This is a genomic window from Nocardiopsis mwathae (assembly GCF_014201195.1).
Taxonomy (GTDB): domain Bacteria; phylum Actinomycetota; class Actinomycetes; order Streptosporangiales; family Streptosporangiaceae; genus Nocardiopsis_C; species Nocardiopsis_C mwathae.
The window spans coordinates 5847374-5904107 of sequence record NZ_JACHDS010000001.1; the positions used below are offsets into that span (position 1 = coordinate 5847374).

Annotated in this window: 53 protein-coding genes and 1 tRNA gene (1 of these 54 only partly in view); 46 read left to right on the forward strand and 8 right to left on the reverse strand. The window is 69.4% G+C overall.

Annotated features, from left to right (window positions below; all coding sequences use genetic code 11):
* Positions 1 to 339, reverse strand: the beginning of a protein-coding gene (locus tag HNR23_RS25790) for an adenosine deaminase (RefSeq protein ID WP_184079568.1). The gene continues 693 nt to the left of window position 1, outside the view; only the first 339 of its 1032 coding nucleotides appear in the window; its start codon is at positions 337 to 339; the stop codon falls past the left edge of the window.
* 188 nt (positions 340 to 527) lie between these two features.
* A complete protein-coding gene (locus tag HNR23_RS25795) occupies positions 528 to 1736 on the reverse strand; it encodes a pyridoxal phosphate-dependent aminotransferase (protein ID WP_184079570.1) in 1209 nt (402 codons plus the stop codon).
* A 240-nt stretch (positions 1737 to 1976) separates the two neighbouring features.
* On the opposite strand from HNR23_RS25795, the gene HNR23_RS25800 reads away from it, so the two are divergent.
* From HNR23_RS25800 to HNR23_RS25850, 11 genes are all read left to right on the forward strand, one after another.
* Positions 1977 to 2049: transfer RNA gene (locus HNR23_RS25800), tRNA-Trp, on the forward strand.
* A 112-nt stretch (positions 2050 to 2161) separates the two neighbouring features.
* Positions 2162 to 2413, forward strand: coding sequence for a preprotein translocase subunit SecE (gene secE / locus HNR23_RS25805; RefSeq protein ID WP_184079572.1), 252 nt, complete (start codon positions 2162 to 2164; stop codon positions 2411 to 2413).
* Between the two features lie 182 nt (positions 2414 to 2595).
* A complete protein-coding gene (nusG, locus tag HNR23_RS25810) occupies positions 2596 to 3420 on the forward strand; it encodes a transcription termination/antitermination protein NusG (protein WP_184079573.1) in 825 nt (274 codons plus the stop codon).
* Between the two features lie 353 nt (positions 3421 to 3773).
* Entirely contained in the window at positions 3774 to 4202 is a 429-nt protein-coding gene (gene rplK, locus HNR23_RS25815) for a 50S ribosomal protein L11 (protein ID WP_184079574.1), read from the forward strand.
* Between the two features lie 77 nt (positions 4203 to 4279).
* The gene (rplA, locus tag HNR23_RS25820) at positions 4280 to 4957 is read left to right on the forward strand and encodes a 50S ribosomal protein L1 (RefSeq protein WP_184079575.1); all 678 of its coding nucleotides are present in this window, start codon (positions 4280 to 4282) and stop codon (positions 4955 to 4957) included.
* Between the two features lie 1279 nt (positions 4958 to 6236).
* Entirely contained in the window at positions 6237 to 7064 is an 828-nt protein-coding gene (locus HNR23_RS25825) for a LolA-like protein (protein ID WP_246421861.1), read from the forward strand.
* Positions 7065 to 7538: 474 nt separating this feature from the next.
* Positions 7539 to 8063, forward strand: coding sequence for a 50S ribosomal protein L10 (gene rplJ / locus HNR23_RS25830; protein WP_184079576.1), 525 nt, complete (start codon positions 7539 to 7541; stop codon positions 8061 to 8063).
* Positions 8064 to 8162: 99 nt separating this feature from the next.
* Positions 8163 to 8552 (forward strand): 50S ribosomal protein L7/L12, encoded by a 390-nt coding sequence (gene rplL / locus HNR23_RS25835; protein ID WP_184079577.1) that lies wholly within the window; start codon positions 8163 to 8165, stop codon positions 8550 to 8552.
* 773 nt (positions 8553 to 9325) lie between these two features.
* Positions 9326 to 12793: a DNA-directed RNA polymerase subunit beta gene (gene rpoB / locus HNR23_RS25840; RefSeq protein ID WP_184079578.1), complete on the forward strand. Its 3468-nt coding sequence runs from the start codon at positions 9326 to 9328 to the stop codon at positions 12791 to 12793.
* Positions 12794 to 12827: 34 nt separating this feature from the next.
* Complete coding sequence (locus tag HNR23_RS25845) at positions 12828 to 16703, forward strand: DNA-directed RNA polymerase subunit beta' (protein ID WP_184079580.1); 3876 nt, start codon at positions 12828 to 12830, stop codon at positions 16701 to 16703.
* A gap of 157 nt (positions 16704 to 16860) precedes the next feature.
* On the forward strand, positions 16861 to 20277 hold the full coding sequence (locus HNR23_RS25850; protein ID WP_184079582.1) for a hypothetical protein: 3417 nt from the start codon (positions 16861 to 16863) through the stop codon (positions 20275 to 20277).
* A 113-nt stretch (positions 20278 to 20390) separates the two neighbouring features.
* Here the strand turns inward: HNR23_RS25850 and HNR23_RS25855 are convergent, their stop codons facing one another.
* From HNR23_RS25855 to HNR23_RS25875, 5 genes are all read right to left on the reverse strand, one after another.
* Positions 20391 to 21872, reverse strand: a complete 1482-nt coding sequence (locus HNR23_RS25855; protein ID WP_246421862.1) for a KamA family radical SAM protein — start codon at positions 21870 to 21872, stop codon at positions 20391 to 20393.
* 49 nt (positions 21873 to 21921) lie between these two features.
* Entirely contained in the window at positions 21922 to 22230 is a 309-nt protein-coding gene (locus tag HNR23_RS25860) for an acyl carrier protein (RefSeq protein ID WP_184079584.1), read from the reverse strand.
* Between the two features lie 76 nt (positions 22231 to 22306).
* Positions 22307 to 24088 (reverse strand): ABC transporter transmembrane domain-containing protein, encoded by a 1782-nt coding sequence (locus HNR23_RS25865; RefSeq protein ID WP_184079586.1) that lies wholly within the window; start codon positions 24086 to 24088, stop codon positions 22307 to 22309.
* Positions 24085 to 25935: an ABC transporter transmembrane domain-containing protein gene (locus HNR23_RS25870; RefSeq protein WP_184079588.1), complete on the reverse strand. Its 1851-nt coding sequence runs from the start codon at positions 25933 to 25935 to the stop codon at positions 24085 to 24087. Before HNR23_RS25870 ends, HNR23_RS25865 begins: the two co-directional genes overlap by 4 nt.
* On the reverse strand, positions 25932 to 27500 hold the full coding sequence (locus tag HNR23_RS25875) for an amino acid adenylation domain-containing protein (RefSeq protein ID WP_184079590.1): 1569 nt from the start codon (positions 27498 to 27500) through the stop codon (positions 25932 to 25934). The genes HNR23_RS25870 and HNR23_RS25875 overlap by 4 nt, the downstream gene beginning before the upstream one ends.
* A 518-nt stretch (positions 27501 to 28018) precedes the next feature.
* Here HNR23_RS25875 and HNR23_RS25880 point away from each other — a divergent pair.
* Positions 28019 to 28285, forward strand: a complete 267-nt coding sequence (locus HNR23_RS25880) for a hypothetical protein (RefSeq protein WP_184079592.1) — start codon at positions 28019 to 28021, stop codon at positions 28283 to 28285.
* 18 nt (positions 28286 to 28303) lie between these two features.
* On the opposite strand, the gene HNR23_RS25885 is transcribed toward HNR23_RS25880, so the two are convergent.
* Positions 28304 to 29191, reverse strand: a complete 888-nt coding sequence (locus tag HNR23_RS25885) for an aminoglycoside phosphotransferase family protein (protein ID WP_221308253.1) — start codon at positions 29189 to 29191, stop codon at positions 28304 to 28306.
* 322 nt (positions 29192 to 29513) lie between these two features.
* On the opposite strand from HNR23_RS25885, the gene HNR23_RS25890 reads away from it, so the two are divergent.
* From HNR23_RS25890 to secY, 34 genes are all read left to right on the forward strand, one after another.
* Positions 29514 to 31526 (forward strand): carbamoyltransferase family protein, encoded by a 2013-nt coding sequence (locus HNR23_RS25890; protein ID WP_184079594.1) that lies wholly within the window; start codon positions 29514 to 29516, stop codon positions 31524 to 31526.
* Positions 31527 to 31616: 90 nt separating this feature from the next.
* A complete protein-coding gene (locus tag HNR23_RS25895) occupies positions 31617 to 32456 on the forward strand; it encodes a phytanoyl-CoA dioxygenase family protein (RefSeq protein WP_184079596.1) in 840 nt (279 codons plus the stop codon).
* A gap of 168 nt (positions 32457 to 32624) precedes the next feature.
* Positions 32625 to 33827, forward strand: a complete 1203-nt coding sequence (locus HNR23_RS25900; RefSeq protein ID WP_184079598.1) for a glycosyltransferase — start codon at positions 32625 to 32627, stop codon at positions 33825 to 33827.
* 69 nt (positions 33828 to 33896) lie between these two features.
* Positions 33897 to 35030, forward strand: coding sequence for an amidinotransferase (locus HNR23_RS25905; RefSeq protein WP_184079600.1), 1134 nt, complete (start codon positions 33897 to 33899; stop codon positions 35028 to 35030).
* 1 nt (position 35031) lies between these two features.
* A complete protein-coding gene (locus HNR23_RS25910) occupies positions 35032 to 36249 on the forward strand; it encodes an aminotransferase class III-fold pyridoxal phosphate-dependent enzyme (RefSeq protein ID WP_184079602.1) in 1218 nt (405 codons plus the stop codon).
* A 62-nt stretch (positions 36250 to 36311) separates the two neighbouring features.
* Positions 36312 to 37130 (forward strand): 5'/3'-nucleotidase SurE, encoded by an 819-nt coding sequence (locus HNR23_RS25915; protein ID WP_184079604.1) that lies wholly within the window; start codon positions 36312 to 36314, stop codon positions 37128 to 37130.
* A 12-nt stretch (positions 37131 to 37142) separates the two neighbouring features.
* Positions 37143 to 38813 carry a carbamoyltransferase C-terminal domain-containing protein gene (locus HNR23_RS25920; RefSeq protein WP_184079606.1) on the forward strand — a complete coding sequence of 557 codons (1671 nt, stop codon included), beginning with the start codon at positions 37143 to 37145 and terminating at the stop codon, positions 38811 to 38813.
* A 141-nt stretch (positions 38814 to 38954) separates the two neighbouring features.
* Positions 38955 to 40262 (forward strand): condensation domain-containing protein, encoded by a 1308-nt coding sequence (locus HNR23_RS25925; protein ID WP_184079608.1) that lies wholly within the window; start codon positions 38955 to 38957, stop codon positions 40260 to 40262.
* A 489-nt stretch (positions 40263 to 40751) separates the two neighbouring features.
* Positions 40752 to 41123, forward strand: a complete 372-nt coding sequence (gene rpsL, locus HNR23_RS25930; RefSeq protein WP_017621532.1) for a 30S ribosomal protein S12 — start codon at positions 40752 to 40754, stop codon at positions 41121 to 41123.
* 2 nt (positions 41124 to 41125) lie between these two features.
* Entirely contained in the window at positions 41126 to 41596 is a 471-nt protein-coding gene (rpsG, locus tag HNR23_RS25935) for a 30S ribosomal protein S7 (protein WP_184079610.1), read from the forward strand.
* A 46-nt stretch (positions 41597 to 41642) separates the two neighbouring features.
* On the forward strand, positions 41643 to 43757 hold the full coding sequence (fusA, locus tag HNR23_RS25940; protein WP_184079612.1) for an elongation factor G: 2115 nt from the start codon (positions 41643 to 41645) through the stop codon (positions 43755 to 43757).
* A gap of 53 nt (positions 43758 to 43810) precedes the next feature.
* Positions 43811 to 45004 carry an elongation factor Tu gene (gene tuf, locus HNR23_RS25945; protein ID WP_184079614.1) on the forward strand — a complete coding sequence of 398 codons (1194 nt, stop codon included), beginning with the start codon at positions 43811 to 43813 and terminating at the stop codon, positions 45002 to 45004.
* A gap of 259 nt (positions 45005 to 45263) precedes the next feature.
* Entirely contained in the window at positions 45264 to 45572 is a 309-nt protein-coding gene (gene rpsJ / locus HNR23_RS25950) for a 30S ribosomal protein S10 (protein ID WP_017621536.1), read from the forward strand.
* Between the two features lie 13 nt (positions 45573 to 45585).
* A complete protein-coding gene (gene rplC / locus HNR23_RS25955; protein WP_184079616.1) occupies positions 45586 to 46236 on the forward strand; it encodes a 50S ribosomal protein L3 in 651 nt (216 codons plus the stop codon).
* Positions 46237 to 46238: 2 nt separating this feature from the next.
* Positions 46239 to 46910, forward strand: a complete 672-nt coding sequence (gene rplD, locus HNR23_RS25960) for a 50S ribosomal protein L4 (RefSeq protein WP_184079618.1) — start codon at positions 46239 to 46241, stop codon at positions 46908 to 46910.
* On the forward strand, positions 46907 to 47197 hold the full coding sequence (gene rplW, locus HNR23_RS25965; protein WP_184079620.1) for a 50S ribosomal protein L23: 291 nt from the start codon (positions 46907 to 46909) through the stop codon (positions 47195 to 47197). Before rplD ends, rplW begins: the two co-directional genes overlap by 4 nt.
* 56 nt (positions 47198 to 47253) lie before the next feature.
* Positions 47254 to 48087, forward strand: coding sequence for a 50S ribosomal protein L2 (gene rplB, locus HNR23_RS25970; protein ID WP_184079622.1), 834 nt, complete (start codon positions 47254 to 47256; stop codon positions 48085 to 48087).
* Between the two features lie 12 nt (positions 48088 to 48099).
* Entirely contained in the window at positions 48100 to 48378 is a 279-nt protein-coding gene (gene rpsS / locus HNR23_RS25975) for a 30S ribosomal protein S19 (RefSeq protein ID WP_184079624.1), read from the forward strand.
* Positions 48379 to 48473: 95 nt separating this feature from the next.
* Positions 48474 to 48851, forward strand: coding sequence for a 50S ribosomal protein L22 (rplV, locus tag HNR23_RS25980; RefSeq protein WP_184080906.1), 378 nt, complete (start codon positions 48474 to 48476; stop codon positions 48849 to 48851).
* Complete coding sequence (rpsC, locus tag HNR23_RS25985; protein WP_184079626.1) at positions 48851 to 49678, forward strand: 30S ribosomal protein S3; 828 nt, start codon at positions 48851 to 48853, stop codon at positions 49676 to 49678. The genes rplV and rpsC overlap by 1 nt, the downstream gene beginning before the upstream one ends.
* A gap of 3 nt (positions 49679 to 49681) precedes the next feature.
* Complete coding sequence (gene rplP, locus HNR23_RS25990) at positions 49682 to 50098, forward strand: 50S ribosomal protein L16 (RefSeq protein WP_184079628.1); 417 nt, start codon at positions 49682 to 49684, stop codon at positions 50096 to 50098.
* A complete protein-coding gene (gene rpmC, locus HNR23_RS25995; protein ID WP_184079630.1) occupies positions 50098 to 50352 on the forward strand; it encodes a 50S ribosomal protein L29 in 255 nt (84 codons plus the stop codon). The genes rplP and rpmC overlap by 1 nt, the downstream gene beginning before the upstream one ends.
* Complete coding sequence (gene rpsQ / locus HNR23_RS26000) at positions 50349 to 50639, forward strand: 30S ribosomal protein S17 (protein WP_184079632.1); 291 nt, start codon at positions 50349 to 50351, stop codon at positions 50637 to 50639. The genes rpmC and rpsQ overlap by 4 nt, the downstream gene beginning before the upstream one ends.
* 101 nt (positions 50640 to 50740) lie before the next feature.
* Complete coding sequence (rplN, locus tag HNR23_RS26005; RefSeq protein WP_067964586.1) at positions 50741 to 51109, forward strand: 50S ribosomal protein L14; 369 nt, start codon at positions 50741 to 50743, stop codon at positions 51107 to 51109.
* A 3-nt stretch (positions 51110 to 51112) separates the two neighbouring features.
* On the forward strand, positions 51113 to 51418 hold the full coding sequence (gene rplX, locus HNR23_RS26010) for a 50S ribosomal protein L24 (protein WP_184079634.1): 306 nt from the start codon (positions 51113 to 51115) through the stop codon (positions 51416 to 51418).
* Entirely contained in the window at positions 51418 to 51999 is a 582-nt protein-coding gene (gene rplE, locus HNR23_RS26015; RefSeq protein WP_184079636.1) for a 50S ribosomal protein L5, read from the forward strand. Before rplX ends, rplE begins: the two co-directional genes overlap by 1 nt.
* 11 nt (positions 52000 to 52010) lie before the next feature.
* Positions 52011 to 52196: a type Z 30S ribosomal protein S14 gene (locus HNR23_RS26020; protein WP_184079638.1), complete on the forward strand. Its 186-nt coding sequence runs from the start codon at positions 52011 to 52013 to the stop codon at positions 52194 to 52196.
* Positions 52197 to 52568: 372 nt separating this feature from the next.
* Positions 52569 to 52967 carry a 30S ribosomal protein S8 gene (gene rpsH / locus HNR23_RS26025; RefSeq protein WP_184079640.1) on the forward strand — a complete coding sequence of 133 codons (399 nt, stop codon included), beginning with the start codon at positions 52569 to 52571 and terminating at the stop codon, positions 52965 to 52967.
* A gap of 16 nt (positions 52968 to 52983) precedes the next feature.
* Positions 52984 to 53520, forward strand: coding sequence for a 50S ribosomal protein L6 (rplF, locus tag HNR23_RS26030; RefSeq protein ID WP_184079643.1), 537 nt, complete (start codon positions 52984 to 52986; stop codon positions 53518 to 53520).
* Between the two features lie 2 nt (positions 53521 to 53522).
* Complete coding sequence (gene rplR / locus HNR23_RS26035) at positions 53523 to 53909, forward strand: 50S ribosomal protein L18 (RefSeq protein ID WP_184079645.1); 387 nt, start codon at positions 53523 to 53525, stop codon at positions 53907 to 53909.
* Positions 53910 to 53957: 48 nt separating this feature from the next.
* Positions 53958 to 54560: a 30S ribosomal protein S5 gene (gene rpsE, locus HNR23_RS26040; RefSeq protein WP_184079646.1), complete on the forward strand. Its 603-nt coding sequence runs from the start codon at positions 53958 to 53960 to the stop codon at positions 54558 to 54560.
* A gap of 2 nt (positions 54561 to 54562) precedes the next feature.
* Positions 54563 to 54748: a 50S ribosomal protein L30 gene (gene rpmD, locus HNR23_RS26045; protein ID WP_184079649.1), complete on the forward strand. Its 186-nt coding sequence runs from the start codon at positions 54563 to 54565 to the stop codon at positions 54746 to 54748.
* A complete protein-coding gene (rplO, locus tag HNR23_RS26050; RefSeq protein WP_184079651.1) occupies positions 54745 to 55203 on the forward strand; it encodes a 50S ribosomal protein L15 in 459 nt (152 codons plus the stop codon). The genes rpmD and rplO overlap by 4 nt, the downstream gene beginning before the upstream one ends.
* 392 nt (positions 55204 to 55595) lie before the next feature.
* On the forward strand, positions 55596 to 56734 hold a 1139-nt coding region (gene secY, locus HNR23_RS26055; RefSeq protein ID WP_184079653.1), incomplete at its 3' end, for a preprotein translocase subunit SecY.

Consider the following 56734-nt stretch of genomic DNA (forward strand, 5'->3'; position numbering starts at 1 on the left):
GGTGAGGCCGTCGAAGCGCGACGCGTAGCCGCTGGGGTCGACCTGGATCTCCAACCACCCCGAACCGGCCGCGCGCTCGTCCTCCGCGGCCTCGCGCAGCAGCCGGTGGATGTCCTCGGGGCGCTGCAGCACGGAGCGGGCGATGTCGTAGAGCCGCTGGAAGCGGAACCAGCCCCGCTCGTCGGTGGCCCGCAGCTTGGGCGGCCAGTCCTCGACCAGGGCCTGGGGCAGGTGGACCCCCCGTGCCCCGGCCAGGTCCACCAGCGTCGAATGGCGCATGGAACCGGTGAAGTGCAGATGCAGGTGGGCCTTGGGCAACTGGGTGATCGGGCGTTCCATGGAACAAGGGTGCCGTATGACGGCGGGTGCCGTCACAAGGTCCCCCGGGAAAGCGGCTTTCCGCGCGTTGCCCGGAGAGAGGCGGCCGAAAACGTACCCGGGCCCCGGAACCACCGTGGTTCCGGGGCCCGGGTGCGGTGCCGGTGCGCCGTGATCGGACCGCGGCGGTCGATCACACGGCTGCTCGACTACTCGGCCTCACTCAGCAGCTTCTGTACGCGGCCGACGCCCTCGGCCAGGTCGGCGTCGCCCAGAGCGTAGGAGAGCCGCAGGTAGCCGGGGGTGCCGAAGGCCTCGCCCGGAACGACGGCCACCTCGGCCTGCTCCAGGATCAGCTCGGCGAGTTCCGAGGAGCTCTGCGGGCGCTTACCGCGGATCTCCTTGCCCAGAACTTCCTTGACCGACGGGTAGGCGTAGAACGCGCCCTGCGGCTCGGGGCACACCACGCCCGGGATCTCGTTGAGCATCCGGACGATGGTGCGGCGGCGCCGGTCGAAGGCGGTGCGCATCTCGGCGACCGCGTCCAGTCCGCCGGAGACGGCGGCCAGCGCGGCGGCCTGCGAGACGTTGGCGACGTTCGAGGTGGCGTGCGACTGCAGGTTGCTCGCCGCCTTCACCACGTCCTTGGGGCCGACGACCCACCCCACGCGCCAGCCCGTCATCGCATACGTCTTGGCGACCCCGTTGACGATGACGGTGCGGTCCACCAGTTCGGGCACCTCGACCGGCATCGAGCTGAAGCGCGCCTCGCCGTAGACGAGGTGCTCGTAGATCTCGTCGGTGAGGACCCACAGCCCGTTGCGGGCCGCCCACCGGCCGATCTCGCGGACCTGCTCCGGCGCGTAGATCGCGCCGGTCGGGTTGGACGGCGATACGAACAGCAGCACCTTGGTGCGCTCGGTGCGCGCCGCCTCCAGCTGCTCCACCGAGGCCAGGTAGCCGGTGGTCTCATCGGTGACCACGTAGCGGGGCACACCGCCGGCCAGCTTGATGGACTCCGGATAGGTGGTCCAGTACGGGGCGATGACGATGACCTCGTCGCCCGGGTCGAGCAGCGTGGCGAACGCCTCGTAGATCGCCTGCTTGCCGCCGTTGGTCACCAGGACCTGCGCCGGGTCGACCTTGAGACCGGAATCACGCAGGGTCTTGGCGGCCACCGCCTCCTTGAGTTCGGGCAGCCCCCCCGCCGGGGTGTAGCGGTGGAAGCGCGGTTCGCGGCACGCCTTGACGGCCGCTTCGACGATGTAGTCGGGGGTGGGGAAGTCGGGCTCCCCGGCGCCGAAACCGATGACGGGGCGCCCGGCCGCCTTCATGGCCTTGGCCTTGGCGTCCACCGCCAGAGTCGCCGACTCGGAGATGCCGCCGATACGTTCGGAGATGCGAGCTCGGTCAGTCATGTGTCCCATGCTTTCACGAGGGGCGGAGTGGTTCCCCGGAAGGTGCTGGTCCGCCCCTGTCCGCCCGCCGCCCGGCGGACGCGCGGGCTCCCGGGTTGGCCCCGGGCCGCCGATGGGCATAGACTCTGGCAACCGAAGGCCACAGCAGGCGGGACGGGTCGACCGGAACCGGTGTGCCCCGCCCTGTTGTTGCGGCTATCGTGGGAACGCGGCTATCTTGGCTCAGCACGCGGTACCCGAAGGGCAGTGGCTCAATTGGTAGAGCACCGGTCTCCAAAACCGGCGGTTGGGGGTTCGAGTCCCTCCTGCCCTGCAAACGCCTCCCTCAACGCGGCGCATCGCCAGCGGGCGCGGCGGGACCCCCGCCACGGCAGGGGCCATGCCGAGAAGGTGCCGGACGGACCGTCGACTCCTAAGGACTTCAGGTGACACAGACCGACGCCGACGCGAAGCCCGAGAAGGAGCGCAAGCCTCGCACGGGTCCGGTGACCTTCACCAAGCAGGTCGTCGGTGAGCTCCGCAAAGTTCGCTGGCCTACCCGACGCGAACTGATCACGTACACGATCGTCGTCATCGTGTTCGTCCTCATCATGGTCGGCTACATCTCCCTGATCGACTTCGGCTTCGGTGAAGCCGTCACATGGCTCTACAGCACCCTCGGCAGCCCGCAGGCCTGACCGCACTCCGCTCCGGGCCCTACCGGCTCCGTCGTCCGGCTTCTTCTCGGCGCGCCGTGCTCGGTTGAGTCCGGCCTGGTCCCATCGCGGCCGATGAGACCGTAAGCTGGCAGAAACCGGCACCGGCGCCATCGACGATGCGCCGATCCGCGAGCGCGTAACCGACGAGAGAAAGAGCAGCCGTGTCCGAGTCCCCACTGACCTCTGGCGACCTCCCCGCTGAGGAAACTGATCAGTCGTCGGAGGAAGCGACCGGTCAGCCCGCCGAGCAGGTGGAGCCCGAGGCGTCCGACGCCGAGGCGCACGAGGCCGCCGACGCCGGTACGACCGGCGAAGCCGCCGACTCCAACGAGGACGGTGCCGCCGCCGAGGGTGAGGAGCCCGGGGAGGCGGCAGCGCCCGAGCTGCCCAAGCTCGACCCGGTCGAGGAGTTCAAGATGGAACTCCGGCTGCTTCCCGGCGACTGGTACGTCGTGCACACGTACGCCGGCTACGAGAACCGGGTGAAGGCCAACGTCGAGAGTCGCACCCAGTCGCTCAACATGGAGGACTACATCTTCCAGGTCGAGGTGCCCACGCAGGAGGTCACCGAGGTCAAGAGCGGCAAGCGGCAGCAGGTCACCGAGAAGGTGCTGCCCGGCTACGTCCTGGTCCGCATGGAGCTGACCGACGAGTCCTGGTCGGCCATCCGCAACACCCCGGGCGTCACCGGCTTCGTGGGCCTGTCCAACAAGCCCGCCCCGCTCAGCCTCCAGGAGGTCGCCGACCTGCTGGCGCCCGAGGCGGAGGAGGAGCCGGAGGAGACCAAGAAGGAGAAGGCCGAGGTCCGCTCGGACGTCGCCTACGAGATCGGCGAGTCGGTCACCGTCATGGAGGGCCCGTTCGCCACGCTTCCGGCGACCGTGAGCGAGATCAACCCCGACACCCAGAAGCTCAAGGTGCTGGTGTCGATCTTCGGCCGCGAGACCCCGGTCGAGCTCGCGTTCAACCAGGTCTCCAAGATCTGACGGCTCTTCGAGTACCGCCGACCGCTGTCCACACGCCGTCGGCCGGGCCGTCCGGAGCCCGCTCCGGACGCCTCCGGCGCGTTCAGCCGTGGACGGCGCGTAGACTTGATGGGTCCGCCCTGTCGGGGCGGGCCCATCGCGCCCCGCTCATGCGGGGCTTTTCAGCGCCCCGCCCCGGGCAGGGCGGGCGCGTGCAATCCCACGCGGACGGGAAGCGTCGTCCGTCCGGTTTCGCGTCCACGGACCGCGGAACCGCCGGACCGACGCGTTCAGCCGCGTTCGGTCCCCGCCGCTCCGTGCGAGCGGTGAGGATCGGCCCAGGCAAACTCAGCAGATCAGGCAAAGGACCCGAAATGCCTCCGAAGAAAAAGGTCGCGGCGCTCGTCAAGGTTCAGCTTCCCGCTGGCCAGGCCACGCCGGCCCCGCCCGTCGGTACCGCTCTCGGTCCGCACGGCGTCAACATCATGGACTTCTGCAAGCAGTACAACGCTGCGACGGAAGCCCAGCGCGGCAGCGTCATCCCCGTCGAGATCACCATCTACGAGGACCGCTCCTTCAGCTTCATCACCAAGACGCCCCCGGCGCCGAAGCTGATCCTCAAGGCCGCCGGCCTGGACAAGGGCTCCACGGACCCCAGCCGCACCACGGCGGGCTCCATCACCGGCGACCAGGTGCGTGAGATCGCGCAGACCAAGCTGCCCGACCTCAACACCGATGACCTGGACCAGGCGTCGAAGATCGTCGCCGGCACCGCCCGTTCCATGGGCATCGAGGTCAAGTAGCCCTCCCGCCGTCCGGACCGAACCGTGGCAGGGCCAGGCGCTGGCCCGTGACCACACGTCTCAATCAGGAGATTTCCGTGAAGCGCAGCAAGAGCCACCGCAAGAGCAGCGAGCTGGTCGACCGCAGCAAGACCTACGCTCCGGCCGACGCGGTGAAGCTGGCCAAGGAGACCAGCACCGTCAAGTTCGACGCGACCGTCGAGGTCGCCCTGCGCCTGGGCGTCGACCCGCGCAAGGCCGACCAGATGGTCCGCGGCACCGTCAACCTGCCGCACGGCACCGGCAAGACCGCTCGGGTCCTGGTCTTCGCCACCGGTGAGCGTGCGGAGGCGGCGCGGGCCGCCGGCGCCGACTTCGTCGGCGACGACGACCTCGTCCAGGAGGTCCAGAACGGTTTCCTCGACTTCGACGCGGTCGTCGCCACCCCGGACCTCATGGGCAAGGTCGGCCGCCTGGGCCGCGTGCTCGGTCCGCGTGGCCTGATGCCGAACCCGAAGACCGGCACCGTCACGCCGGACGTCGCCAAGGCCGTCACCGACATCAAGGGCGGCAAGATCGAGTTCCGCGTGGACCGCCACGGGAACCTGCACTTCATCGTCGGCAAGATCTCGTTCGACGACGAGAAGCTGGTGGAGAACTTCACCGCGGCGCTCGACGAGGTCAACCGCCTCAAGCCGTCCGCCGCGAAGGGTCGCTACATCAAGAAGGCCACCCTGACCACGACCATGGGCCCGGGCATCCCGCTCGAAGTCTGAGGTCACCAACGCCCGAGCACGGATCGGGCACAGACGTAGCGAACGGCGGCGGCCGGGGGTCCACCCCCGGCCGCCGCCGTTCTTCGTCGTGTCGGGAGTTGGAGCGGGGTGGGGGTGGCGCTGGGGTGGGGCCAGGTCCGCTGTGCGGCCTTGTCGGCGTCTGCGTGCGGGGTTTCCGGTGGAGACGAGCAGCAGCGACGAGGGCGGTGGGGGTCTGGGGTGGCCGGTCGTCGCCCGGGTGGGCACGGGCGCGGGCCAGCGGCGGGAGTCACCGCCCACACCACCCCCGGGTCCCGTACCGGGAGGCAGCGACGACGAGGAAGGGGAGGGGCGCCCCACTCCGCCCCCGACCCGGACCGGCCCCGGCCCTGCTCGGGCTCGACCCTTCCGATGATCTCGGGAGGGCGGTTGGAACTCGCGCCGGAATTCGAACCGTTTTCCCGAGATCATCGGAGACAGGGGCGGGGGAGCGCTGTCGGGTGGTGTTTCGGGCCCGGTGGGCGGTTGCGGGTGCGTGTCTGGCCGTGTGGGGGCTGGCCGGAAGTGCGGGTTTCCGCTTCGCGTGCAGCTGTTTCCGCGATCCGCGAGCCGTTCCGTCTCCCTGGCGATGATCACGGGCTGGCATCCGATGGTGTCCATTTCGCCCGATCATTTCCCATGCTCATCGCGGGAGGGGGTTCCGGCCGTACCGCGGCCCCCGATCCGGGCGCCCGAACCCGCATGCGCCTGGCTCCTCCCCTTGGGAGAGCGCTTTCCCGCCCTTTCTTCCGTTGATCTCGGAGATATTGGGGGTTTCGCGGGCGTTTTTCACCCCAATATCTCCGAGAGAGACGAAAGAGGCGGCCACCGATCGGGTCGGGGGCGGAGTGGGGCGCCCCTCCCCTTCCTCGTCGTCGCTGCCTCCCGGTACGGGACCCGGGGGTGGTGTGGGCGGTGACTCCCGCCGCTGGCCCGCGCCCGTGCCCACCCGGGCGACGACCGGCCACCCCAGACCCCCACCGCCCTCGTCGCTGCTGCTCGTCTCCACCGGAAACCCCGCACGCAGACGCCGACAAGGCCGCACAGCGGACCTGGCCCCACCCTCCCGTCCCGGGCCCGCCCGTGCGGCGATGTTGGGGTTTCTAGCGGTGGCTCGCTGGCCTGTGACCCAGCCGCGCCCGACCCGTCGCCGAGTCTCCCTGCGCAGCCCCGGAACCCGGGCGGCTGGTGGGGCGTCTGATGCGGCGTACGGTTCGAACCGGTTGATTCCAGCTGATGTCAGATGTGGGGGCTTTTCTCGATGCTGAAGAAGATCGCCGCGGCCGCGGCGGGTGCGGGGCTGATGGTGGCCGTCGCGGGCTGTTCGGCGCTGCCGCTGCCGGGACTGGGTGGTCCGAGCCCGCTCGAAATCGTCCGGAACATGGCGAGCAATGCCGAGCAGGCCGACACCTACTCGGCCACGATCTCCATGACCGGCGCCCTGGGCGGCGAGAGCATGGAGATGTCCGGGGACGTCGACTACGTGCGTGAGCCGGAGCCGACGATGCGGATGGAGATGGGCGTCGACGGCCAGCAGGTGACGGTCCTCATGCGCGGCAGCGAGATGCTGACCAAGACCGACATCCCGGGCGTGGGCGACATGGGCGGCGACATGCCCGAGTGGATCCGCATGGAGATGGGCCAGGCGGGGGTCGAAGTCGCCAACCAGGACCCGCTCTCCGAGGTGCAGCGGCTGATCGCCGCCAAGGAGGCCGAGGAGGCCGGGAGCGAGGACGTCAACGGCGTCGCCACCACCAAGTACGTCGGCTCCTACAGCACCGAGGAGGCGCTGCGGGAGGTCGACGACCCCGAGGCGCGGCAGGCGGCGCGTGAGACGTTCGAGAAGGCCGGTGTCGACACCGTGGACTTCGAGGTCTATGTCGACGGCGACGAACAGCCGCGCCGCGTGATCAGCAAGCTGGGCGACGCCTTCACGTCGACGGTGGACTTCCGCTCCTTCAATGAGCCGATGGAGATCGACTACCCGGCGGAGGACCGGATCGGTGACTTCCCCATGCCCGGTGGCGACCTGGGTGACCTGGGTGACCTCGGCGAGATGGGGGACATGGGTGACCTCGGGGTGTACTAGGGGCAGCGGTTTCGATGTGGCCCTGACCGCCTGAGTCCCCGGACGCCCCGCAGGGGGCGGGGGGAGAGGTGGCAGAGGCGGCCGTGTGCGCCGGGTCCGGTTGCGGGCCCGGCGCACCGCCGTCCGTGCCGGGTCGACGGCGTCCCCGTTCACCGTCCCGTTCCCAGGAACATCCGCGGGAGGGTTCGCGGCACTCCTGGTCATCGGCTAGCATGGGGGACTGCCGAAGACCGCCGGTCGTCACCCAACGGGTGACCTAAGGTCCCAAGTGAACTGGGGCGGCCTGCGCAGGTGTGATGTGAGCTGTGTCGATCCCCGTCGCAGCGGGATGTGTGCGCTCTTGCGCCCATGTGTCCGCGAGCCGTGTGGATCCACTGGCCCCGTGCGCCTGCGCCGGGGCTTTTTTCATTGCCCTCGCTGCCCTGTCACCTGGCCCCTTGGGAAACACCGGCGTTCACTGTTGGAAGGAGTCCCATGGCGAGGCCGGATAAGGCAGCCGCGGTCGCCGAGCTCACGGAGGAGTTCCGTGACTCGCAGGGCGCTGTGCTGACCGAGTACCGGGGGCTCACTGTGGCGCAGCTCGGTGAGCTGCGTCGTAGCCTCGGCCAGAACGCGCGCTTCCGCATCGCGAAGAACACGCTGAGCAAGATCGCGGCCAACGAGGCCGGTCTTGGCGAGCAGGTCAACGACCTGTTCGAGGGTCCCTCCGCCATCGCTTTCGTCCACGGTGACGTGGTCGAGGCCGCCAAGGGGCTGCGTGACTTCTCGAAGGCGAACAAGGCGCTCGTGATCAAGGGCGGCGTCATCGACGGCAAGGCGATGACGTCCGACGAGATCACCAAGCTGGCCGATCTTGAGTCCCGCGAGGTTCTCCTCGCGAAGCTGGCCGGCGCGCTCAAGGCCAAGCAGGGCCATGCCGCCGCGCTGTTCCAGGCGCTGCCGTCGAAGACCGTGCGGCTCGCTCAGGCGCTGCACGACAAGCGTGCGGACGAAGCCTAAGAAACCCACGAACCTTGCCGGTGCGAACGCGCCGGTATGGCAAGGCTCGGCACGGCGTCGCCGGACGCGCGTGTTGCTAGAGAAAGAGAGATCGCAATCATGGCGAAGCTCAGCACCGAAGAGCTGCTGGAGCAGTTCGAGGGGATGACCCTTCTCGAGCTGGCCGACTTCGTGAAGCAGTTCGAGGAGAAGTTCGACGTCACCGCCGCCGCCCCGGCCGCGGTCGCCGTCGCCGCCCCGGGTGCTGCCGGTGGTGGCGAGGCCGCCGAGGAGGAGAAGGACGAGTTCGACGTCGTCCTGGAGTCCGCCGGCGACAAGAAGATCCAGGTCATCAAGGAGGTCCGTGGCCTCACGAGCCTGGGCCTCAAGGAGGCCAAGGACCTGGTCGACAACGCCCCGAAGCCGCTGCTGGAGGGTGTCAACAAGGAGGCCGCCGAGAAGGCCAAGGCTGCCCTGGAGGGCGCCGGCGCCACGGTCACCCTCAAGTAGTCCATCGGACTGCACCGCTGTTCCGAACAGCAGGTAGGGGCGGCCACCCCGCGGGGTGGCCGCCCTTCGCCGTTCATGCGTGGCGACGCGGGCACGGGGGGTGCTGTGCGCCCGGCCGTTGCGGCCAGGGGCGCCGACTCGGCCGGACCTGGCAGCCCGGTGGCCGGATCCGGCCGATCGGTCCCGCCGGGGCGCCGGATGGGCGCGGCGGCCGCGAAGCGCCGCACGGCGCGTGTGCCGCGATGGGGCGCGGGTCGTCCCGAGCGCGCTGCCGTCATCGCCTGTGACGCCGATCCCGCCGTCGGCGCGGCCGACCCGTCCGACCCCGCTCCGGGGATTCCGGTGAGGGAGGGGACATCGGGCGGGAGAACCGGACACCGCCACCGAGGCCTGGACCTAAGGGTCCTTCCCGGTTGTCGGGCCCTTCACACTCCCGGCGCGCTGTGGGACCTCTCACGGCCGTCCGAGGCCCCTCGGGACGGGCTTCGGGCTTGACGGATTCGCCGGTTGCGGCGATGCTGCGTGGTGTCGTGAATGACTCCGGGGGCCACGGTTGGACAGCGGTGTAGTATTCGGCTACACTGCCCTTTTGCGCTGCCCTTTGACGATCCGTGTGCCGGTGTCCGTGCGTTGTGTCCGATTCTTCGTGATCTCGGCGCCCATCGTACGTGCTCCAGACGGGAGCCTCCGACCTCGGCGGTTCTCCTCCGACACCTATGGGTCGTCCGGCGTGCGCGCGCATCAACCGCCACAAGCCTTCGGAAGGACCCCTGTTGGCAGCCTCGCGCAACGCCTCCGCTAACGCCCTTGGTCCGAACCGCGTTTCTTTCGCTCGCATTCAGGAACCACTCGAGGTCCCGAACCTTCTCGCTCTGCAGACCGACTCGTTCGACTGGCTGCTGGGCAATGAGAAGTGGCGTGCCCGAGTCGAGGCGGCCCGTAACGCCGGCCGCAAGGACGTTCCGGAGCAGTCCGGTCTCGAAGAGATCTTCGAGGAGATCAGTCCCATCGAGGACTTCTCGGGCACGATGTCGCTGTCGTTCCGCGACCATCGGTTCGAGCCGCCCAAGTACTCCGAAGAGGAGTGCAAGGACAAGGACATGACCTACTCCGCCCCGATGTTCGTCACGGCGGAGTTCATCAACAACGACACCGGTGAGATCAAGAGCCAGACGGTGTTCATGGGTGATTTCCCGCTCATGACGGTCAAGGGCACGTTCATCATCAACGGCACCGAGCGTGTCGTGGTGTCGCAGCTGGTCCGCTCCCCGGGCGTGTACTTCGATCGCCAGGTCGACAAGTCCTCCGACAAGGACCTGTACGGCTGCAAGGTCATCCCGTCGCGGGGTGCGTGGCTGGAGTTCGAGGTCGACAAGCGCGACTTCGTCGGTGTGCGCATCGACCGCAAGCGCAAGCAGGGTGTGACGGTCCTGCTCAAGGCGCTGGGGTGGACGACCGACCAGATCCTGGAGCGGTTCGGCGCCTATGAGTCGATCCGCAACACGCTGGAGAAGGACCCGACGGCGGGGACCGACGACGCGCTGCTGGACATCTACCGCAAGCTGCGTCCGGGGGAGCCGCCGACCAAGGAGTCGGCCCAGGCGCTGCTGGAGAACCTGTACTTCAACCCGAAGCGCTATGACCTGGCCAAGGTGGGCCGGTACAAGATCAACAAGAAGCTCGGGGTGGAGGCGGAGTTCACGCAGGGGACGCTGACCGAGGACGATATCGTCGCGACGATCGACTACCTGGTGCGGCTGCACGCCGGCGAGGAGGAGCTGGAGACCTCCGAGGGCTCCATCCCGATCGAGACCGACGACATCGACCACTTCGGCAACCGCCGGCTGCGTACCGTCGGTGAGCTCATCCAGAACCAGGTCCGGCTGGGCCTGGCGCGGATGGAGCGGGTCGTGCGCGAGCGCATGACCACCCAGGACGTCGAGGCGATCACGCCGCAGACCCTGATCAACATCCGGCCGGTCGTCGCCTCCATCAAGGAGTTCTTCGGCACCAGCCAGCTGTCGCAGTTCATGGACCAGACCAACCCGCTGGCCGGTCTGACCCACAAGCGGCGGCTGTCCGCCCTGGGTCCGGGCGGTCTGTCCCGTGAACGCGCCGGCTTCGAGGTGCGCGACGTCCACCCGTCGCACTACGGCCGCATGTGCCCGATCGAGACGCCGGAAGGCCCGAACATCGGTCTGATCGGCTCGCTGGCCGGGTATGGCCGGGTCAACTCCTTCGGCTTCGTCGAGACGCCCTACCGCAGGGTCGTCGACGGCCGCCTGAGCGACGAGGTCGTCTACCTCACCGCCGACGAGGAGGACCGCTACGTCATCGCGCAGGCCAACACCCCGGTCAGCGCCGACGGAACGTTCGAGACCAACCGCATCCTGGTCCGCCGCAAGGGCGGGGAGTTCGAGCTCGCCTCCGTGGACGAGGTCGACTACATGGACGTCTCGCCGCGCCAGATGGTGTCGGTCGCGACCTCCATGATCCCGTTCCTGGAGCACGACGACGCCAACCGCGCGCTGATGGGCTCCAACATGCAGCGCCAGGCCGTGCCGCTGCTGCGCGCCGAGGCCCCGGTCGTGGGTACCGGCATGGAGTACCGCGCGGCCACCGACGCCGGTGAGGTCGTCCTCGCCGACCAGGCGGGCGTCGTGGAGGACGTGACGGCCGACTATGTGACGGTGCTGGCCGACGACGGTACGCGCAAGACCTACCGGCTGGGCAAGTTCAAGCGGTCCAACCAGGGCACGTGCTTCAACCAGCGCCCGATCGTGGCCGAGGGCCAGCGGGTGGAGGAGCGCCAGGTGCTGGCCGACGGCCCCTCGACCGACCAGGGCGAGATGTCGCTGGGCAAGAACCTGCTGGTGGCCTACATGTCCTGGGAGGGCCACAACTACGAGGACGCGATCATCCTCTCCCAGCGGCTCGTGCAGGACGACGTGCTGTCCTCGATCCACATCGAGGAGCACGAGGTCGACGCGCGGGACACCAAGCTGGGTCCCGAGGAGATCACCCGGGAGATCCCCAACGTCTCCGACGAGGTGCTGGCGGATCTGGACGACCGGGGGATCATCCGGATCGGCGCGGAGGTCGTGGACGGCGACATCCTGGTGGGGAAGGTGACGCCGAAGGGCGAGACCGAGCTGACGCCGGAGGAGCGGCTGCTGCGGGCGATCTTCGGGGAGAAGGCGCGGGAGGTGCGCGACACCTCGCTGAAGGTGCCGCACGGTGAGTCGGGCAAGGTCATCGGTGTTCGGGTGTTCAGCCGGGACGAGGGCGACGAGCTGCCGCCGGGTGTCAACGAGCTGGTGCGTGTGTATGTGGCGCAGAAGCGCAAGATCACCGATGGTGACAAGCTGGCCGGCCGGCACGGCAACAAGGGTGTGATCGCCAAGATCCTTCCGCAGGAGGACATGCCGTTCATGGCCGACGGTACGCCGGTCGACATCATCCTGAACCCGCTGGGTGTGCCGGGCCGGATGAACGTCGGCCAGGTGCTGGAGGTCCACCTGGGCTGGCTGGCCAAGAACGGCTGGGAGATCGGCGAGGGTGACGAGCCCTGGAAGGAGTCGCTCCGCGAGATCGGCGCGGCCACCGTGGAGCCCGGCACCAACGTCGCCACCCCGGTGTTCGACGGCCTGCGCGAGGACGAGATCGGCGGCCTGCTGGCCTCCACCCGTCCGAACGACGACGGTGAGCGCCTGATCGGTACCGACGGCAAGACGCAGCTGTTCGACGGCCGCACCGGAGAGCCGTTCGCGCACCCGATCTCCGTCGGCTACAAGTACATCCTCAAGCTGCACCACCTGGTGGACGACAAGATCCACGCGCGCTCCACCGGTCCGTACTCGATGATCACCCAGCAGCCGCTGGGTGGTAAGGCGCAGTTCGGCGGCCAGCGGTTCGGCGAGATGGAGGTCTGGGCGCTGGAGGCCTACGGCGCCGCCTACGCCCTGCAGGAGCTGCTCACGATCAAGTCGGACGACGTCCTGGGCCGTGTGAAGGTCTACGAGGCGATCGTCAAGGGCGAGAACATCCCCGAGCCGGGCATCCCCGAGTCCTTCAAGGTGCTCATCAAGGAGATGCAGTCGCTCTGTCTGAACGTGGAGGTGCTGTCCAGTGACGGTATGTCCATCGAGATGCGGGACACCGACGAAGACGTCTTCCGTGCAGCGGAAGAACTGGGGATCGACCTTGGTCGGCGTGAGCCGAGCAGTGTCGAAGAGGTCTAACTTCCGCGATCTTCAAGAGCAGGGGACGAATTAAGTGCTCGACGTCAATTTCTTCGACGAGCTGCGTATTGGCCTCGCGACCGCCGACGACATCCGCCAGTGGTCGCACGGCGAGGTCAAGAAGCCGGAAACCATCAACTACCGAACCCTGAAGCCGGAGAAGGACGGGCTCTTCTGCGAGAAGATCTTCGGTCCCACGCGCGACTGGGAGTGCTACTGCGGTAAGTACAAGCGCGTCCGCTTCAAGGGCATCATCTGTGAGCGCTGCGGTGTCGAGGTCACCCGGGCGAAGGTCCGGCGTGAGCGCATGGGCCACATCGAGCTCGCCGCGCCGGTGACCCACATCTGGTACTTCAAGGGCGTCCCCAGCCGCCTGGGGTACCTGCTCGACCTCGCCCCGAAGGATCTCGAAAAGATCATCTACTTCGCGGCGTACATGGTCACGTGGGTCGACACCGAGGCCCGTGAGCGCGACCTGCAGTCGCTGGAAGCGCACATCTCGGTCGAGCGCCAGCACCTTGAGCAGCGGCGCGACTCCTCGGTCGAGGAGCGTCACCGCAAGCTGGAGGCCGACCTCGCCGAGCTGGAGGAGCAGGGCGCCAAGGGCGACGCGCGCCGCAAGGTGCGCGAGTCCGCCGAGCGCGAGATGCGCCAGATCCGCGACCGCGTGCAGCGCGAGATCGACCGCCTCGAAGAGGTCTGGAACCGCTTCAAGAACCTCAAGGTCCAGGACCTTGAGGGCGACGAGATGCTGTACCGCGAGATGCGGGACCGCTTCGGCAAGTACTTCCGCGGCGGCATGGGCGCCCAGGCCATCCAGGAGCGTCTGGCCAACTTCGACCTCGACGCCGAGGCCGAGAAGCTGCGCGAGACCATCCGCAGCGGCAAGGGCCAGAAGAAGGCCCGCGCGCTGAAGCGGCTCAAGGTCGTCGCGGCGTTCCTCAACACGCGCAACAGCCCGATGGGCATGGTCCTGGACTGCGTCCCGGTCATCCCGCCGGACCTGCGTCCGATGGTGCAGCTCGACGGTGGCCGCTTCGCGACCTCCGACCTCAACGACCTGTACCGCCGGGTGATCAACCGGAACAACCGCCTCAAGCGGCTGCTGGACCTCGGCGCGCCCGAGATCATCGTCAACAACGAGAAGCGGATGCTCCAGGAGGCCGTCGACGCGCTGTTCGACAACGGCCGCCGCGGCCGCCCGGTCACCGGGCCGGGCAACCGCCCGCTGAAGTCGCTGTCCGACATGCTCAAGGGCAAGCAGGGCCGCTTCCGGCAGAACCTGCTCGGTAAGCGCGTCGACTACTCCGGCCGTTCGGTCATCGTCGTCGGCCCGACGCTCAAGCTGCACCAGTGCGGTCTGCCCAAGCAGATGGCGCTGGAGCTGTTCAAGCCGTTCGTGATGAAGCGCCTGGTCGACCTGAACCACGCGCAGAACATCAAGAGCGCCAAGCGGATGGTCGAGCGGTCCCGCCCCGTGGTGTGGGACGTCCTCGAAGAGGTCATCACCGAGCACCCGGTGCTGCTGAACCGTGCGCCGACCCTGCACCGCCTGGGCATCCAGGCCTTCGAACCGCAGCTGGTCGAGGGCAAGGCCATCCAGATCCACCCGCTCGTCTGCACCGCGTTCAACGCGGACTTCGACGGTGACCAGATGGCCGTGCACCTGCCGCTGTCGGCGGAGGCCCAGGCCGAGGCGCGCCTGCTCATGCTGGCGACCAACAACATCCTCAAGCCGTCCGACGGCAAGCCGGTCACCATGCCGACGCAGGACATGATCATCGGCCTGTACTACCTGACCACCCTCAAGGAGGGTGCGAAGGGCGAGGGCCGCTCGTTCCGCACGCCGGGCGAGGCGATCATGGCCTACGACAACGGCGAGCTGGACCTGCAGGCCAAGATCCGGATCCGGCTTGAGGGCGACGTCCCGACGCCGCGCGACTGGGAGTTCCCCGAGGGCCGCGAGCCGGGTGAGCCCTACCTGCTGGAGACGACGCTCGGGCGGTACCTCTTCAACGAGACCACGCCGCTCGACTACCCGTACGTCAACCACCAGATGGGCAAGAAGCAGATCTCCGTCCTGGTGAACGACCTGGCCGAGGGCTACGACAAGGTCCAGGTCGCCACCACGCTGGACGCCCTGAAGGACGCCGGCTACCACTGGGCGACCCGCTCGGGTCTGACCATCGGTATCGGCGACGTCCTCGCGCCTCCCGGCAAGAAGGAGATCCTGGACGGCTACGAGAACCAGGCCGACAAGATCCAGCGGGAGTACGACCGCGGTCTGATCACCGACGACGAGCGCCGCCAGGAGCTCACCGAGATCTGGACCAAGGCCACCAACGAGGTCGCCCAGGCGATGGAGGACAACTTCCCCGTCGACAACCCGGTGTGGATGATGGTCCAGTCCGGCGCGCGCGGTAACCCGATGCAGGTCCGCCAGATCGCCGGTATCCGTGGCCTGGTCTCCAACACCAAGGGTGAGACCATCCCGCGTCCGATCAAGTCGTCCTACCGCGAGGGCCTGTCCGTCCTGGAGTACTTCATCTCCACGCACGGTCAGCGCAAGGGTCTGGCCGACACCGCCCTGCGGACCGCCGACTCCGGGTACCTCACCCGGCGTCTGGTGGACGTCGCCCAGGACGTCATCGTCCGCGAGGTCGACTGCGGCACCGACCGCTCCCTGTGGCAGGAGATCGGCGAGAAGAACGCCGCCGGCGTCGTCGTGCGCAAGCACAACGTCGAGAACACCGGCTTCGGCCGCACGCTCGCCGAGGACGTCGTGGTCAACGGTGAGATCATCGTGCCGGCGGGCGGCGACACGTCGGAGTCCAACATCGACAAGCTGGTCGCGGCCGGGGCCGAGCGGGTGCGCGTGCGCAGCTCGCTGACCTGCGAGGCCAAGATCGGCGTCTGCTCGACCTGCTACGGCCGCTCCATGGCGACCGGCAAGGCGGTCGATGTCGGTGAGGCCATCGGCATCATCGCCGCGCAGTCCATCGGTGAGCCGGGTACCCAGCTGACCATGCGGACCTTCCACATGGGTGGTTCGGCCGGTCAGGACATCACCCACGGTCTGCCCCGTGTCCAGGAGCTCTTCGAGGCCCGCATCCCCAAGGGTGTGGCACCGATCTCCGAGCTCCCCGGCCGGATCCGGATCGACGACACCGAGAAGAGCCGCAAGATCGTCCTCATCCCGGACGACGGCTCCGACGAGATCGCCTACCCGGTGCCCATGCGGGCGCAGCTCCTGGTCAGCGACGGCGATCACGTCGACGTCGGCCAGCAGCTGATCCAGGGTGCGATCAACCCGCACGAGGTCCTGCGCATCCAGGGCCCGCGCGCGGTGCAGCAGCACCTCGTGTCGGAGGTCCAGGAGGTCTACAAGTCGCAGGGTGTCTCGATCCACGACAAGCACATCGAGATCATCGTGCGGCAGATGCTCAAGCGGGTGAACATCCTGGAGTCGGGCGACACCTCGCTGCTGCCCGGCGAGATGGTCGAGCGCCCGAAGTTCGAGGCGATCAACCGCGAGGTCGTGGCCGAAGGTGGCCAGCCGGCGGCCGGTCGTCCGGTCCTCCTGGGCATCACCAAGGCCTCGCTGGCCACGGAGTCGTGGCTGTCGGCGGCCTCCTTCCAGGAGACGACCCGGGTGCTCACCGAGAACGCGATTCACGGCAAGAGCGACCCCCTGGTCGGTCTCAAGGAGAACGTCATCATCGGTAAGCTCATCCCGGCCGGTACCGGCCTTCCGAAGTACCGGAACATCCGGGTGGAGCCCACCGAGGAGGCGAAGGCGTCGATGTACTCTGTGTCGGGCTATGACGAGCCCAGTGAGTACACCTTCGGGCAGGGATCGGGTGAAGCCGTTCCGCTGGAGGAGTACGACTTCGGCCCCTACAACAGGTGACGTCGAGAGACGACCGGTGAGATCGATTGATTGATCTGGTGGCGGCGGTAGTCCACCCCGGAAGGGGTGGAACTACCGCCGTTCGTCGTTCCCGGTCGGCATACTCGGATTCGGATGGGGACTCAAGCGCGCAGGCGCGGTCTGGAGATCGAAGACAGTGACGGACAACGGGGGAGGGCGGTACGGGTCATCCGGTGAGGAGCAGGAGCCGCGGCAGCAGCCGGGCTCCTGGTTCACGCCGACCGGAGACCGGTACCGCACACAGTCGCATTACCAGGACCCTTACGAGGGGGAGAGCACCGGTGAGGGGACGGCGGGGGATGCCGCGCCCGCACCGGACCACGAACACGGGACCGGCTCCTTCGTCGGCTTCCCGAACACCGGTGGCTACCCGGGGATGAGCGCAGCGCGCCCCGGCATGGCCGAGCCCTACCCGTCGGCACTCGGCGGGCTCGGCACGGAGCCGGGTGAGCCGGCGGCCCCGCACCCGGCCCCCGGCGGCCCGCAGGCCGCACCCCGGCCCGGGAACGACCTCACCGGGTCGCTGCCGCGGCTCCCCGGGACGCCGAGCTATCCCGGCGTCCCCGGCCACTCCGGGGCGACAGGCGGACCGTCACCGGTCGGCGGCACCGAACCCGCGGATGGGCCGACGTCGACCGTCGGCACTCCGGCCACCGGCGCCCAGCCCTCCCTTCGCGGGGCGGCCCCGACCGGCGGACAGCAGCCGCCCGCCCAGTACGACCTGGGCACCGGATCCAGCCCGGCCTACGACCACCGGGCCGGTCTGCCGCCCTACGCCTCCGGTGCCGCCGCGCCGGGTGCGCCCGGTGTGCCCGGTGTGCCCAACCCCTTCGCGGCGCCCCGGACCGCCGACCCGATGCCGTCGGACGCCCCCTCCGGCGCCGACCGCACCGGAGAGGCGCCCGAGCGCCCGGCACCGCCGTCCACCGGACCTCCTGCGCGACCGGCGCAGTCGGAGGCGGGTGGCGCCGAGGAGAATCGGGCCGGCGGTGTGTACCGGGTGCCCACCGGCGCTCAGCCGTCCTGGACTCCCCAGGGCGAGCTGAGCGGCCTGCCGCTCAACGTGTCCGGTGGCTACCCCGGCTTCGGCTCCAGCGTGCGCCGCGACGCCGCGCAGCCCGCGGACCCGGTGGCACCGGCCGACGACGGGGTCTCCGCCCTCGGCTCTCCCGCGACCCGGGACGAGAGTGGGCCGGAGCAGGCGGCAGCGGGCACGGAACCCGGTCACACCTGGGGGGGCGCCCCCGACGGCTACCCCGCCGGCGGGTCCCCGAACCTCCCGCAGCCGGAGCCCGACCGCCCGCACCACACCGCAGCCCCCGCGTTCGGAGCCCCCACCCCCACCTCCGAGACCGGGTGGGGTGCCGACCCGCACCACCCCATCGGCACACCCCCAGCAGCCCCTTCGGCCCCTGCGGACTTCTCGACCCCCTCGGAGCGCACGACCCACTCCGGCCGCCCCGAGTACCGAGACCACGCCGACGCCGCCCCCTACGGCCCACCACAGGGCACCGGCTACGGCGACGCCGCGCCTCAGGGGGTGCCGAGCCTGCCCGGAACCGGCCCCCAGAGCAGCCCTCCACCGACCCACGACGAGCCCGTCCGGCCGACCTACGGCGAACCCTTCGGAACCCCGCAGGCGGCCCCGACCGGCGGTTATCCGTCCCTCGCTCCGGATGCCGCGACGCATACCGGAGGCTATCCGTCCCTCACGTCCGATCTTGCGGCCCCGACCGGCGGCTACCCGTCCCTGGCACCTGACCCCGCGGTGCCGGGCGCCCCGGGCCATCCGGGCGCCCATCCGGACGACCAGCGCGGCGACGGCCACCGCGACACCCGGTGGGAGGACCCGCTGGCGACAGGGGGCTCCTGGGAGCGGCCGGGCCACTACGACGCGCGGCCGGGCGGCGGCGACCGGCCCGCCGAACCGGCGGACGCGCGGCCGTCGGACGACGCCTACGCCGATGAGCTCTCGCGGCCCTACCTCGGCCGCCCCGCCGCCGAGGAGCCCGCACCCGGGAGCACCACCGGGCAGTGGGAGAGCCCGTGGGCCGCGTCCGACGTGCCGCCGCCGACCACCGGGCCGTTCGCCGGGATCGACCCGGCGGCACCGGCACCGGGCGCGGCGGACCCGCTGAGCAGCGGGGAGGAGACCACCACCGGTGGCCTGCCCGCTGAGCCGGCCCGCCCCGCCGCCGAGCCGGGCGGCGACCTGGGGACCGGCAGCGGCAACACGTGGGCGTTCAGTCGGGACGACCCCCGGCTGCCCGACTCCGTCCGGGAGACCGCCCTGCAGGCGGAGCAGAAGCGGCGCGACGGCTCGCCCGACCACACCACGCAGTTCTTCGGGGCCGCGCCCGGCACCGGGCCCGCGTCGGAGGAGCCCCCGGCGCCGGAGGGCATCCCCGCGGCCGACGACCCGCTGGCGGCCATCGCCGCACAGCAGGCCCAGGCGCGCGCCCAGGAGGCGGCGGCGCCGGAGGCCACCGGCGGTCTGCCGCTGGAGGACTGGGGAGCGCGGCTGAGCCCGATGACGTCGCCGCAGCGGGCGGTCGAGGACGAGCTCGGCCCGGACGGGCGCGGGGAGGCCGAGCACGACCACTGGGCCGACCCCGCCGCTCGCGGCCCTGAGGCCGAGGTGCCGCAGGGATACGCAGCCGAGCCGTGGGTGCCGCAGCACGACCCGCACCATGCGGGCCCCGACTCCTGGTCGCCGCAGCAGCCCGGCCCCGAGGGCCTTGCCCCGCAGCCGGGTGCCGACACGGGCGGTCCGGCCCCGTCGCACAATTGGGCGCAGAAGACCAGCTACGCCGACGCCATGGAGGGAACGCAGGCGATGCCCGCGCTCCCGGACGGCTTCGTCCCGGACGGCCGCGGCGAGGGCTACCCCGACCACGGGGCCACCGGTTTCCCGGTGGAGCACGGCTACGACGGTGGCCCGGACGACCGGTACGGCTACGGCGAAGGTCACGCGGCCGACGGCCGCGGCGAGCGGTACGGCGACCGCTACGACGGCTCCTACGACGAGGGGTATGACGAGCGGTACGACCATGGTCCGGACGGCGGCCCCTACCAGGGGTACGGCGCCGAGGCGGACCGGTACGGGGACCAGGGCTATGACGCCTACGAGGGGTCGGACGCCTATGACGACACCTACGAGGACCGCCCCGGAGCCGATGGGGAGGACCGGCGCGGGGGCCGTGGCCGCGGCGGCCGCGACCCGATCACCGACGACTTCCCCGGCTTCGACGAGCACCCGCCCGGCGCTGTCGCCGATCCCTACCCGGGGTACGACAACATCGACTACTGGCCGGAGACCGCACCGGGTGCCACGACCACCCTGTGGCTCGGCATCGTCGGCCTGGTTCCGGTGATCGGTCTGTTCACCGCGATCGCGGCGTTCGTCACCGGGTCGAAGGCCAAGCGCGACATCCAGGCGTCCGAGGGCGAACTGGAGGGTCTCAACCTGGTCAAGACCGGGACCATCCTCGCGGCGGCCGGCATCGCGCTGTTCGTCGTCGAGGCCGTCGTGGTCGTCCTGACGCTGCTGTAGCTCCACCGGTTCCACCGCGGCCGACACCGGTCGCAGAACGGCGGCGCCCCGCCCGACTCCCGATCACCACGGGAGGCGGATGGGGCGCCGCCGTTTCGCATGCACCTGGCCGGTCATGCCGGGTAGGTCTCGCGCCACCATCGGCGTCCGCTTTCCGGCAGGGTGTCGATGGGGTCGTAGTAGACGTGGTGGCGGTCGAGGGCGTCGGTGGCATCGCCTTCGATCGCCGTCCGGTAGTTCTTGGTCCAGTACGAGATACCGCGTTCCCGGTCGTAGGCGGATACCTGGTGCACCCACCGCTTCCCGACGAACGGGACATCGCACACGATGCGCGGGGTCGCGTAGCCCGGCAGGTAGCCCATGATCGCGTGCTGGAGTTCCTGGGCGCGGTTCAGGGACACCCGCCAGTGCTCGGAGTTGGGGATCATGTCGCACATGTAGAAGTAGTAGGGCACCAGCTGCGCCTCGCCGTGCATCGCGAAGCACAGGTCCAGCAGCTGGTCGGGGCTGTCGTTGACGCCGCGCATCAGCACTCCCTGGTTGCGCACGTCCCGCAGCCCGCTCTCCAGGAGCAGGTGCGTCGCCTCGGCGACCAGCGGGGTGACCGACTGGGCGTGGTTGATGTGTGTGTGCAGGGCGAGGCTGACCCCGCGGTCCCGGGCGGCCCGGGCCACCCGGGCCAGCCCGTCCAGGACCGATTCCTGGATCCAGTACTGCGGCAGCCCGGCGAGGGCCTTGCTCGCCAGCCGGATGTCCCGCACGCTGTCCAGCTCCAGCAGCCGCAGCAGGAACGTTTCGAGCCGCGTCCAGGGAATGTTGGCGACGTCGCCGCCGGAGACGACGACGTCGCGCACGGTCGGTGTGCGCTGCAGGTAGTCGATGATCGCGTCCTGCCGGTCGGTCGGCGTGAGCCGCAGTTTCTCCTTCTTGATCTGCTCGGTGGAGTTCCCGACGAGGTCCATGCGCGTGCAGTGCCCGCAGTACTGCGGGCAGGTGGAGATGAGCTCGGCCAAGACCTTGGTGGGGTAGCGGTGGGTCAGGCCCTCCACCACCCACATGTCGGCTTCGTGCAGGGAGTCGCGCTGGGCGAAGGGGTGGGAGGGGTGATAGGGGTGCCGGTCCGAGCGCACCGGAAGCATGTAGCGGCGGATCGGGTCGGCGTAGAAGGCGTCGGTGAAGTCCGCGGGCGCGGGACGGGCGTGCGGAACCATGGTGTTGATCATCTGCGGCGGCAGCAGCATCGACATGGTCGACAGCTCGCGCTGGTCGGCGAGCAGATCGGTGTAGAAGGCGTCGGTGAGCAGGTTCCCCATGAGCGTGCGGAGCTGCTTGATGTTGCGGACACAGTTGACGCGCTGCCATTGCGCGTTCCGCCACTGCGCCTCGGTGACGTCCGCCCACCCGGGGAACCGGCTCCAGTCCGGTTCGACCAGCGGTGTGCGGCGGTAGGTGTAGGGCTGCTCCGGGCGGCGCATCCCGGCCCGGGCACGTGCCGAGGCCGGAACGAAGTCGAAGGCGCGGTCGAGCGGCAACCGCCCGATGTCCGGTTCCGTGCCCTGAGGTGGGCCTGGCGCGCGCGTGTCGTCGAAGTTCATGGTCGTCTTTCCCCCGGGTTTCTTCGCTCTGGTCGCCGGCCGCCGCGAGTCATACGTCGGGCGCCGGCTGCGGAAGCCGCCGCACGACGATCCGGCACAGCTCCTTGGGCCCGCTGTTCTCGGTGAGCAGGTCGCGCATTTCGAGTCGGACCCCGAAGCGCTTGCCGACCCGGCGGCCGATGATGATCAGGTCGAGCGAGTCGACCCCGAGCTCGTAGAAGGAGAGCGCAGGGTCGACCGCTCCGCCCGGCTCGCCGAGGTGGCGGGCGGTCTGCTGCACGACGTAGGCGAGGACGGAGTCCTCGGTGCGGTCGTCGGGAGGGGGGTTCTGGGCGTGTTCATCCCGAACGTCGGACATCGACTCACTCCATGTGGGTTCCCCACGGACGGTCCGTGGAGGCGCGCGACGGGCCGGCGGTGGCGGCCCGGGGCGGTCAGCCGCCGACCGCGCTGCGGTCGGCGGCCGTGGTCCATGACTTCCAGAGGTCGGCGTAGCGGCCGTCGGCCGCGAGGAGGTCGTCGTGACGGCCGTGCTCTGCGACACGGCCGTCGTCGAGCACCAGCACGCGGTCGCCGAGGAGGGCGATGTCCATGCGGTGGGCGATCGCGATCACCGTGCGCCCGCCGAGCAGGGCGGCGAACGAGCGCTCGATCCGGCGCGAGGCGGAGAGGTCCATCTCCGAGGTCGCCTCGTCGAGTACGAGCACCCGCGGGTCCACGAGCAGGATGCGGGCAAGCGCCAGCTGCTGGGCCACCGCAGGCGGCACCTGGGTGCGGCCCGACCCCACCTCGGTGTCCAGACCATTGCGGCACGAGCGCACCCACCCGTCGGCTTCGACGGCGCGTAGCACGTCCCACAGCCGTTCGTCGGACTCCGCCTGTGCGCCGTCAAGTTCGTCGCCCAGCGTCAGGTTGTCCCTGATCGTGCCGGCGAAGATGTGCTGCTCCTGGGTGACCATGGCGATCCTTGACCGCAGCCGCTCGGCCGGGATGTCGGCGATCGGCACGCCGCCGACGGTCGCCGTGCCCGAGCCGGGGGCATAGGTGCCGGTGATGAGCTTCGCCAGCGTCGACTTGCCGCTGCCGGACGGGCCGACGACGACCAGGAACTCGCCCTCGGCGACGTCGAGGTCGACGCCGTGTAGTACCTCTGCCCCGGGCCGGTAGCCGAAGTGGATGTCGCGCAGCGCCAGCGCACTGCCCTCCGGCAGCGGGGCCCCCGTGCCGCTCTCGGTCGGCACCTGCTCGACGCCCAGGATGCGGCGCAGCGCGGCGTTGCCCAACTGCAGCTCGTCCATCCACTCCACCAGCTCGGCGAGGGGGTCGGCGAGCCGTTCGACGTAGAGCACCATCGCGGTCAGCGCGGCCAGCCCGACCAGGCCGTTGATGTAGGCGACGCCGCCGATCAGGAGCATCGCCGCCAACGGCACGAAGGTGGACAGATCGAGGACCGGCAGGAACCACGTCTGCAGGTTGACGGTGTGGCGCTGCGTCCGCTCGGCCCGGGCCAGCGCCCGCGCGCCGTGGGCGATCCGGCGCTCGGCCAGGCCGAGCGCCTCGACCGTCTCGGCGCCGTGCGCCGTCTCGTGCATGCTCGCCTGGACTTCGGCCCAGTCGGCGAGCAGCCGCTCGTAGGCGCGCGCCGCCCGGCGTCGGTACCAGCGCACGCCGATCACGAGTGGTGGCAGTGAGATGAGCATGACCAGGGCGAGCAGCGGCGAGGTCAGTACCATCGCCACGATCGTCAGCGCGGCGGTCAGCAGCGCCATCAGGATCTCGGGAAGGGCGAAGCGGACGCTCTCGCCGAGCTTCTCCACGTCCGCGGTGGAGCGGCTGAGGAGGTCCCCGGGATCCACGGACTCCACCGTCGACATGGGGAGGCCGACGACCTTGCGGACGTAGCCGCCGCGTGCGTGGGCGAGCGCCTTCTCCCCGAGCACCACGGCGCGCATCCGCGCCAGTCGGCCCAGGAGGGTCTGGGCCAGGAGCACCCCGACGAAGGCGAGCGCGATGAGGTCGACCCGGGTGGCGGTCGTGCCGTCCTCGACCGATTCGACGAGGTGGCCGAGCAGCTGCGGGCCGAGCAGGTCGGCGACCAGCGCCAGCAGGAACAGCACGACCATGGTCGCGACCTGCCCCTTGGATGCGGAGAGGAAGTCCCTGGTCCACAGGCGGACCTGGCGGCGTTCGGCCAGGGGCAGGCGGTTCGTGTTCACGACTCTGCTTCCACGGACGAGCGGCCGGCGAGGGCCGCGGGGTCGGTCGGGGAGGCGGGGGCGGTGTCGGGGGGAGCGGGCGGATCGCCGATGTGGTGCAGTGCGTCGGCGACCGCCCACCACAGCGCGCTCTGGCTGATCACCACGGTGGTGCGGCCCCGGCGCGTGCGTGCCACCGCGCGGGCGATGGCCGCTTCGGTCGGCGAGTCCACCGCGGAGGTGGGCTCGTCCAGAATCAGTACCTCCGGGGCGGCGTAGAGGGCGCGGGCGAGGACCAACCGCTGGCGTTGCCCCCCGGAGAGGAAGCGGCCGGCGTTGGTGACCACTTCGTCGGCCCCGCGCGGGAGGGCGTCGAGGACGTCCTGCGCACCGGCGGCGGACACCGCCCCCTCGAAGTCGGGGCCGTCCGGACCGAACCGCGCAGCGGTGAGCTCCTCGCGCAGCACGCCGGAGAACAGGACGTCGTTCTGGCCCACCCTCAGGATCCGGCGACGCACCGCGGCCGGGTCCACGCCGTGCAGCGGGACACCGTTGGCCGATACCTCGCCGCCGACGTCCACGGGGGGCGTGTCGTGTTCGATCGGGCCATCGTCGGTTCCACCCGGGTCCGTGGCGCCGACGTCAGGGGCGGCTGTGCCGTCTTCTCCTTCGTCCGCGCCGCCGGGGTCCTCCGGGGGCAGGTCCGCATGCCCGGCCAACCGGGCCCCGAGGAGTCGGCCGAGGTCGCCCGGGGCGTTCACGACGGTCAGTGCTCCGGGGGCGACCGTGATCCCGGTCTGCACGTCGTGCAGGGCCAGCGGCGCGCCGTCGAGGGCGGCCGGCTCCGCGCCCTCGGGGGGACGCGGCCCCTCCAGGCGCAACAGGCGGCAGACCCGCCCGGCCGCGACGTAGCCGGCGCTCAGTGAGTCGACGGCGTTGGTCACGTTGCCGACGGCGATCCACAGGAACGTGGACAGCCCGTAGAAGGTGAACAGCTCGCCGGGGGAGATCGCCCCGGTCAGCGCGAGACGGGCGCCCAGCCAGGTGATGGCGATCGTGACCAGGCCGGGGAACAGGATGCCCGCCGCGGTGATCCATGCCGCGCTGCTCCCTGCCGCGACGCCGGCGCGGCGGACGCGCTCGTTCAGGTCGTCGAACTGTGCGGTGAACTTCCGTTCGCCGCCGACCCCCCGCAGGATGCGCAGCCCGAAGATGATGTCGACGGAGCGCGCCGTCGCTCCGTCGAGAGTGTCGCGCTGCTCCTCGTTGCGCTCCCGCAGCGGGCGCAGCAGCGGCCCGATGGCCAGGACCGCGAGCGGGACCCCGACGATGACCGCGATGCCCAGCAGGGGTGATACCAGCAGCAGAAGAACCGACACCACCAGGAAGCCGAAGACGGAGCCGAAGGCGCGCCCCGCGCTCTCGAAGGCGTCGCCGACGTTCTCCACGTCGGAGGTGCCGACGGTCATCACCTCGCCCAGGCGCGCCTTGCGGGGCAGGGCGCCGCCCAGCTCGGCCACCCGCGTGGTGACCAGCCGCTGCGTGGTCACCTGCGCGTTGAGACCGCTGAGCGAGGCGGCCCGGTTGAGCGAGGTGCCGGCCACCGCCTGCAGCACGACGAGCCCCAGCGTCACGCCGGACCACGCGAGCAGGTCGGGCATGGAGCCAGGGCGGATGCCCTCGTCGATGGCGCGGCCGATCACGAACGGCAGCAGCGCACCGGGGAGGATCCATAGCGCGCCGATGCCGCCGGTGGCGGCGACCAGGCCGGGGCGCAGCCGGGCGAGCCAGCCCAGGAACGGCCAGGGGCCCGAGACGTCCGGTGCGAGGGCGGGTCGGGGGGTCCGGGTGGTCGCTGTGCCGGTCACGGCGCCTCGTTCTCGTAGCGGGAGCGCGTCGCCTCCCGGTCGATCTTGCGGCTGCGGGTGTAGACGAACTCGGGGACCACGGTGATCGTGGACGGGACGAGGTAGGGCGGGACGTTGGCCCGCAGGTAGGCCCTGATGCCAGTGGGGAGCGCGGCGGTGTCGGCACCGGGGCCGGGCAGTACGTAGGCGGCGAGCGCGTTGTGCCGCCCTTTCGGCCGGTCGACGACGAGTACGGCGCGCACCCCCGGGTGGCGGCCGATCCAGAACTCGACTTCGCCGAGGTCGAGCCGGACCCCGCGGATCTTGACGACGTGGTCCTTCCTTCCGACGAACTCCAGGGCGCCCGACGCGTCGGCCCGGACCATGTCGCGGGTCCGGAAGTAGCGGGTGGGGCCGGCACCGAGGTCGAGGTCGGTGAACCTTTCCGCGGTCATCTCGGGTTGGCGGTGGTAGCGGAGCGCGATGCCGTCGCCGCCGACGAGCAGCTCGCCCTCGACGCCCGCCGCGGTCACGGGTTCGCCCCGCTCGTCGAGGATCCTGGCGTCCACGTGGGGGAGGGGGTGTCCGATGGGGACATGGCCCGCGGGTTCGGGTAACGCGAGCAGGTCGCGCAGGTCGATGGCGTGGGTGACCATCCCGGTCTCCGTGGCTCCGTAGGTGTTGAGCAGCCGGATGCGGTCCGCCCCGTCGAGCCGCCGCCAGCGTTCGAGCATGTCCGCGCGGACGGGCTCGCCGCCGATGACGACGGTGCGCAGGCAGGGCGGCAGGGCCGTGTCCTCTTCGAGCAGGTAGACGACGAATTCGTTCCAGAACGCCGTGGGCAGATTGAGGGTCGTGATGCCGTAGTCGGTGACGATGCCGTGCAGGTCGATGTCGGCGGCGGCGTCCATGACGACGCACCCGCCCTGGCTCAGCGTGGGCAGCAGCTCCTCCAGGCTGGTGTCCCAGAACAGCGGCGTGAAGTGCAGAACGCGGTCGGCGGGGCCGATGTCGTAGAGCTCGGTCAGCGCGGGCACCGTCACCGCCAGGACGCGATGGGTGAGCAGCGCTCCCTTGGGCGTTCCGGTGCTTCCGGAGGTGAACAGCAGGTAGGCGGTCCGGTCCGGCGAATGCGGCACCTCGGGTGGCTCGTGGGACGGGACGGAGGAGAGGTCCAGCCGGACCCGGTGGACCGGTTCGGGCAGCGGGGCCTCGTGCGCCGTGACGACCAGGACCTCCGCGAACCCGGCGCCGTCGACGAACGCGGAGAGCCGTTCCCCGACCATGGCAGGGTCGATCGGGCAGTAGTACCGGCCGGCGGCCATGATGCCCAACGCCGCGGCGATGGATGCGGTGGAGAAGCACTCGTACAGGCCGACGGGCAGTTCGGGGTCGCTGGGGAGCTCTTGCACCCGGTGGGCGACCAGGCTCACCATGTCGGCCAGTTCGCGGTAGGTGGTGGGGCGGCCGTTGTCGATCACGGCGGTGCCGTCCGCGTATCGGCGTGCCGTCGCGAAGAACGCGTCGATGATGTGCGTGAAGGGGGTGCCCGCGTCGTGCTCCGGCCCCCCGGTCGATGTCCTCAAAGTTGCGACTCCCAGCTCGTCACACATGCGCGCGCAGCGTCAGGAGGGCCTCCCCCGAGGCCCCGGTCTCTCATCCTTGGACGGCACTCCGGCCCCGAACGGACCAGGACCGTTGGACGGCCCGCAGCGGCGGAACGTGGGCACGCCTCCGGCAGCGGGAAATGAGGGTGAGATGCGCTGACGAACGTTTCCGTGAGTCGAACACCAACGGCGAACGGGTACGCGAAGAACCCACGCCGTGTCGCGGAATTGGACAGGAATCCGTGACACCGCCGGGACGCTAGCACGCTCCGGATCGTGGCGGCAAGCCGACGGATGTGTGTCGGAATCCGTTGTCGATAGGGGGTTTGAATAGGGGTGGCCCGTGTTCACCTCGTCCTTTTCGCCCATGATGGCCAATCCGGTCGTGCGGTGGCTAACATGCGGGCCCACCCAAAGTTCAAGGAGTTGATGTGTCCAGCATCCCTGCCCCGGATTCCGTGAATGTCGGTACGGAAGTGCGGATACGCGAAAACGGCGTGCCCTTTGCGCAGCCGACCGCGGAAATCCTGGAGGACGTCGCCGCTCGGCTGCGGGAGTACGCGGACCGCAGTGACCCCGGTGTCGAGACCGTGCTGTGTCTCGTGGAGTGCGCGGCACACGCAGCGCGCGCGACGTCGCGCGGCCAATCCGCTTGCGAGGCCGACCTGCTGGAGGCGCTGGCCGCGGCGCGTGCGGCCGTCGGCTGTGCGAAGTTCGCCGTGGCCGAGGCCCGGCCGACGGCGCGCCCCTCGGCCGCCCGATAGTCCGGACGGTCCCGCGGGTCAGTCGCCCAACCAGTCCGCCAACGCTGCGGCGGCCCGGTTTCCCCAGGTGGATCCGGTGTCAAGGGCCCACATCCAGAACTCCACCACCCGTACCAACGACCAGCGGCGCGCCAAGACGGGGTCCAGTTCCCCCGCTTCGACGATGACTTCGAGGCGACGCCGCAGCTCCCCGGGCCCCAGACGCGGGTCGAATCGGTTCCACAGCAGCGGGGCGACGCCGAACTCCGGGTCGCCCAGCACCACCTTGGGGTCGATCGCCAGCCAGGGTTCGCGCCGCGCCCGCAGCACGTTGGCGTAATGCAGGTCCTGGTCGACCAACAGGTCACCGGCGTCGGGGCCCAGTTCCCGGCAGGTCTGGCGGGCGGCGTCGAGCACGGCGGAGGGGATGGGCACCCGAGGCGCGCCGTGCCACTGCCGGGCGTACTCCTCGGCGAGGGCCGCCAGCCGCGGGGGCCCGTCCCGCGGCGGCGTGACCGGCACACTCAGGCGGCGCAGCAGCCGGCCGGCGGCCGCCGCGGCCGTGTCGAGCGGCACTCGTTCGAGGCTGGCCTGGGGATCGAGGCGCTCCAGGAGCAGGGCACCGGCGGACTCCCGGTGCGCCAGAAGCCGGGCGGCGCCGTTGCCGGCCCATGCGGCCAGTGCCCAGGCCTCCCAGCGCGTCTTGTCGTCGCGCCAGGACACCTTCAGGGCCAGTGGCCCGTCCGTCCCGCGAACGGGAACCACGATTCCGCAGTTCCCGTGCAGGACCGGGCCGTCATCGGGGCGCAGCCCCCACTCCCGGCAGATCCGGTCCACCGCCGCCGGAAGCGCGGAGAGCCAGCGCCGTCCTGCCGCGCCGTGTGCGGCGGTGATGCGTGCGTGAAAACCCGCGGGCACGTCGATCACGAGGGCTCCTCAACAGGAAAAAAAAGATGAAACTTCAACGCCTGTGTTCGGCCGGAGAAAGCCAATGTCATCAGCGTCATTCGGGCACAGGCGAATGTAGTGGAAGCGGATTCGCCCACACCTTGGAAAAATGTGATCCACGTTACACCGATCGGTTTCGGGGTCGAATTGCCTTCGGCTCAATGGTTGATCAGGAAAGATGTGCGGCCGACCGCTGAATGATTGCAGGTCGAACTCATGCTTGCGGTCGGTGGGGTGCTGTGTCAGGATCACCGGCGGACAGAGGGTGTTGCGCTGGTTTCCTTTTGAAAGGACCGCATTCATGGCAGTTCTCGGCCTGTCCGGACTGTTCTCCACCGAAGAACAGGATTATGACCCGGCGACGTTCCACGGCTTTTACCACGACGCCGCCGCGTGCCTCGTCGAGAACTCGCAGACGCTGGCCGCGATCGAGGAGGAGCGGCTCAACCGCGACAAGCACACCAACCGCTTCCCGGCTCGCGCCGCGCGGGCCTGCCTGGAGGTGGCGGGCCTCCGGCCCCAGGACATTTCGCACGTCGCCTACTTCTTCGAAGAGGAGTTCACCGACCGCGACGTGGCCCGGGTGGGCCTGCAGGACCCGCGGATGCCGCTGCGCGGCGCACGCGGCCTCGTCCACGACCGCCTCGCCGCCGCCCTCGGCTCCGCGGCCGTCCGCGACCTGCCCATCACCTTCGTCAGCCACCACCGCACCCACGCGGCATCCGCCTACCACGACTCCGGACTGTCCTCCGCTCTCGTCTTCGTCTGCGACGGCAACGGCGAACGCGACGGCCTGAGCGTCTTCCACGGCGCCGACGGGGACCTCCGGCGGCTGCGCGGCTACCCGCGCGACCGGTCGCTGGGCCACTTCTACACCGCCATCACCCGGATGGTCGGTTACCGCGACTTCGACGAGTACAAGGTCATGGGCCTGGCGTCGTTCGGCGATCCCGCCCGCTACCGCGACGTGCTCGCGCCGCTGTGCACCCTGGGCCCGGACGGCGAATACGACCTGCGGCTCGACGACCTCCTCGGCGCCCTGTTCGACGCCGGACTGCGCCCCCGCCGCGCCCACGAGCCCCTGCGCGATGAGCACCGCGACCTCGCGGCCGCCGCCCAGGACCTCGTCGAGCGTGTCAGCCTGCACCTCATCGGGCACTGGCTGAACCGGACCGGGCTGCGCGACCTGTGCCTGGCCGGCGGCGTCGCCCAGAACACCTCGCTCAACGGCCGCCTGCTCGGCCTGCCCACCCTCGACCATGTCTACGTCCCGGCCGCGGCCCACGACGCCGGCGGCGCCCTGGGCGCCGCCATGGTGGTCGACCGGGAGACCCGTGGGCGGGCCACCCCGTCCCCCGGTCACCGCTACAGCGCCAACGCCTACCTCGGCGCGGCTCTGGGGACCGAGACGGAGATCGCCGCGCGGCTCGCCCTCTGGAGCGACTTCATCGAGGTCGACCGCCCGGCCGCGATCGAGACGACGATCGCCAAGGAACTGGCCGACGGCGCCGTCATCGGATGGGCGCAGGGGCGCGCCGAGTTCGGCCCGCGCGCGCTCGGCAACCGCAGCATCTTCGCCGACCCTCGCCCGAGCGCCAACCGCGACCGCGTCAACCTGCTGATCAAGCAGCGCGAGGACTACCGGCCCTTCGCTCCGGTCGTGACCGAACCCGACGCGGCCCGGTTCTTCGACCTGTCGACGACATCGGCCGACCACAGCTACATGGGGTTCGTCGTCCCCGTGCGCCCCGAACACCGCGCGTACCTCGGCGCCGTCACCCACGTCGACGGCACCGCCCGGGTGCAGACGCTGCGTGAGCAGGACAACCCCCTGGTGTGGCGGCTGCTCAAGGAGTTCGAGCGGGTCACCGACGTGCCCGTGCTGCTGAACACCTCTTTCAACAACCACGCCGAACCGATCGTCCAGTCCGTCGACGACGCCGTGGCCACCTTCCTCACCACCGGCCTGTCCCTCCTGGTGGTAGGCCCCTACCTCGTGCGCCGCAGGACCACGGCCGCGGACCCCGAGGGCGGCGACGGGGTGCTCCGCGCCCTGCGCTCGTCGACCCTCGAACTGATGCCGTTCTGCGAGATCCGGCACAGCGTCGGGCGGCTCGGCGAGCACAGGAGCATCGTCCGGACCGCCCATCCCATGCGCCCCACACCCATCAGCCCCGGCGCCCAGGAACTGCTGACCGGCGGCGGGAGGATCGCCGACCGTGCACTGCCCCCGGAAGCCGAACGCGACCTGCTCTGTGAGGTCCACGCGCTCTGGAACGACCGGCTCGTCCGCGTGGTCCCCGGCAGCCGCTGAGCCGTCCCCGGCATGGCGCGCCCCACCGTCTTCTCCCCACGTCCCTTTCGCTTTTCCCTCCACCTCAGGCCTGAGAGCGAGTCACCCACCATGACCGTCGACGCGCACGCCACCGCCGACCTGCCCAAGCCGACCGCCGACCACGACCAGGCCCGCGCGGACCTGCGTGAACACGGGTACTGCGTGCTCGCCGGGGTGTTGGACGCCGACGAGATCGACACGCTGCGCGGCAGCGTCCTGCGCATCGCCGAGCGTGAACGCGACTCCGGCACCCACTGGTCGTCCAACGGCAACCAGAAGTCGTTCATGCTGATCAACCACGGCAGGGAGTTCCTCGACCTCGTGGAGAACCCCGTCGCCCTCGACTTCTCCGCCGCACTGCTCGGGCCGGACCTGCTGCTGTCCAGCATCACCGCCAACACGGCACGGCCCGGCAACGTCCAGCAGCAGCTCCATGCCGACCAGCAGTACGTGCCCGAACCCTGGCCCTACGTGTCGTCGATGAACGTGGTCTGGGCGCTGGACGACTTCACCGAGGAGAACGGGGCCACCGTGGTCGTGCCCGGCAGCCACCGGCAGGGCACCGCGCCGCGGCCGGACGCCGGACCGCTCGTGCCGATCACCGGCCCCGCCGGCAGCGCCGTCGTGCTCGACGGCCGCGTCTGGCACGCCGCCGGCGCCAACCGCACCGAGTCGGAGCTGCGTGTGGCCATCCTGTCCCACTACTGCGCGCCGTTCATCCGCCAGCAGGAGAACATCTTCCGGTCCATCGACCCCGACCTGCGCCGCCGGCTCACCCCGTCCCAGCGCAGGCTCTTCGGCTACGACATCTGGTCGGGCTTGGGCGTGGTCAACGGCCTCCCGCGGGACTGGGCCCACCGCAAGGACCGCAGCGGGCCCACCAACGCCGACGGCATCTTCCCGGAGTAGGCGGCCGCGGTCGGGACGACGCACTCACCACACCACCAGGACGACGACGGGCAGGGGGCGAAGGAGACGATGTCGGCGAGCAGGCGTCCGCCGGGCGGGGGCGTGGCGGACACGCTACGGGCCGGGCGGGCCAGAACGGCCACGGCACACAGCGGTCGCACACGCGCCGTGACGAGCGCGGGCACCGTGCTCTATCTGACCAATCAGTCCGCCTACCCACCCCACAGCGGCGGGCAGATGCGGGAGTGGCAGTTCCTCTCCCGCCTCGGCGACCGGTACGACATCCACTTCCTGGCCATCACCCCCCACTACGACCGCGACGTGCGCACCGTGGACGCACTGCTCGGCCACTGCGCCTCGGCGACCTTCTTCGAGGCCGCCCCCGGCCCCGGCGACGAACCGGATCTGCCCGACCGCGTCCTGCAGTACCGCTGCGACCGCGTGGCCGACCACATCTCGCGCTTCCTCGCCACCCACTCCGTCGACTTCATCCACGTCGAGGGCTACTTCCTCATGCGGCACGTCCCCGACACCCCGGGCACCCCGATCCTGCTGCTCGCCGAGAACATCGAGTACGCCCTGGACCGGGCACGCCAGGAGGTCGTCGGTGCCGAGCCCGTCGCCTGGACCCGCACCCGCGAGGTCGAACAGGCCGCATGGCGCCGCGCCGACCTGTGCGGAACGGTCAGCGTGGACGACGCGGCCGTCCTCCGCCACGACCTGCCCACCGCGCGCATCCGCTGGCTCCCGTCCGGCTGCGACCACATCTCCGCCGACGACCCGCTCGCCGCGGAGTCGGCCGGCCTCGTCCCGCCCACGCCCCGCGGCCGCACCGTCACCTACGTCGGCAACTCGACCTGGGGGCCGAGCCGGGACGCCGCCCTGTACCTCCTCGGCGAGGTATGGCCGCAGGTCCTGGCCGAGGTGCCCGACGCGCGACTGCTCGTGGCAGGCAGCGGACAGGACCCCGACGGCCTCGGGCTCACCGCGGTCGACCCCTCCGTCCACCTGCTGGGCGTGGTGCCCAGCCTTGCGCCGGTCCTTGCCGCCACCGACGTCTTCGTCTGCCCCAACCGCTTCGGCGGCGGGGTCAAGGCCAAGATCCTGGAGGCGCTCCACGCCGGGTGCGCGGTGGTGAGCACCTCCTTCGGGGCGCAGGGGGTGGGCCCCGTGGTCCAGGAGGCCCTGCTGACCGGAGACAGCACCGACGAGCTGGTGTTCGGCATCGTCCGGCTCCTCCGAGACGGCACCCTGCTCGACAAACAGCGCTCCCTGGTCCGTGACGCCATCCACACCCTGCCCACCTGGGACGAAGCCACCGACCGGATGCACCGCGCGTGGACGGAGATGCGCACCCCGGCCGCAGGCTGAGCCCGACCGGCTCCATTCCCCACCCACCCGCGCGACCGGCGCGTCCGACCGACACCGAGGAGAACCACCGTGCCCGTTCGACCCAGCCCGCAGACCGCGTCCCCGGGGGCCGCCCCCGCCACGGCGCGGCCCACCGTCGCCTCCTACAACGAGTGGGACCCCCTGGAAGAGGTCATCGTCGGTACCGCCCGCGGCGCCGCCCGAGTCGCGTTCGAACCCGCGCTGGCCGCGTACTACCCCCTGGGCGACCCGGAGCGGAACTTCGGCGGCGCCCCCTTCCCCCAAGAGGACATCGACCGGGCCGAGCGCCAGCTCGACGCGTTCGCGCTGCGCCTGGAGAAGGAGGGTGTGACCGTCCGGCGCCCCGAACCCGTCATGCACCACGAGGGCTACACCACCCCCGACTTCGCGGCCGCCAACGGGCATGCCCAGACCTGCCCCCGCGACGTCCTGCTCGTCATCGGCGACCGGATCATCGAGGTGCCCATGGCCCAGCGCGGCCGCTTCTTCGAGTACCGCGCCTACCGCAGGCTGGTAAAGGAGTACTTCGCGGCCGGAGCACAGTGGGTGGCCGCGCCCAGGCCGCAACTCGCCGAGGAGACCTACGTCCCCGGTTACACCACCGAGGACACCTACTACGACTTCGCCGACCACCCCGCGCTGACCGAGTTCGAGCCGCTCTTCGACGCGGCCTCCTTCACCCGGTGCGGCCGCGACATCTTCTGCCAGCCCGACGTGGTCACCAACCGGTTCGGCATCGACTGGCTGCGCCGCTACCTCGGCCCCGAGTTCAACGTGCACATCGTGCAGTTCTCCGACCGCTACCCCCAGCACATCGACACCACTCTGGTCCCGTTGCGGCCGGGACTCGCCCTCACCAACCCCGAGCGGCCGTTCAAGGACGACATGGCCGACTTCTTCACCGAGAGCGGCTGGCGGCTGGTCGACGCGGTGCCGTCGGTGCGCACCGGCCCGCCGTCCACACGCGACGTCAGCAACTGGATCTCCACCAACATCCTCATGCTCAACCCCGAGACCGCCGTGGTGGAGGCCGCCGAGGAGCCCCTCACGGACCTCTTCCGCTCCCTGGGCATCGACGTCATCGAATGCGAGTTCGACGCGGTCTTCCGATTCGGCGGCAGTTTCCACTGCTGCACCCTGGACATCCGGCGCCAGGGCGAGCTGCAGAGCTACTTCGGCTGACATGGACACCACCGGACCGGTCACGGACGGGCGTGCCCGCCGCTCCGCCGCGGCCGACGTCGACGGGTCGATCCTGGCCAAGCCGAGCCTTCTCGGCGGCACGGGCACAGCGGCGGAACCTCGCTGGGTGGAGCGCGCCGAGGGCGCCCACCTGTGGGACGCGGCGGGCCACCGCTACCTCGACATGGTCCTGGGTTTCGGGTCGGTGATCCTCGGCCACGCCGACCCGGAGGTCACCGAGGCCGTCGTCGCCGACATCCGGCGCGGCGTCTCGGCGACCCTGCGCAAGGAGGCCGAGCTCGAACTGGCCGAGCTCCTCACCGCGACAGTGCCCGGGGCCGAGATGGCGATGCTCCTGAAGACCGGGTCGGACGCCACCTCGGCCGCCGTCCGCGTGGCGCGCGCCCACACCGGCCGCGAGCGCGTCCTGCGCTGGGGCTACCAGGGCTGGCACGACTGGTGCGCACCGCGCGGTGCCGGTGTCCCGCGCGCCTGCCGGGAGCTCACCGACACCCTGCCCTTCGACGATGTCGAGGCCCTGCGGGCCCGGTTCCGCGACCACGGCGACCGGATCGCGGCGGTCGTGGTCATGCCCGCCGGCGACGAGCCCGTGAGCCGCGAGTACCTGCTGGAGTGCCGGCGATTGGCACACCACCACGGCAGCCTGTTCGTCCTCGACGAGATCCGCACCGGCTTCCGGCTCGCCCTCGGCGGAGCGCAGGAGTACTTCGGAGTCACCGCCGACCTCGTCACCGTCAGCAAGGCGATGGCCAACGGCCACCCGGTCTCCGCGCTGCTCGGCCGCCGCGACGTCCTGCGCACCCTGGCGTCGGTGTCGATGTCCTCGGTGTTCTTCCGCAGCACCGACGGCATGGCAGCCGCACTGGCCACCATCCGGCGGCTGCGCGACACGGCCGCCATCGCCGACGTGTGGCGACACGGCCGCCGACTGCAGGAGGGAATGGCCGCCGAGGCGCGCGACGCCGGGGTGCCGGTGCGCGTCGTCGGCCTCCCCCCGATGCCGTTCCACCGGTTCGACCTCACCGGTGAGGAACTCCGCCGCGCCGAGGAGGTCTTCTACGACACGGTCTGGTCGGACGGGCTCCTGCTGCATCGCTCCCACCACTGGTTCACCTGCGCCGCGATGACCACGGCCGACATCGACCATGCGGTGGCCGTGATCGGACGCGGGTACCGAGCGGTTCGGGACACCGGGTGAATCGGGAGACGACGGGGAGCGGACCACCCACCCCCTCCACGCCCCCGTTCCGACGGGTCCTGGTGGCCAATGACGACGGCGCCGACGCGCACGGGCTGTCCGTCCTCACCGCGGCGGCGGCCGCGCTCGGTCCGCCCTTGGTCCTCGCCAACGACATCGGCTGGACGGCGGCCGGCACCTCACTGCGCTTCCCGGGCGGAGACGCCCGACGCATCATCCGGGACGGCGACCGCTGGACCTTCGCCGACACCCCGCCGGCCCTCCTGGCCGCAGCGGCCTGCTCCGGTGCACTCGGCCCCGCGCCGGACGCCGCCCTCGTCGGAGTGAACCACGGGCCCAACGTCGGCGGCATGGCCGCGCACTCCGGAACCGTCGGCGCCGCACTGACCGCGGCCGCCCACGGCCTCCCGGCGGTGGCGGTCAGCAGCGACGACGTCCACGCCACCCACGGCGCGGAGGACGGCCCCCCGCACCACGGGCTCGCCGCGGCCCTCGCGGTGCGACTGGTGTCCCTGGTGGAACGGCTGCGGCGGCGAGAAGGGGAGGGGATCGCGCTCAACGTGAACGTCCCCAACCTCCCCGCCGAGCAGGTGGCCGGGATCCGGATCGCGGTTCCGGCCCGGGCGCTGCCCGCAGCCCGGCTGGACGCCCACGGCGCGGTGAGGCCCGGTATCGACATCGACGAGCCCCCCGACCCCGGAAGCGACATCGCGCTGCTGCGCGACGGGTTCGCCACCGTCACCGTCGTGTGCGGCGCTCTCCCGGAACGGGGGCTGCGCGACGGCGTGGCCGCGATCGAGCGGGATCTGCTCGGCGGGGGAGGTCGGGCCGGGGCCGCGGCGGTGGCAAGAGCACACAACCACAGCACACGGATCGGATAGCGGGGAAGAGAGATGAACGGTCGGTCAGGTTGGGTCGCCGGGGTCAACCACGGCGCGCACGACGCGTCCTGCGCACTGCTCCACCACGGTGAACTCGTGGTCGCCGTCGAGCAGGAGCGCCTGTCGCGCCGCAAACGCGCGGTGGACCAGTCACCCGCCCGGGCACTGCGCTACTGCCTCGACTTCGCGGGGATCGACCTCACCGAGGTCGACTGCCTCGCCTTGGGGTCGGACCACGACGGGCTGGCCGCATGGCTCGGCGTGGAGGGGGAGGAACGGGAACGGGCCCTGCCCTACGACCGCCCCGGGTGGCTCTTCCCCGACGAGGTCTTCCACGGAGCACGCCCCCGCGCGGTCCGGGCCGTGCCGCATCACCTCGCCCACGCGGCCAGTGGGTACTGGCCCAGCGGGTTCGGGGAGTGCGCCGTGCTGGTGATCGACGCGATGGGGGAGAACACCGGCACATCGATCGCCGTCGCCCGGGACGGCGGCGTGGAGATCCTGGAGAGCTACGGGGTGGAGACCTCGCTCGGCTTCTTCTACGAGGCCGCGTCGGAGTTCGCCGGGCTGGGCCGCCAGGACGGCGGCAAGCTCATGGGGCTCGCCTCCTACGGCCGCCCCGTCCACCCCGCCGCGCTCGCCTACCGGGACGGCGCCATCGTCTGGGACGGTGTCCCCGAGAGCACCCGGCGCGGTCGCGCACTGATCGAGGAGCGTTCCGAAGAGCTCCAGCGCTACTTCGCCGACCACACCTACCCCTACTCACGCCGCCGCGGCGAGTCGGTCATGGCCTACGCCGACTTCGCCGCCTCGGCACAGGCCGCCCTGGAGGAGACCATCCTCGGCCTGGCCCGGCGCGCCCGCGAGCTGACCGGCCTCAACCGGCTCGCCGTGGCCGGGGGCGTCGGACTGAACTGCACGGCCAACGGGCGGCTCGCCGACAGCGGCATCTTCGACGAGGTCTACGTCCAGCCGATGGCCCACGACGCCGGCGTCGCCCTGGGCGCGGCCCTCGCGGTCGCCGCCGAGCACCGGCCCGGCCTGCAGGGCGTGTCCCGCATGTCCCACGCCTACTGGGGGCCCGACCTCACGGCGGAGGACACCGCTGCCGCCTTCGCCGCCGCCGGAGTCCGGGCCGAACGGTTCGGCCTTGAGGAGCTGCTGCCCCGCGTGGTCCGCATCCTCACCGCGGGCGGCATCGTCGCCTGGGGACAGGGGCGCGCCGAGGTGGGACCCCGGGCGCTCGGCGCGCGCAGCCTGCTCGGCGACCCGCGCGACCGCGAGACTCTGACCCGGCTCAACCTCGCGAAGAACCGGGAGATGTGGCGGCCGCTCGCGCCCAGCGTGCAAGAGGAGCGCTTCGCGGAGTTCTTCGAGGGGACACCGAACGCGTTCATGATCGTGGCGGCCCGGGTCCGCGAGGAGGCGCGGCGGAGGATCCCCGCCGTGGTGCACGTCGACCACTCCGCCCGACCCCAGGCCGTGCGGCGCGAGGACAATCCCGCCTACCACGCCCTGCTGTCGTCCTTCGACGCTCAGACGGGTGTCCCCGTCCTGGTCAATACGTCCCTCAACGTCGCGGAGGAGCCCATGGCCTCCTCCGCCGACGACATCCTCTCCACCTACCTCAAGAGCGGGGCGGACGCCGTCGTCATCGGCGACCACCTCGCCGTCCGGGACTGACGTCCCACCGCCTTCCCCCACCTTCCACCGACGATGCCCCCGCCCCTTTCGCCGATCCCGGGAGAACGGTTCGTGCCCCGGCGAGAACTCCCACCGCCCTCCCGGGATCGGCGAAAGGGGCGGGGGTGAGGAGTACCCGACATGACCGCGGCACCGACCGAACCTCCGGAGATCGAACCCGCTGCGGTGGACGCCGGCAGCGCGTTCCGCGTCTGGAACGACGACGAGATGTGGTTCGCCCCACCTCACGGCCAAGCCCGGCCGACCCTGTCCACCCACTGCTGGTGGGAGCTGCCCGCCGATGCGGTCCCGGACCTGCTGTTCGAGGCGGTGCGCCTGGTCGCGTCCCGGCACGACATGCTGACGAGCCGGATCGAACGCCGCGGCGACCGGATCCACTGCCGCCCCGGTGCGGCCGAACCCGAGATCCGGCACCTGCGCACCGGCATCGCCGTCGGGAACGCCGGGGAGGCGGAGACCCTCGGCGAGCTCGACCCGTTCACGGGTCCCATGCTCCGGGCCGTGCTGGACCGGCGTTCCGCCCCCGCGCGCTTCTGCCTCCAGATCAGCCACGCCGTCCTGGACGGCTGGTCGATGGACCTGCTGCTGCGGGAGCTGGCCGAGACCTACGAGCGGCTGGCCGTCGGCGCGCCCGTCGACGCCCGCCCTGCGCCGCAGATGCGTGACTGGGCCGCCGCCCAATGGGACATCCTGAAGGCGACGCGCGACGAACGGCTGGACGGGTGGCGGCGCCTGCTCGAAGCGGGGCCGCTCGCGCCGGCCCCCGTGCCCGGCACCCCGGGCGATCGCTCCGGCACGGTCCGCTGGCGGGCCCCGGAGGGCCTGCCGACCGCGGTGCGGTCCACCGCCCGCCGCCTGCGCTGCTCGCCCACGGTGCTGCTGGTCACCCTGCTCGGCCGCGCTCTGGTGGCCGAGCACGGAGCCGCGGCGGCGGTCCGTGTCCCCTTCGCCAACCGGCACCATCCCGGGGCATTGGACGTCATCGGCAACCTGAGCACCCAGGTTCCCGTCCTGTTCTCCGCCGGCGACGCCCACGCCGACCGGGATCTCGGCGACCTCACGGTGGCGGCGAACCGGCGCATGCTGGACGCGATCGCGTTGCTGCCCCTGTCCTTCGAAGCGGCGCTCGCCGAGCTATGGAGTTCGGCGCAGGCCGCGCGCGCCGACCGGCAGACCCCCTTCTTCGCCCTGGAGGTGGAGGACGGGGCCGACGACGACGAGGACGACCTGGCCGGCGGCGTCCTCACCGACGTGGTCTCGCCCATGGACGAGCAGGACGGCTGCGAGGTCACCGCCGAGTTCGACGAGGACGAGGCGGTGATCACCGCCGGGTGGCGCGGCCTCACTCGGTCGGAGGAGGAGCGCATGCACGCGGTCTTCGGAGAGTTCACCGCACGGCTGGGGGAGCTGGCGACGCCCGCCGCGTGACGGTCCCCACGCGCGGCCTCCCGCGACACGCCGAGGTCAGCGAGGTGGGGGCCGCGCCGCCTTCCACGTGATATCGCGGCCGCGCGCCGGGGCACGGTCATCGGGCAACCTGAGCACTGCCGCGACGTCGTACACTGGTAGTGGCCTACGGCAGCATGCGGCTCCGGAGTACGAGTACCGCCACGTGCCGGTCTTACGTTTTGACCAGGCACAACCGATTCGGTACTCTCTAACTTCGTGCCCGTGAGTCAACGGGTCACACGTGTGTGCTTTTTCGCCGGTCCCGCATGTGGGCGGCGAGGAAGAGTGCCACGTGACACCTCCTCCCACGTGATTCGACCACCAGGTCGGGCGTATCGACATCCGCCATGCTTGGGGTAGAGCGCGACACGCCCGGATGCGGGGGTCGGGGGGAACGGGAAATTCAGCAGGTCAATAGCGATATCGGCTAAGAGAACCGGCGTAGGTCACGAGGAAGACGGAGACGCGGTGCCCACCATCCAGCAGCTGGTCCGTAAGGGCCGACAGGACAAGCTCACAAAGAGCCAGACCCCGGCGCTGAAGGGGAGTCCGCAGCGTCGTGGTGTGTGCACGCGTGTTTACACCACCACGCCCCGAAAGCCGAACTCCGCGCTGCGCAAGGTCGCCCGTGTGAAGTTGAGCAGCGGTATCGAGGTCACTGCCTACATTCCCGGTGTCGGGCACAACCTGCAGGAGCACTCCATCGTGCTCGTGCGCGGTGGCCGTGTGAAGGACCTGCCGGGTGTCCGGTACAAGGTCATCCGCGGTTCGCTGGACACTCAGGGCGTCCGTAACCGCAAGCAAGCGCGTAGCCGTTACGGCGTTAAGAAGGAGAAGTAAGCATGCCGCGCAAGGGCCCGGCGCCGAAGCGCCAGCTGATCACCGACCCCGTCTACGGGTCGCCGCTGGTCACCGCACTCATCAACAAGGTGCTGCTGGACGGCAAGCGCTCCATCGCCCAGGGGATCGTCTACGACGCCCTTGAGGGTGCCCGTGAGAAGACCGGTCAGGACCCGCTCGTGGTGCTGAAGCGTGCTCTGGACAACGTGAAGCCCGCCCTTGAGGTGCGCAGCCGCCGTGTCGGTGGCGCGACCTACCAGGTGCCGGTCGAGGTCCGTGCGTCCCGGAGCACCACGCTCGCTCTCCGCTGGCTCGTCTCCTACGCGCGTCAGCGCCGTGAGAAGACGATGACCGAGCGTCTGATGAACGAGCTGGTCGACGCCAGCAACGGTCTTGGCGCGAGCGTCAAGCGCCGCGAGGACACGCACAAGATGGCGGAGTCGAACAAGGCCTTCGCCCACTACCGCTGGTAATCCCCGCGGCCGAATCGATACGAGAGACCGAGAGAAGACGAGCCACATGGCTACCACTGCTCTTGACCTAGCCAAGGTCCGCAACATCGGGATCATGGCGCACATCGACGCGGGTAAGACCACGACGACCGAGCGGATCCTCTACTACACCGGCGTGACATACAAGGTCGGTGAGGTCCACGATGGCGCCGCCACCATGGACTGGATGAAGGAGGAGCAGGAGCGAGGGATCACGATCACCTCGGCCGCTACCACCACCCACTGGGACGACCACACCATCAACATCATCGACACGCCCGGCCACGTCGACTTCACGGTCGAGGTCGAGCGGTCGCTGCGTGTGCTCGACGGTGCGGTCGCGGTGTTCGACGCCAAGGAAGGCGTCGAGCCGCAGTCCGAGCAGGTCTGGCGGCAGGCCGACCGGTACGGCGTCCCGCGCATCTGTTTCGTCAACAAGATGGACAAGATCGGCGCGGAGTTCCAGCGCTGCGTGGACATGTTCGCCGACCGCCTCGGCGCCAACCCGCTCGCCATCCAGCTGCCGATCGGTGCCGAGTCCGACTTCAAGGGCGTCATCGACCTCGTCCGCATGAAGGCCCTCGTCTGGAACGAGGAAGCCAAGCTGGGCGAGATGTACGACACGGTCGAGATCCCCGAGTCGCACGCCGAGGCCGCCCGTGAGGCGCACGACAAGATGATCGAGACGCTGGCCGAGGCCGACGACGAGATCATGGAGCTCTACCTGGACGGCGTCGAGCCGACCGTGGAGCAGGTCGTGCCCGCCATCCGGCGCGCGACCATCGCCGGTACCGCGATTCCGGTGCTGTGCGGTACCGCCTTCAAGAACAAGGGCGTGCAGCCCCTGCTCGACGCGGTCACCGCCTACCTGCCCTCGCCCCTGGACGTCGAGGCCGTCACCGGCCACGACCCCAAGGACGAGTCCGAGGAGGCCAGCCTCGCCCGCAAGCCGAGCGAGCAGGAGCCCCTGTCCGCTTTGGTCTTCAAGATCATGAGCGACCCGCACCTGGGCAAGCTTTCGTACCTGCGCGTCTACTCCGGTGTCCTGGAGGCCGGCACGCAGGTGCTGAACAGCGTCAAGGGGCGCAAGGAGCGCATCGGCAAGATCTACCGGATGCACTCCAACAAGCGCGAGGAGATCGCGCGCGTCGGTGCCGGTGACATCGTCGCCGTCATGGGCCTGAAGGACACGACCACGGGTGAGACGCTGTGCGACCCCGCGCAGCCGATCGTCCTGGAGTCGATGACCTTCCCCGCCCCGGTCATTCGCGTCGCCGTCGAGCCGAAGACCAAGAGCGACCAGGAGAAGCTGGGCGTCGCGATCCAGCGTCTGGCCGAGGAGGACCCGTCCTTCCAGGTCTCCACGGACGAGGAGACCGGCCAGACCATCATCGCCGGTATGGGCGAGCTGCACCTTGAAGTGCTCGTCAACCGCATGCGCGACGAGTTCAAGGTCGAGGCGAACATCGGTAAGCCGCAGGTGGCCTACCGCGAGACCATTCGCAAGAAGGTCGAGAAGGTCGAATACACCCACAAGAAGCAGACGGGTGGTTCCGGCCAGTTCGGTCGCGTCATCATCGACCTGGAGCCCCTCGCGGCCGATGGCGACGGTGACAGCGGCGGTTACGAGTTCGTCAACAGCATCACCGGTGGCCGCATCCCGCGGGAGTACATCCCGTCCGTGGACGCGGGCTGCCAGGAAGCCGCCGAGTTCGGTGTCCTCGCCGGGTACCCGCTCGTCGGGATCAAGGTCACCCTGCAGGACGGCGCCTACCACGACGTCGACTCCTCCGAACTCGCCTTCAAGGTCGCCGGCTCCATGGCGTTCAAGGAGGCGGCGCGCAAGGCCAAGCCGGTCATTCTCGAACCGGTCATGGCGGTCGAGGTCACGACGCCCGAGGAGTACATGGGCGACGTGATCGGTGACCTGAACAGCCGACGCGGTCAGATCCAGTCGATGGACGAGCGCGCCGGGGTCCGGGTCGTCAAGGCCTTGGTGCCTCTGTCGGAAATGTTCGGCTACGTGGGTGACCTGCGCAGCCGGACCCAGGGTCGAGCCAACTACACGATGGTGTTCGACTCCTACGTCGAGGTCCCGACCAACGTCCAAGAAGAGATCGTTGCGAAGGCGCGCGGCGAATAACCGCGGACACGTAACCAGTCAGCCAGCAACCCTGTACGTCTAGGAGAAATCCAGTGGCGAAGGCCAAGTTCGAGCGGACCAAGCCGCACGTAAACATCGGCACCATCGGTCACATCGACCACGGTAAGACCACGCTTACCGCCGCCATCACCAAGGTCCTGCACGACGCGTACCCGGACCTCAACCCGTTCACGCCGTTCGAGGACATCGACAACGCTCCGGAGGAGCGCGAGCGCGGTATCACCATCTCCGTCGCTCACGTCGAGTACCAGACCGAGGCGCGCCACTACGCCCACGTCGACTGCCCGGGTCACGCGGACTACGTGAAGAACATGATCACCGGTGCCGCGCAGATGGACGGCGCGATCCTCGTCGTCGCCGCCACCGACGGCCCGATGCCGCAGACCAAGGAGCACGTGCTCCTGGCCCGCCAGGTCGGCGTTCCGTACATCGTCGTCGCCCTGAACAAGGCCGACATGGTGGACGACGAGGAGATCTTCGAGCTCGTCGAGCTGGAGATCCGTGAGCTGCTCACCGAGTACGAGTTCCCGGGCGACGACGTCCCGGTCGTCAAGGTCTCCGCGCTCAAGGCGCTGGAGGGTGACTCCGAGTGGGGCAACTCCGTCCTGGAGCTCATGAAGGCCGTGGACGAGAACATCCCCGAGCCGGAGCGTGACACCGACAAGCCGTTCCTGATGCCGATCGAGGACGTCTTCTCGATCACCGGTCGCGGCACCGTCGTCACCGGCCGCATCGAGCGCGGTGTCGTCAACGTCAACGAGACGGTCGACATCGTCGGCATCAAGGAAGAGAAGCAGACGACGACCGTCACGGGCGTCGAGATGTTCCGCAAGCTGCTCGACCAGGGCCAGGCCGGTGACAACGTCGGTCTGCTGCTGCGCGGCATCAAGCGCGAGGACGTCGAGCGCGGCCAGGTCGTCATCAAGCCGGGCACGACCACCCCGCACACGGAGTTCGAGGCGCAGGTCGTCATCCTCTCCAAGGACGAGGGTGGCCGCCACACGCCGTTCTTCAACAACTACCGCCCGCAGTTCTACTTCCGTACCACGGACGTCACCGGCGTCGTCACGCTGCCCGAGGGCACCGAGATGGTCATGCCGGGCGACAACACCGCCATGACCGTCCAGCTGATCCAGCCGGTCGCCATGGAGGACGGTCTGAAGTTCGCCATCCGTGAGGGTGGCCGGACCGTCGGCGCGGGCCGCGTGACCAAGATCATCAAGTAGCAGCAACGCGCAGGGGCGGCACCGTCCGCCCCTGTGTGGCGGCCGGGCCGGATACGGCCCCCAGGGGCCGGCCCGGCCGCCACACCATGAACGACGTCATCGGGCTCTGTAGCGGTGATGCACCTCCAGGGGACAGCCCTGTAGCAGTTTCTCAGGTGAATAGAGCCTCAACGACTAAAGGGCAGCCTCTGCAGGGCACAGGGCCGGTCATCTGGCACCGCGCCTCTACGGACACTAAGCGAAGGACGAAAAGGCCACCATGGCGGGACAGAAGATCCGCATTCGGCTCAAGGCCTATGACCACGAGGTCATCGACAGCTCGGCTCGAAAGATCGTCGAGACCGTGACGCGGACTGGCGCGAGCGTCGCTGGCCCGGTGCCGTTGCCGACGGAAAAGAACGTTTACTGTGTCATCCGCTCGCCGCACAAGTACAAGGACTCGCGCGAGCACTTCGAGATGCGCACGCACAAGCGGCTGATCGACATCATCGACCCGACGCCGAAGACCGTCGACTCGCTCATGCGGCTCGACCTTCCGGCCGGCGTCGACATCGAGATCAAGCTTTAAGGGACGCACAGACATGGCCACCAAGCAGATCAAGGGAGTTCTGGGCGAGAAGCTCGGCATGACCCAGGTCTTCGACGAGTCGGGCAAGATCGTGCCCGTGACCGTTGTGAAGGCCGGTCCGTGCGTCGTGACGCGCGTCCGCACCCCGGAGACCGACGGTTACTCCGCCGTCCAGCTCGGCTTCGGGCAGATCAACCCGCGCAAGGTGAACAAGCCGCTCGGCGACTACCTGCGCAAGCACGAGATCACTCCGCGCCGCCACTACGTCGAGGTCCGCACCTCCGACGCCACCGAGTACCAGCTCGGCCAGGAAGTCACCGCCGACGTCTTCGAGGTCGGCCAGAAGGTCGACGTCACGGGCAAGAGCAAGGGCAAGGGCTTCGCGGGTGTCATGAAGCGCCACGGCTTCGCCGGTCTGAGCGCCTCGCACGGCACCCAGCGCAAGCACCGCTCGCCGGGCTCCATCGGCGGCTGCGCCACGCCGGGCCGCGTGTTCAAGGGCCTGCGGATGGCCGGGCGCATGGGCAACGTGCGCAAGACCGTGCAGAACCTGACCGTGCAGTCGGTGGACGCGGAGAAGGGCCTCATCCTGGTCAAGGGTGCGGTCCCCGGCCCCAACGGCGGGCTGGTGCTCGTCCGTACCGCCGCGAAGGGGGACAACTAGACATGGCGACGATCGAGGTCAAGAACCCCGACGGCGCGGCCGGCCGGAGCGTCGAGCTTCCGGACGCGATCTTCGATCAGCAGGCCAACATCCCGCTGATGCACCAGGTCGTGAACGCGCAGCTGGCCGCCGGGCGTCAGGGCACCCACGCCACCAAGACCCGCGGCGAGGTCCGCGGCGGTGGCAGGAAGCCCTACCGCCAGAAGGGCACCGGCCGGGCCCGCCAGGGCTCCATCCGTGCGCCCCAGTACGCCGGCGGTGGAACGGTCCACGGGCCGCAGCCGCGCGACTACTCCCAGCGGACGCCCAAGAAGATGAAGGCCGCCGCCGTCCGCGGCGCCCTGTCGGACCGGGCGCGCAACGGGCGCGTGCACGTCATCAGCGAATTCGTCGCCGAGGACGTCACCACCAAGCGCACCCAGGCCGCTCTGAAGGCGCTGCGCCAGGTCACCGACTCCGACAAGGTGCTGGTGGTGCTGGCCCGCTCCGACGAGCACAACCGTCTGGCGCTGGGGAACCTGCGCGAGGTCCACATCCTCGACTCCGACCAGGTGAACACCTACGACGTCCTCTACTCCGACGACGTCGTCTTCACCGAGGCCGGCTACGAGGAGTTCCTGGCTCACGCCTCCGGTGCCGCGAAGGCAGCGACGTCTCAGGAGGACGACCAGTGAGGATCCCCGACCCTCGGGACATCATCATCGAGCCGGTGATTTCCGAGAAGAGCTACGGCTTGATGGACCAGAACCAGTACACGTTCGTGGTCAAGCCCGACGCCAACAAGACGCAGATCAAGATCGCGGTCGAGAAGATCTTCGACGTGAAGGTCACCTCCGTGAACACGATCAGCCGTCAGGGCAAGCGGAAGCGCACGCGGTTCGGGTACGGGAAGCGTCCCGACACCAAGCGCGCGATCGTGAGCCTGCGTGAGGGCGACAGGATCGACATCTTCGGCGTCTGATCACGCTCGCCTGACCGCTTCATCTCAAGTAACACGCAAAGGAATGCACGAAGAAGATGGGCATTCGTAAGTACAAGCCGACGACACCGGGTCGTCGCGGTTCCAGCGTGAGCGACTTCGTCGAGATCACGCGCTCGGAGCCGGAGAAGTCCCTTGTGCGTCCGCTGCACTCCAAGGGCGGGCGGAACGGCCACGGCCGTATCACCGCGCGCCACCAGGGCGGCGGGCACAAGCGGGCCTACCGCGTCATCGACTTCCGTCGCCATGACAAGGACGGCGTCCCGGCCAAGGTCGCACACATCGAGTACGACCCGAACCGCACCGCGCGGATCGCTCTGCTCCACTACGTCGACGGCGAGAAGCGCTACATCCTCGCTCCGGCCGGACTCAAGCAGGGTGACAAGGTCGAGAACGGCCCCACCTCGGACATCAAGCCGGGCAACTGCCTCCCGCTGCGCAACATCCCCACGGGTACGTTCGTGCACGCGGTCGAGCTGAAGCCGGGTGGCGGTGCCAAGCTGGGCCGTTCCGCCGGTACCCAGATCCAGCTGCTGGCCAAGGAGGGCGCGTACGCCACGCTGCGTATGCCGTCCGGTGAGATGCGCCAGGTCGAGATCTCCTGCCGCGCCACGGTCGGACAGGTCGGCAACGCCGAGCAGTCCAACATCAACTGGGGCAAGGCCGGCCGCATGCGGTGGAAGGGCAAGCGCCCGACCGTCCGCGGTGTGGTCATGAACCCGATCGACCACCCCCACGGTGGTGGTGAGGGTAAGACCTCCGGTGGCCGCCACCCGGTCAGCCCGTGGGGCAAGAAGGAAGGCCGGACTCGGGCGAAGAACAAGGCCAGCGACCGGCTCATCGTGCGTCGTCGTAGCAAGAAGAAGCGGTAAGGAGCACGTCTGATGCCACGTAGCCTTAAGAAGGGTCCCTTCGTCGACCACCACCTGATCAATAAGGTGGTGGACCAGAACGACAAGGGCACCAAGAACGTCATCAAGACGTGGTCGCGGCGTTCCATGATCGTCCCCGAGATGATCGGGCACACCATCGCCGTCCACGACGGTCGCAAGCACGTTCCGGTGTTCGTGTCCGAGTCGATGGTCGGCCACAAGCTCGGCGAGTTCGCTCCCACGCGCACTTTCCGGAGCCACGTCAAGGAAGACCGCCGCAGCCGTCGCTAGCGGTTGCAGCAGGAGTAAGAGCCATAGATACCCCACAGTGCCGATAGAAGGAAACGCGGCGCGTGGGGGTGATTTCCGTGAGCGAGGGAAAAGCGATGGGAACGAGGGCACAGGCACGGTTCGTCCGTGTGACGCCCCGGAAGGCCCGCCGGGTGGTGGACCTTATTCGCGGGTTGCCCGCTGACGAGGCAGTGGCGGTGCTCAAGTTCGCGCCCCAGGCGGCAAGCGAACCTGTGGGCAAGGTGCTCGCGAGCGCCATCGCCAACGCCGAGCACAACGACAAGCTGGACCGCGAGACGCTGGTCGTCGGGCGCGCCTGGGTGGACGAAGGTCCGACCCTGAAGCGCATCCGGCCGCGGGGCTTCGGCCGCGCCTTCCGGGTCACCAAGCGGACGAGCCACATCACCGTGGTCGTTGAGTCGCGCGACAGCGCCGGCGCCTCGTCGAACAAGACGAAGGAAAGGACCCGATAGTGGGGCAGAAGGTCAACCCGCACGGGTTCCGACTCGGCATCACCACCGACTTCAAGAGCCGCTGGTACGCCGACAAGCTGTACAAGGACTACGTCAAGGAAGACGTGGCCATCCGCCGGATGCTGACCCGCGGCATGGAGCGTGCCGGGATCTCCAAGGTCGAGATCGAGCGCACCCGTGACCGTGTCCGCGTCGACGTCTACACCGCCCGGCCGGGCATCGTCATCGGCCGCCGCGGTTCGGAGGCCGACCGCATCCGCGCCGACCTGGAGAAGCTGACCAAGAAGCAGGTCCAGCTCAACGTCTTCGAGGTCAAGAACCCCGAGACCGACGCTCAGCTCGTCGCTCAGGGTGTCGCGGAGCAGCTGTCGAGCCGAGTCGCGTTCCGCCGTGCCATGCGCAAGGCGATCCAGAGTGCGATGAAGGGCGGCGCCAAGGGCATCCGCATCCAGTGCGGTGGTCGTCTGGGCGGCGCCGAGATGTCGCGGTCGGAGTTCTACCGCGAGGGCCGCGTGCCGCTGCACACGCTGCGCGCCGACATCGACTACGGCTTCTTCGAGGCCCGTACGACGTTCGGTCGCATCGGTGTGAAGGTGTGGATCTACAAGGGCGACGCCCCGGCCACCCGGGCCGAGCGCGAGGCGGCCCAGGCCGCGCAGCGCACGCCGGGCGGCGGCGGTGGTGGCGGCGGCCAGCGCCGTGAGCGTCCGCAGCGTCGTCGTCGTGGCGGTCAGCAGGGCGGCCAGGGCCAGCAGGCCGAGGCCAAGTCCGGCGCGTCCGCCGAGTCGGCCGGTTCGGCCGAGAAGTCCGGGAACGAGGGGAGCTGACCAGTGCTCATTCCCCGTAAGGTCAAGTACCGCAAGCAGCACCACCCGGACCTCAGGGGTCGTGCCAAGGGCGGGACGAAGGTTCACTTCGGTGAGTACGGCATCCAGGCTCTGGAGTCCGCCTACGTCACCAACCGGCAGATCGAGGCCGCTCGTATCGCCATGACGCGCCACATCAAGCGTGGCGGCAAGGTCTGGATCAACATCTTCCCGGACCGTCCGCTCACGAAGAAGCCGGCCGAGACCCGCATGGGTTCCGGTAAGGGCTCCCCCGAGTGGTGGGTGGCCCCGGTGAAGCCCGGGCGCGTGATGTTCGAGCTGTCGGGTGTGCCGGAAGACGTGGCCAAGGAAGCCATGCGTCGGGCGATGCACAAGCTCCCGATGAAGTGCAAGTTCGTGAAGCGCGAAGTGGAGGCGTGATGGCGAAGTCCCTGACCGCCCAGGAGCTGCGCGGCCAGACCAAGGATGACCTGGCCGCGAAGCTCAAGGAGGCGAAGGAAGAGCTGTTCAACCTCCGCTTCCAGGCCGCTACCGGGCAGCTGGACAACCACGGGCGGCTGCGCACCGTGAAGCGTGAGATCGCTCGGATCTACACGGTCATGCGGGAGCACGAGCTCGGCATTGTGCCTCTGGCCGGCGAGTCGGCTGAGAAGACGAAGGAAGCAGCCGAATGAGCGAGAACACCGAGAAGGTGGGGCAGACCGGCTCCGAGCGCAACTACCGCAAGGTGCGCGAGGGCTACGTCGTCAGCGACAAGATGCAGAAGACCGTGGTCGTCGAGGTCGAGGACCGCGTCAAGCACGCGCTGTACGGCAAGATCATCCGCCGCACCACCAAGTACAAGGCCCACGACGAGGCGAACACCTGCGGTGTCGGTGACCGGGTCCGCCTGATGGAGACCCGGCCGCTGTCCGCGACCAAGCGCTGGCGCGTCGTGGAGATCCTGGAGAAGGCCAAGTAAACCCCTGCTGCGGCGGCCGGTTCGTGGAGATCGGCCGCCCCAAGGGGTGAGACCACCTAGCAGCGCGGGTCGGAACCCGCCTGCCAATATCAGGAGCAGACGTGATTCAGCAGGAGTCGCGACTCAAGGTCGCCGACAACACGGGGGCCAAGGAGATCTTGACCATCCGTGTCCTCGGTGGCTCGGGTCGGCGCTACGCGGGCATCGGCGACACCATCGTCGCGACGGTGAAGGACGCCCTTCCCGGCGCCGGCGTGAAGAAGGGCGATGTCGTCAAGGCCGTTATCGTGCGCACCACCAAGGAGCGCCGCCGGCCCGACGGCTCCTACATCCGCTTCGATGAGAACGCCGCCGTCCTCATCAAGGACGGTGGGGACCCGCGAGGCACTCGTATCTTCGGCCCGGTCGGCCGCGAGCTGCGGGACAAGAAGTACATGCGCATCATTTCGCTGGCGCCGGAGGTGCTCTAGGCGATGAAGATCAAATCAGGCGACGAGGTCATCGTCATCGCCGGCAAGGACAAGGGTGCCACCGGGAAGGTCGTCAAGGCGCTTCCCAAGGAGCAGCGTGTCGTCGTCGAGGGCGTCAACCTCATCAAGAAGCACAAGAAGGCGAACCCGGCGGCCGGCCAGCAGGGCGAGGTCGTGACCAAGGAGGCGCCGATCCACGTGAGCAACGTCGCGCTCGTCGAGGACGGCAAGGCCACCCGCGTCGGGTACCGCTTCGAGGACGACGGCACGAAGGTTCGGATCTCCCGCCGTACCGGTAAGGACATCTGATGACGGTCACCAATGAGACGGCGAGCGCCGCTCCGGCGATTCCCCGCCTGAAGGACAAGTACCGCTCGGAGATCGTCCCTGCTCTTCGCGAAGAGTTCGAGATCGCCAACATCATGCAGGTCCCCGGTCTCACCAAGATCGTGGTCAACATGGGTGTCGGCGAGGCCGCTCGCGACGCGAAGCTGATCCAGGGCGCGATCGCCGACCTCACGGCGATCACCGGCCAGAAGCCGAAGATCAACCGTGCGAAGAACTCGATCGCGCAGTTCAAGCTGCGCGAGGGCATGCCGATCGGTGCCAGCGTCACGCTGCGCGGCGACCGGATGTGGGAGTTCCTCGACCGGCTGCTCTCGCTGGCTCTGCCCCGGATCCGGGACTTCCGCGGGCTCTCCCCGAAGCAGTTCGACGGCCGCGGGAACTACACCTTCGGACTGACCGAGCAGGTCATGTTCCACGAGGTCGACCCGGACAAGGTCGACCGCCAGCGTGGGATGGACATCACTGTCGTGACCACGGCGACCAACGACGAAGAGGGACGCAGCCTGCTCAAGCGGCTCGGCTTCCCCTTCAAGGAAGCCTAGGGGGATCTGGGATGGCTAAGAAGGCGCTGATCGCCAAGGCGAACCGGAAGCCGAAGTTCGCTGTTCGCGCGTATACTCGTTGCTCGCGGTGCGGTCGTCCGCGCGCGGTCTTCCGGAAGTTCGGCCTGTGCCGTATCTGCTTCCGCGAGATGGCGCACCGGGGCGAGCTCCCGGGCATCACCAAGTCGAGCTGGTAGTCCCCATCGGGCCGACCCCCCGTGGTCGGCCCGGGGACCCGCCCGGATCACACCGGGCCTCTCAAAACGAAGCGGACGGTAGGACACCGCGTGCGGGCACTGGTCCGAGCGCGGTGGAAGACGCCGCGAAGAACACCGGGTCTGTGCCGACGCCGTCGGAGCGCATGCGTTGTGACGGCGTCGTGGCCGACCGGGGTGACAAGAAATGAACCGACAGGGCACGGTGTCGACCGACGATGTCGGCGGCGCGGTGCCCATGACCACGCTGTAGGTCCTAGAGGAAGCGGCGCGTCCTGCACGGGCGCGGCGCATCAGGCTGCAAGGGACAGTCCTGTCCTTGGGGAAACCGCGGTGAGGAAGGGCCTATCGGCCATGACGATGACCGACCCGATCGCAGACATGCTGACGCGTCTGCGTAACGCGAATTCGGCATACCACGACAGCGTGTCGATGCCGTATTCCAAGATCAAGGCGCACATCGCCGAGATCCTCCAGCAGGAGGGCTACGTCCAGGGCTGGCGTACCGAGGAAGCCCCCGTCGGCCAGAACCTCGTGGTGGAGCTGAAGTACGGCCCCACGCGTGAGCGTTCCATCGCCGGCGTGCGCCGGGTTTCCAAGCCGGGCCTTCGGGTCTACGCGAAGAAGGAGAACCTTCCGCGTGTCCTGGGTGGTCTCGGTGTAGCCATCATTTCGACGTCCGGCGGCCTGATGACCGACAAGCAGGCCAAGAAGCGTGGCGTGGGCGGCGAAGTCCTCGCCTACGTCTGGTAAAGGGAGAGATTTCAGCATGTCGCGTATCGGTCGACTGCCGATCTCGGTCCCGAAGGGCGTCGAAGTCACGATTGACGGGCAAGACGTCAAAGTCAAGGGGCCGAAGGGCGAACTGAGCCACACCGTCGCCGAGCCGATCACCGTCTCTCAGGAAGACGGCACGATCACGGTGGCGCGTCCCGACGACAAGCCCGAGAACCGCTCGCTGCACGGTCTGACCCGTGCGCTGCTCGCGAACCTCATCGAGGGCGTGTCCAAGGGCTTCGCAAAGACGCTGGAGATTCACGGCGTCGGCTACCGCGTCCAGGCCAAGGGCTCCAACCTGGAGTTCTCGCTGGGCTACAGCCACCCCGTCGTGGTCGAGCCGCCGGAGGGCATCTCCTTCCGAGTCGAGAAGCCGACCCTCCTGCATGTCGAGGGCATCGACAAGCAGCTGGTGGGCCAGGTCGCAGCCAACATCCGCAGCCTGCGCAAGCCTGACCCGTACAAGGCCAAGGGCGTGCGGTACCAGGGTGAGTACATCCGCCGCAAGGCCGGAAAGGCTGGTAAGTAAGCATGGGTAAGGCAATCACGCTGACCCGCAAGGGCACGAGCAAGCGTGCGGCTTCCCGTGCGCGGCGCCACCTGCGGATCCGCAAGAAGGTCACGGGTACGGCCGAGCGTCCGCGTCTGGTCGTCACCCGCTCCTCCAAGCACATGGTCGCCCAGATCGTGGACGACACCGTGGGCAACACCCTGGTGTCCGCCTCCACCATGGACGCGACCATCCGTGGCGGCGAGGGCAAGAAGACCGAGAAGTCGCAGAAGGTCGGCGAGCTCCTGGCGCAGCGCGCCAAGGAGGCCGGCATCTCCACGGTCGTCTTCGACCGTGGCGGCAACCAGTACACGGGCAGGATCGCGGCGCTTGCCGAGGGCGCGCGTTCCGGCGGGCTGGAGTTCTAAGGTGATGAACTCGCAGCTCGAAATCAACGACGGGAAGAGGAACCACTGATGGCTGCAGCTCCGCGGCGCGGCGCCGGTGGCGAGCGGCGTGACCGCCGTGACGATCGCCGCGGCGGCGCCGCAGACAAGGGTGTCTCCTACATCGAAAAAGTTGTGACCATCAACCGGGTCGCCAAGGTGGTCAAGGGTGGTCGGCGCTTCAGCTTCACCGCCCTGGTCGTCGTCGGTGACGGCAACGGCATGGTCGGTGTGGGTTACGGCAAGGCGAAGGAAGTTCCGGCCGCCATCGCCAAGGGTGTCGAGGAGGCGAAGAAGAACTTCTTCCGCGTCCCGCGCATCGCCGGCACGATCACGCACCGGGTCCAGGGCGAGGACGCCGCCGGCGTCGTCCTCCTGCGTCCGGCGGCCCCGGGTACCGGTGTCATCGCCGGTGGTCCGGTCCGCGCGGTGCTGGAGTGCGCCGGCATCCACGACATCCTGAGCAAGTCGCTCGGGTCGTCCAACCCGCTGAACATCGTCCACGCCACGGTCGCGGCTCTCAAGGACCTGAGCCGTCCCGAGGAGATCGCGGCCCGCCGCGGTCTACCGATCGAGGACGTCGCTCCGGCCGCCATGCTGCGCGCCCGTGCGGAAGCGAAGGCGGGGGCCTGACGATGGCGAAGATCAAGATCACGCAGGTCCGCTCCAAGATCGGCGGCAAGCGCAAGCAGCACGAAAGCCTGCAGTCGCTGGGTCTCGGTCGGATCGGCAAGTCCGTTATCCGTGAGGACCGTCCCGAGGTTCGTGGGCAGATCAACGTCGTTGCGCACCTCGTCAGTATCGAGGAGGTCAGCGAATGAGTGACTCCGGCGAGCTGCTCAAGCTCCACCACCTCCGTCCGGCTCCGGGCGCCAACAAGGCCAAGACCCGCAAGGGTCGCGGTGAGGCGTCCAAGGGCAAGACGGCCGGTCGTGGTACCAAGGGCACGAAGGCCCGTTCCACCGTCCCCGTCGGCTTCGAGGGTGGCCAGATGCCGCTCATCCGCCGGGTGCCGAAGCTCAAGGGCTTCAGTAACGCCAGGTTCAAGAAGACCTATCAGGTCGTGAACCTGGACAGGCTGAGCGAGCTGTACCCGGAGGGTGGCGAGGTCACCATCGACGGCCTGGTCGCCAAGGGTGCGGTTCGCAAGAACCAGCCCGTCAAGGTGCTGGGGACCGGTGAGATCTCGGTGGCCGTCACGGTGAGCGCGAACGCGTTCTCCACGTCCGCCAAGGAGAAGATCACCGCCGCCGGTGGCAGCGTCACCGAGGTGTAGGGATCACTCCCACGTGCGTGCGAATCGGGCGTCCGCCATCCCACTCCGTTGGGAGCGGCGGGCGCCCTCGCTCGTTTCGCAGGGGGATATCGCACGTCATATGCGGACACATGGGGGGTGCGGAACGATGGGCGGCCGCCGATCGTTAGCATCCCGATCCCGCTCGACCGTGCGATGACTGTTACAGTTCCCTATTGCATTGCCTGCGGTCCATCCCGTCGGAGATCGGCTTCGATGAAGATCGAAATGGCGTGGATCGGCACTGCTCAACCGCTTTATTCGAGGAATTGAAGAGTTCCGGGCAGACGCTCGGGGCTGACGCTCAACGACGATTCAGGATCGGCCGCGATGTCTCGAACCGGTTCCGCCGCCGAAGCCTCGCAGGAGGAGACGTGCTAGGTGCGTTCGTCCGTGCGTTCCGCACGCCTGACCTGCGTAACAAGCTGCTGTTCACACTGTTCATCCTGACCATCTTCCGCCTGGGGTCGGTGCTGCCCGCACCGGGCATCAACTCGGCGGCGATCAGAGACCAGCTTGAGGCCGTCCAGCAGACGGACGCCGCCGGCGTCTACGCGCTCATCAACCTCTTCAGCGGTGGCGCGCTGCTGCAGCTGGCCGTGTTCGCGCTGGGCATCATGCCGTACATCACCGCGAGCATCATCATCAACCTGCTCACGGTGGTCATCCCGCGGCTGGAGACGCTGAAGAAGGAGGGCCAGTCCGGGCAGACGAAGATCACGCAGTACACGCGCTATCTGACGCTCGCCCTGGCGGTCCTGCAGTCCACCAGCATCATCGCCATGGCACGGACCGGGCAGCTCTTCCAGGGGCAGATCCCGGTGCACACCTACATGCCCAACCAGGACCTGCTGACCCTGGTCACCATCGTCTTCGTGATGACCGCCGGCACCGGCGTCATCATGTGGTTCGGCGAGCTGATCACCGAGCGCGGCGTCGGCAACGGCATGTCGCTGCTGATCTTCACCCAGGTGATCGCGACCTTCCCGTCGGCGCTCATGACGATGTTCCAGGAGCAGGAGCAGTGGCTCTTCGCCCTGATCTGCGTCGCGGGCCTGGTGCTGATCACCGGTGTGGTCTTCATCGAGCAGGCGCAGCGCCGCATCCCCGTGCAGTACGCCAAGCGGATGGTCGGGCGGCGGATGTACGGCGGCAGCTCCACCTACATCCCGCTCAAGGTCAACCAGGCGGGCATCATCCCGGTCATCTTCGCCTCCTCGCTGCTGTACCTGCCGCAGCTGGCGATCGGCCTGATGGGCCAGGACTCCGACAGCCGGGTTGTGAGGTTCCTCTCCGACTACTTCGTCACCGGTGCCCACCCGGTCTACATGGCCACGTTCTTCGTCCTCATCGTGGGTTTCGCGTTCTTCTACGTGGCGATCACCTTCAACCCCACTGAAGTCGCCGACAACATGAAGAAGTACGGTGGGTTCATCCCGGGTATCCGGCCGGGGCGTCCGACCGCGGAGTACCTGGACTACGTGCTCACGCGTCTCACGACGCCCGGGTCCTG

Excerpts from the sequence above, each read along its gene's own strand:
- HNR23_RS25795 (WP_184079570.1), bottom strand. The coding sequence starts at position 1,736 with ATGACTGACCGAGCTCGCATCTCCGAACGTATCGGCGGCATCTCCGAG.
- rplK (WP_184079574.1), top strand. The coding sequence starts at position 3,774 with ATGCCTCCGAAGAAAAAGGTCGCGGCGCTCGTCAAGGTTCAGCTTCCC.
- HNR23_RS25825 (WP_246421861.1), top strand. The coding sequence starts at position 6,237 with ATGCTGAAGAAGATCGCCGCGGCCGCGGCGGGTGCGGGGCTGATGGTG.
- rplJ (WP_184079576.1), top strand. The coding sequence starts at position 7,539 with ATGGCGAGGCCGGATAAGGCAGCCGCGGTCGCCGAGCTCACGGAGGAG.
- rplL (WP_184079577.1), top strand. The coding sequence starts at position 8,163 with ATGGCGAAGCTCAGCACCGAAGAGCTGCTGGAGCAGTTCGAGGGGATG.
- HNR23_RS25855 (WP_246421862.1), bottom strand. The coding sequence starts at position 21,872 with ATGAACTTCGACGACACGCGCGCGCCAGGCCCACCTCAGGGCACGGAA.
- HNR23_RS25860 (WP_184079584.1), bottom strand. The coding sequence starts at position 22,230 with ATGTCCGACGTTCGGGATGAACACGCCCAGAACCCCCCTCCCGACGAC.
- HNR23_RS25890 (WP_184079594.1), top strand. The coding sequence starts at position 29,514 with ATGGCAGTTCTCGGCCTGTCCGGACTGTTCTCCACCGAAGAACAGGAT.
- HNR23_RS25895 (WP_184079596.1), top strand. The coding sequence starts at position 31,617 with ATGACCGTCGACGCGCACGCCACCGCCGACCTGCCCAAGCCGACCGCC.
- HNR23_RS25910 (WP_184079602.1), top strand. The coding sequence starts at position 35,032 with ATGGACACCACCGGACCGGTCACGGACGGGCGTGCCCGCCGCTCCGCC.
- HNR23_RS25920 (WP_184079606.1), top strand. The coding sequence starts at position 37,143 with ATGAACGGTCGGTCAGGTTGGGTCGCCGGGGTCAACCACGGCGCGCAC.
- HNR23_RS25925 (WP_184079608.1), top strand. The coding sequence starts at position 38,955 with ATGACCGCGGCACCGACCGAACCTCCGGAGATCGAACCCGCTGCGGTG.
- rpsG (WP_184079610.1), top strand. The coding sequence starts at position 41,126 with ATGCCGCGCAAGGGCCCGGCGCCGAAGCGCCAGCTGATCACCGACCCC.
- fusA (WP_184079612.1), top strand. The coding sequence starts at position 41,643 with ATGGCTACCACTGCTCTTGACCTAGCCAAGGTCCGCAACATCGGGATC.
- rpsJ (WP_017621536.1), top strand. The coding sequence starts at position 45,264 with ATGGCGGGACAGAAGATCCGCATTCGGCTCAAGGCCTATGACCACGAG.
- rplC (WP_184079616.1), top strand. The coding sequence starts at position 45,586 with ATGGCCACCAAGCAGATCAAGGGAGTTCTGGGCGAGAAGCTCGGCATG.
- rplD (WP_184079618.1), top strand. The coding sequence starts at position 46,239 with ATGGCGACGATCGAGGTCAAGAACCCCGACGGCGCGGCCGGCCGGAGC.
- rplB (WP_184079622.1), top strand. The coding sequence starts at position 47,254 with ATGGGCATTCGTAAGTACAAGCCGACGACACCGGGTCGTCGCGGTTCC.
- rpsS (WP_184079624.1), top strand. The coding sequence starts at position 48,100 with ATGCCACGTAGCCTTAAGAAGGGTCCCTTCGTCGACCACCACCTGATC.
- rplV (WP_184080906.1), top strand. The coding sequence starts at position 48,474 with ATGGGAACGAGGGCACAGGCACGGTTCGTCCGTGTGACGCCCCGGAAG.
- rpmC (WP_184079630.1), top strand. The coding sequence starts at position 50,098 with ATGGCGAAGTCCCTGACCGCCCAGGAGCTGCGCGGCCAGACCAAGGAT.
- rpsQ (WP_184079632.1), top strand. The coding sequence starts at position 50,349 with ATGAGCGAGAACACCGAGAAGGTGGGGCAGACCGGCTCCGAGCGCAAC.
- rplX (WP_184079634.1), top strand. The coding sequence starts at position 51,113 with ATGAAGATCAAATCAGGCGACGAGGTCATCGTCATCGCCGGCAAGGAC.
- rplE (WP_184079636.1), top strand. The coding sequence starts at position 51,418 with ATGACGGTCACCAATGAGACGGCGAGCGCCGCTCCGGCGATTCCCCGC.
- HNR23_RS26020 (WP_184079638.1), top strand. The coding sequence starts at position 52,011 with ATGGCTAAGAAGGCGCTGATCGCCAAGGCGAACCGGAAGCCGAAGTTC.
- rpsH (WP_184079640.1), top strand. The coding sequence starts at position 52,569 with ATGACGATGACCGACCCGATCGCAGACATGCTGACGCGTCTGCGTAAC.
- rplF (WP_184079643.1), top strand. The coding sequence starts at position 52,984 with ATGTCGCGTATCGGTCGACTGCCGATCTCGGTCCCGAAGGGCGTCGAA.
- rplR (WP_184079645.1), top strand. The coding sequence starts at position 53,523 with ATGGGTAAGGCAATCACGCTGACCCGCAAGGGCACGAGCAAGCGTGCG.
- rpsE (WP_184079646.1), top strand. The coding sequence starts at position 53,958 with ATGGCTGCAGCTCCGCGGCGCGGCGCCGGTGGCGAGCGGCGTGACCGC.
- rpmD (WP_184079649.1), top strand. The coding sequence starts at position 54,563 with ATGGCGAAGATCAAGATCACGCAGGTCCGCTCCAAGATCGGCGGCAAG.
- rplO (WP_184079651.1), top strand. The coding sequence starts at position 54,745 with ATGAGTGACTCCGGCGAGCTGCTCAAGCTCCACCACCTCCGTCCGGCT.